Origin of the sequence: Aeromonas sp. S5(2024), assembly GCF_041403025.1 — a bacterium.
Taxonomy (GTDB): domain Bacteria; phylum Pseudomonadota; class Gammaproteobacteria; order Enterobacterales; family Aeromonadaceae; genus Aeromonas; species Aeromonas hydrophila.
The window spans coordinates 56,626-114,296 of the sequence record NZ_JBGLRI010000006.1 but is presented as its reverse complement, the minus strand read 5'-3'; the positions used below and the strand labels follow the sequence as shown (position 1 = coordinate 114,296).

The 57,671-nt window shown below is 62.8% G+C and carries 47 protein-coding genes (2 of these 47 only partly in view); 18 read left to right on the top strand and 29 right to left on the bottom strand.

Going from position 1 to position 57,671, the window contains the following annotated elements; translation table 11 throughout:
- Nucleotides 1-1,640: the 3' portion of an alpha-amylase gene (locus tag ACB032_RS13650; RefSeq protein WP_371138107.1), read on the top strand. It extends 472 nt beyond the left edge of the window; only the last 1,640 of its 2,112 coding nucleotides appear in the window; its start codon lies off the left edge, out of view; the stop codon is at nt 1,638-1,640.
- 86 nt (nt 1,641-1,726) lie between these two features.
- Here ACB032_RS13650 and ACB032_RS13645 read toward each other — a convergent pair whose 3' ends face one another.
- Nucleotides 1,727-2,353, bottom strand: coding sequence for a glutathione S-transferase (locus ACB032_RS13645; protein WP_224480109.1), 627 nt, complete (start codon nt 2,351-2,353; stop codon nt 1,727-1,729).
- A gap of 158 nt (nt 2,354-2,511) precedes the next feature.
- Between ACB032_RS13645 and ACB032_RS13640 the strand changes: the two genes are divergently transcribed.
- The 4 genes from ACB032_RS13640 to ACB032_RS13625 all read left to right on the top strand — a co-directional run bounded on the left by ACB032_RS13640 (nt 2,512) and on the right by ACB032_RS13625 (nt 6,037).
- Nucleotides 2,512-3,156, top strand: coding sequence for a response regulator transcription factor (locus ACB032_RS13640; RefSeq protein ID WP_005303387.1), 645 nt, complete (start codon nt 2,512-2,514; stop codon nt 3,154-3,156).
- Between the two features lie 91 nt (nt 3,157-3,247).
- Complete coding sequence (locus ACB032_RS13635; protein ID WP_257684660.1) at nt 3,248-3,829, top strand: TetR/AcrR family transcriptional regulator; 582 nt, start codon at nt 3,248-3,250, stop codon at nt 3,827-3,829.
- Nucleotides 3,830-3,900: 71 nt separating this feature from the next.
- Nucleotides 3,901-4,770 carry an alpha/beta hydrolase gene (locus ACB032_RS13630; RefSeq protein ID WP_371138106.1) on the top strand — a complete coding sequence of 290 codons (870 nt, stop codon included), beginning with the start codon at nt 3,901-3,903 and terminating at the stop codon, nt 4,768-4,770.
- Between the two features lie 121 nt (nt 4,771-4,891).
- A complete protein-coding gene (locus ACB032_RS13625; RefSeq protein WP_371138105.1) occupies nt 4,892-6,037 on the top strand; it encodes a patatin-like phospholipase family protein in 1,146 nt (381 codons plus the stop codon).
- A gap of 85 nt (nt 6,038-6,122) precedes the next feature.
- Here ACB032_RS13625 and ACB032_RS13620 read toward each other — a convergent pair whose 3' ends face one another.
- On the bottom strand, nt 6,123-8,075 hold the full coding sequence (locus ACB032_RS13620; protein WP_371138104.1) for a cation:proton antiporter: 1,953 nt from the start codon (nt 8,073-8,075) through the stop codon (nt 6,123-6,125).
- A gap of 118 nt (nt 8,076-8,193) precedes the next feature.
- Here ACB032_RS13620 and ACB032_RS13615 point away from each other — a divergent pair, with 118 nt between their 5' ends.
- Nucleotides 8,194-9,096: a GGDEF domain-containing protein gene (locus ACB032_RS13615; RefSeq protein ID WP_026080157.1), complete on the top strand. Its 903-nt coding sequence runs from the start codon at nt 8,194-8,196 to the stop codon at nt 9,094-9,096.
- Nucleotides 9,097-9,171: 75 nt separating this feature from the next.
- Here the strand turns inward: ACB032_RS13615 and tilS are convergent, their stop codons facing one another.
- Nucleotides 9,172-10,512 (bottom strand): tRNA lysidine(34) synthetase TilS, encoded by a 1,341-nt coding sequence (gene tilS, locus ACB032_RS13610; RefSeq protein WP_371138103.1) that lies wholly within the window; start codon nt 10,510-10,512, stop codon nt 9,172-9,174.
- Between the two features lie 128 nt (nt 10,513-10,640).
- Between tilS and ACB032_RS13605 the strand changes: the two genes are divergently transcribed.
- The 4 genes from ACB032_RS13605 (at nt 10,641) to ACB032_RS13590 (ending at nt 15,945) form a co-directional block, all read left to right on the top strand.
- Nucleotides 10,641-12,671 carry a M13 family metallopeptidase gene (locus tag ACB032_RS13605; RefSeq protein ID WP_219254636.1) on the top strand — a complete coding sequence of 677 codons (2,031 nt, stop codon included), beginning with the start codon at nt 10,641-10,643 and terminating at the stop codon, nt 12,669-12,671.
- Between the two features lie 111 nt (nt 12,672-12,782).
- A complete protein-coding gene (locus ACB032_RS13600) occupies nt 12,783-13,220 on the top strand; it encodes a PliI family lysozyme inhibitor of I-type lysozyme (RefSeq protein ID WP_016349890.1) in 438 nt (145 codons plus the stop codon).
- A gap of 362 nt (nt 13,221-13,582) precedes the next feature.
- Nucleotides 13,583-15,322, top strand: coding sequence for an ABC-F family ATP-binding cassette domain-containing protein (locus ACB032_RS13595; protein WP_371138102.1), 1,740 nt, complete (start codon nt 13,583-13,585; stop codon nt 15,320-15,322).
- 83 nt (nt 15,323-15,405) lie between these two features.
- Nucleotides 15,406-15,945 carry a GNAT family N-acetyltransferase gene (locus ACB032_RS13590; RefSeq protein WP_024946027.1) on the top strand — a complete coding sequence of 180 codons (540 nt, stop codon included), beginning with the start codon at nt 15,406-15,408 and terminating at the stop codon, nt 15,943-15,945.
- 41 nt (nt 15,946-15,986) lie between these two features.
- Here the strand turns inward: ACB032_RS13590 and yjeH are convergent, their stop codons facing one another.
- The 3 genes from yjeH to ACB032_RS13575 all read right to left on the bottom strand — a co-directional run bounded on the left by yjeH (nt 15,987) and on the right by ACB032_RS13575 (nt 18,300).
- On the bottom strand, nt 15,987-17,267 hold the full coding sequence (yjeH, locus tag ACB032_RS13585; RefSeq protein WP_371138101.1) for an L-methionine/branched-chain amino acid transporter: 1,281 nt from the start codon (nt 17,265-17,267) through the stop codon (nt 15,987-15,989).
- A 136-nt stretch (nt 17,268-17,403) separates the two neighbouring features.
- Nucleotides 17,404-17,901: a LysR substrate-binding domain-containing protein gene (locus ACB032_RS13580; RefSeq protein ID WP_371138100.1), complete on the bottom strand. Its 498-nt coding sequence runs from the start codon at nt 17,899-17,901 to the stop codon at nt 17,404-17,406.
- A gap of 6 nt (nt 17,902-17,907) precedes the next feature.
- Nucleotides 17,908-18,300 (bottom strand): LysR family transcriptional regulator, encoded by a 393-nt coding sequence (locus ACB032_RS13575; protein ID WP_371138099.1) that lies wholly within the window; start codon nt 18,298-18,300, stop codon nt 17,908-17,910.
- A gap of 244 nt (nt 18,301-18,544) precedes the next feature.
- Here ACB032_RS13575 and ACB032_RS13570 point away from each other — a divergent pair, with 244 nt between their 5' ends.
- Together ACB032_RS13570 and ACB032_RS13565 are read left to right on the top strand one after the other, a co-directional pair.
- Complete coding sequence (locus ACB032_RS13570) at nt 18,545-19,456, top strand: alpha/beta hydrolase (protein WP_073349236.1); 912 nt, start codon at nt 18,545-18,547, stop codon at nt 19,454-19,456.
- A gap of 20 nt (nt 19,457-19,476) precedes the next feature.
- Nucleotides 19,477-20,421 carry an alpha/beta hydrolase gene (locus tag ACB032_RS13565; protein WP_371138098.1) on the top strand — a complete coding sequence of 315 codons (945 nt, stop codon included), beginning with the start codon at nt 19,477-19,479 and terminating at the stop codon, nt 20,419-20,421.
- A gap of 19 nt (nt 20,422-20,440) precedes the next feature.
- On the opposite strand, the gene ACB032_RS13560 is transcribed toward ACB032_RS13565, so the two are convergent.
- Nucleotides 20,441-21,343, bottom strand: a complete 903-nt coding sequence (locus ACB032_RS13560) for a LysR family transcriptional regulator (protein WP_371138097.1) — start codon at nt 21,341-21,343, stop codon at nt 20,441-20,443.
- A gap of 155 nt (nt 21,344-21,498) precedes the next feature.
- On the opposite strand from ACB032_RS13560, the gene ACB032_RS13555 reads away from it, so the two are divergent.
- Nucleotides 21,499-22,530 (top strand): MBL fold metallo-hydrolase, encoded by a 1,032-nt coding sequence (locus tag ACB032_RS13555; RefSeq protein WP_371138096.1) that lies wholly within the window; start codon nt 21,499-21,501, stop codon nt 22,528-22,530.
- A gap of 66 nt (nt 22,531-22,596) precedes the next feature.
- Here ACB032_RS13555 and ACB032_RS13550 read toward each other — a convergent pair whose 3' ends face one another.
- Nucleotides 22,597-23,892, bottom strand: a complete 1,296-nt coding sequence (locus tag ACB032_RS13550) for an HAAAP family serine/threonine permease (protein WP_024946034.1) — start codon at nt 23,890-23,892, stop codon at nt 22,597-22,599.
- Nucleotides 23,893-24,396: 504 nt separating this feature from the next.
- Here ACB032_RS13550 and ACB032_RS13545 point away from each other — a divergent pair.
- Nucleotides 24,397-25,305, top strand: a complete 909-nt coding sequence (locus tag ACB032_RS13545; RefSeq protein WP_371138095.1) for a LysR substrate-binding domain-containing protein — start codon at nt 24,397-24,399, stop codon at nt 25,303-25,305.
- A 106-nt stretch (nt 25,306-25,411) separates the two neighbouring features.
- Nucleotides 25,412-26,833, top strand: a complete 1,422-nt coding sequence (locus tag ACB032_RS13540; RefSeq protein WP_043163058.1) for an MATE family efflux transporter — start codon at nt 25,412-25,414, stop codon at nt 26,831-26,833.
- Nucleotides 26,834-26,842: 9 nt separating this feature from the next.
- Here ACB032_RS13540 and pdxY read toward each other — a convergent pair whose 3' ends face one another.
- The 21 genes from pdxY to rpsB all read right to left on the bottom strand — a co-directional run bounded on the left by pdxY (nt 26,843) and on the right by rpsB (nt 53,446).
- Complete coding sequence (gene pdxY / locus ACB032_RS13535; RefSeq protein ID WP_371138094.1) at nt 26,843-27,709, bottom strand: pyridoxal kinase PdxY; 867 nt, start codon at nt 27,707-27,709, stop codon at nt 26,843-26,845.
- 72 nt (nt 27,710-27,781) lie between these two features.
- Complete coding sequence (locus tag ACB032_RS13530; RefSeq protein ID WP_371138093.1) at nt 27,782-29,914, bottom strand: lysine decarboxylase CadA; 2,133 nt, start codon at nt 29,912-29,914, stop codon at nt 27,782-27,784.
- A 76-nt stretch (nt 29,915-29,990) separates the two neighbouring features.
- Nucleotides 29,991-31,325, bottom strand: coding sequence for a cadaverine/lysine antiporter (gene cadB / locus ACB032_RS13525; RefSeq protein WP_024946039.1), 1,335 nt, complete (start codon nt 31,323-31,325; stop codon nt 29,991-29,993).
- Nucleotides 31,326-32,218: 893 nt separating this feature from the next.
- Nucleotides 32,219-33,739 (bottom strand): lysine decarboxylation/transport transcriptional activator CadC, encoded by a 1,521-nt coding sequence (cadC, locus tag ACB032_RS13520; RefSeq protein WP_371138092.1) that lies wholly within the window; start codon nt 33,737-33,739, stop codon nt 32,219-32,221.
- 401 nt (nt 33,740-34,140) lie between these two features.
- Nucleotides 34,141-35,091 carry an acetyl-CoA carboxylase carboxyl transferase subunit alpha gene (accA, locus tag ACB032_RS13515; protein WP_016349878.1) on the bottom strand — a complete coding sequence of 317 codons (951 nt, stop codon included), beginning with the start codon at nt 35,089-35,091 and terminating at the stop codon, nt 34,141-34,143.
- 16 nt (nt 35,092-35,107) lie between these two features.
- Nucleotides 35,108-38,587: a DNA polymerase III subunit alpha gene (gene dnaE / locus ACB032_RS13510; protein ID WP_011705106.1), complete on the bottom strand. Its 3,480-nt coding sequence runs from the start codon at nt 38,585-38,587 to the stop codon at nt 35,108-35,110.
- Between the two features lie 38 nt (nt 38,588-38,625).
- Complete coding sequence (gene rnhB / locus ACB032_RS13505) at nt 38,626-39,216, bottom strand: ribonuclease HII (protein ID WP_162518568.1); 591 nt, start codon at nt 39,214-39,216, stop codon at nt 38,626-38,628.
- Nucleotides 39,217-39,291: 75 nt separating this feature from the next.
- Complete coding sequence (gene lpxB, locus ACB032_RS13500; protein WP_371138091.1) at nt 39,292-40,431, bottom strand: lipid-A-disaccharide synthase; 1,140 nt, start codon at nt 40,429-40,431, stop codon at nt 39,292-39,294.
- Nucleotides 40,424-41,215, bottom strand: a complete 792-nt coding sequence (gene lpxA / locus ACB032_RS13495) for an acyl-ACP--UDP-N-acetylglucosamine O-acyltransferase (protein ID WP_011705103.1) — start codon at nt 41,213-41,215, stop codon at nt 40,424-40,426. The genes lpxB and lpxA overlap by 8 nt, the downstream gene beginning before the upstream one ends.
- A gap of 5 nt (nt 41,216-41,220) precedes the next feature.
- Nucleotides 41,221-41,682, bottom strand: a complete 462-nt coding sequence (fabZ, locus tag ACB032_RS13490; protein ID WP_010634777.1) for a 3-hydroxyacyl-ACP dehydratase FabZ — start codon at nt 41,680-41,682, stop codon at nt 41,221-41,223.
- A 24-nt stretch (nt 41,683-41,706) separates the two neighbouring features.
- Nucleotides 41,707-42,726: a UDP-3-O-(3-hydroxymyristoyl)glucosamine N-acyltransferase gene (gene lpxD, locus ACB032_RS13485; protein ID WP_011705102.1), complete on the bottom strand. Its 1,020-nt coding sequence runs from the start codon at nt 42,724-42,726 to the stop codon at nt 41,707-41,709.
- 3 nt (nt 42,727-42,729) lie between these two features.
- Complete coding sequence (locus ACB032_RS13480; protein ID WP_011705101.1) at nt 42,730-43,242, bottom strand: OmpH family outer membrane protein; 513 nt, start codon at nt 43,240-43,242, stop codon at nt 42,730-42,732.
- Nucleotides 43,243-43,390: 148 nt separating this feature from the next.
- On the bottom strand, nt 43,391-45,814 hold the full coding sequence (gene bamA, locus ACB032_RS13475) for an outer membrane protein assembly factor BamA (protein ID WP_011705100.1): 2,424 nt from the start codon (nt 45,812-45,814) through the stop codon (nt 43,391-43,393).
- Between the two features lie 34 nt (nt 45,815-45,848).
- Nucleotides 45,849-47,201 carry a sigma E protease regulator RseP gene (rseP, locus tag ACB032_RS13470; RefSeq protein WP_263675771.1) on the bottom strand — a complete coding sequence of 451 codons (1,353 nt, stop codon included), beginning with the start codon at nt 47,199-47,201 and terminating at the stop codon, nt 45,849-45,851.
- A gap of 82 nt (nt 47,202-47,283) precedes the next feature.
- A complete protein-coding gene (gene ispC, locus ACB032_RS13465; RefSeq protein ID WP_371138090.1) occupies nt 47,284-48,477 on the bottom strand; it encodes a 1-deoxy-D-xylulose-5-phosphate reductoisomerase in 1,194 nt (397 codons plus the stop codon).
- Nucleotides 48,478-48,540: 63 nt separating this feature from the next.
- Complete coding sequence (locus ACB032_RS13460; protein WP_005303453.1) at nt 48,541-49,398, bottom strand: phosphatidate cytidylyltransferase; 858 nt, start codon at nt 49,396-49,398, stop codon at nt 48,541-48,543.
- A gap of 26 nt (nt 49,399-49,424) precedes the next feature.
- A complete protein-coding gene (gene uppS / locus ACB032_RS13455) occupies nt 49,425-50,201 on the bottom strand; it encodes a polyprenyl diphosphate synthase (protein WP_017408605.1) in 777 nt (258 codons plus the stop codon).
- A 72-nt stretch (nt 50,202-50,273) separates the two neighbouring features.
- The gene (gene frr, locus ACB032_RS13450) at nt 50,274-50,831 is read right to left on the bottom strand and encodes a ribosome recycling factor (protein WP_011705096.1); all 558 of its coding nucleotides are present in this window, start codon (nt 50,829-50,831) and stop codon (nt 50,274-50,276) included.
- A gap of 94 nt (nt 50,832-50,925) precedes the next feature.
- Nucleotides 50,926-51,660, bottom strand: coding sequence for a UMP kinase (pyrH, locus tag ACB032_RS13445; protein ID WP_011705095.1), 735 nt, complete (start codon nt 51,658-51,660; stop codon nt 50,926-50,928).
- A gap of 71 nt (nt 51,661-51,731) precedes the next feature.
- On the bottom strand, nt 51,732-52,613 hold the full coding sequence (gene tsf, locus ACB032_RS13440; RefSeq protein WP_005343781.1) for a translation elongation factor Ts: 882 nt from the start codon (nt 52,611-52,613) through the stop codon (nt 51,732-51,734).
- A gap of 104 nt (nt 52,614-52,717) precedes the next feature.
- Nucleotides 52,718-53,446: a 30S ribosomal protein S2 gene (gene rpsB, locus ACB032_RS13435; RefSeq protein ID WP_005303470.1), complete on the bottom strand. Its 729-nt coding sequence runs from the start codon at nt 53,444-53,446 to the stop codon at nt 52,718-52,720.
- Between the two features lie 359 nt (nt 53,447-53,805).
- Here rpsB and map point away from each other — a divergent pair, with 359 nt between their 5' ends.
- The 3 genes from map to dapD all read left to right on the top strand — a co-directional run.
- Nucleotides 53,806-54,594 carry a type I methionyl aminopeptidase gene (gene map / locus ACB032_RS13430; protein ID WP_011705093.1) on the top strand — a complete coding sequence of 263 codons (789 nt, stop codon included), beginning with the start codon at nt 53,806-53,808 and terminating at the stop codon, nt 54,592-54,594.
- A gap of 97 nt (nt 54,595-54,691) precedes the next feature.
- A complete protein-coding gene (glnD, locus tag ACB032_RS13425; RefSeq protein ID WP_371138089.1) occupies nt 54,692-57,346 on the top strand; it encodes a bifunctional uridylyltransferase/uridylyl-removing protein GlnD in 2,655 nt (884 codons plus the stop codon).
- A 166-nt stretch (nt 57,347-57,512) separates the two neighbouring features.
- On the top strand, nt 57,513-57,671 hold the 5' end (the start) of the coding sequence (gene dapD, locus ACB032_RS13420) for a 2,3,4,5-tetrahydropyridine-2,6-dicarboxylate N-succinyltransferase (protein WP_005303473.1). 669 nt of this gene lie beyond the right edge of the window; the window shows 159 of its 828 coding nt (coding positions 1-159); the start codon lies at nt 57,513-57,515; the stop codon falls past the right edge of the window.

The window sequence follows — 57,671 nt, the reverse complement described above, 5'->3', positions numbered from 1 at the left end:
CCGACGGCACCCAGCTGCGGGACGCCTACTCCGGCCAGCAAGGGGTGGTCAAGGGCGGCAAGCTGACCCTGACGCCCAGTAAAGAGAGCGGCGGCCTGCTGCTGCTCGAGCCGGTCAAGGCGGCCACGGCGGCCCCCTTCAACTGGGATCAGGCAAGCGTCTATTTCCTGCTGACCGACCGCTTCAACAACGGCGATCCCGCCAACGACCACAGCTTCGGGCGCCAAAAAGACGGTCAGGATGAAGTGGCCACCTGGCACGGCGGCGACTTCAAGGGGTTGACTGCCAAGCTCGACTACATCAAGCAGCTCGGCATCAATGCCATCTGGATCACTCCCATGGTGGAGCAGGTGCACGGTTTCATCGGCGGCGGCGAGCAGGGCAACTTCCCCTTCTACGCCTATCACGGCTACTGGGCGCTCGACTTCACCAAGATAGATCCCAACTACGGCGACGAGGAGAGCCTCAAGACCCTGGTGGACGAGGCCCACAAGCGCGGCATGCGCATCATCCTCGACGTGGTGATGAACCACGCCGGCTACGCCACCCTCGCCGACCTGCAAGATCTGGGGCTCACCGACCTCACCCAGAACACCGGCAAACTGCCGGCCCGCTGGAACCAGTGGCGCCCGAGCGGCGGCCTCAACTGGCATGGCTACAACCAGTTCATCGACTACCAGTCGCCGAAGTGGGGCCAGTGGTGGAGCGGTGACTGGGTGCGAGCCGGCCTGCCCGGCTACCCGCAGCCCGGCACCGACGACGTCACCGGCTCGGTGGCGGGGCTGCCGGACTTCCTCACCGAATCCACCAAGCCGGTGGGGCTGCCGCCGCTGCTGGCGGCCAAACAGGACACCAGGGCCAAGCCACTGCCCAACGCCACCGTGAGCGACTATCTGATTGCCTGGCACACCGACTGGGTGCGCCGCTTCGGCATCGACGGTTTTCGGGCCGATACCGTCAAACATCTGGAGCCCGAGGTATGGGCCCGCCTCAAGCAGGCTGGCACTGCTGCCCTCAAGGAGTGGAAAGCCGCCAACCCGACCAAGAAACTCGATGACCTCCCCTTCTACATGGTGGGCGAGGTGTGGGATCACGGGGTTGCCAAGGATTTCTGGTATCAGAACGGCTTCGATTCGCTGCTCAACTTCGACTACCAGCGCGAGTTCGCCCTGCCCCAGGCCCAGTGTCTGGCCAGCGCCGAGCCCACCTATGCCAGCTACGCCAGCCGCATCAATCAGGATCCCGAGTTCAACGTGCTGAGCTACATCAGCTCCCACGACACCAAGCTGTTCTTCGGCGACTATCAGGACGTACCGCTGCAGCGCCGGGTTGCCAGCAGCTTCATGCTGCTGCCGGGCGGCATCCAGATCTACTACGGCGATGAGTCCGGCCGCGGGCTAGCCAAGGATGGCGGCGTGTTCGATCAGGCACTGCGCTCGGACATGAACTGGCAGGAGTTGGCCGGCGGCGAGAAGGCCGAACTGGTCAAGCACTGGCAGCGGCTCGGCCAGTTCCGTGCCGCCCACCCGGCGGTGGCGGCGGGCAGCCACAAGAAGCTGGCCGACAGCCCCTATGCCTTCGTGCGGGAGAAGGGAGATGACAAGGTGGTGGTGGTGTTCGCCGGCCGTAATCCAGCTTAAGGAATCAAACCCAAACAGAGAGGGGAGCCAGTGGCTCCCCTCTCTGTTTACACCAGTCGTTCATACAGGCGGTTGCGCCAGCAGGTTCACTGCGGCTGATGAGCGGCCGTCGGCCACTGCAGACGCGCCTTGACCAGGGTCTGCTGCCACAGCGGCCAGGCCAGCAACGCCTGCTGATAGGCGCCCGCCTGCCCCGGCAGCTGGATGCCGTAGCTCGCCAGCCGGTAGGCCATCACCGCATAAAAGGCATCGAGGATCCCCGCCTCGCCAAAATAGAAGGGCCCCCGCGCCTGGGACCAGATGGTCTGCAGCCGGGCCAGCTCGCCGATGGCTTCCACCGGCGGTTCGCTGCGGGTCGGGGCGCCGAGGAAGAAGGGCAGCAGGGTGCGAATTTGGCGAAAACCGGCGTGCAACTCGGCGCAGAGGCTGCGGGCCAGCGCCCGCTCGGCTCGCGCTTCGGGATAGAGTCGACGCGCGGGGCAGAGCTCATGCAGGTACTCGGCGATGGCCAGTGAGTCGTGTACCCGCACGCCGTCATGATCGAGCCAGGGCACCAGGCCGGCGGGGGCCAGCCGCTTGAGCCGCTGCAGCTCCTTGGCATCCTCCAGATCGAACACCTGCTCCTGCCACTCCAGCCCGCTCATGGCCAGCACCAGCGCCGCCCGCATCGCCCAGGTGGAGCCGGTGCCCACCGTCAATACCAGAGATCCCATCTATTGCCTCCTGCATGGGTTGTTCATGACCATCCCATCTGCCCCAATGGCACGACATCCGACGGCCGCTTCACATTTGCGCGCCGGCAGGTTTGACCCTCTCCGGGAGCGGTGCTAGTTTGATTTTCCAAAACAATCAGTTAGCAACAATGTGAGCAATGGACAGCCAATTTACCATCGTCATCGCAGATGACCACCCCCTGTTTCGGGGCGCCCTCTATCAAGCGGTGCACATGGCCATCGACGATGCCCAGCTGCTGGAAGCAGACTCCATCGACAGCCTGGCCCACCTGCTGGGTGAGCACCCGGAAGTCGACCTGCTGCTGCTCGATCTCAAGATGCCGGGGGCCAACGGCTTCTCCGGCCTCGCCCACCTGCGCGGCCAGTATCCCGACCTGCCTATCGTGGTGGTGTCGGCTTCGGAAGAACCCGCCATCATCCAGCAGGTGCTGCGGCTCGGTGCGCTCGGCTTCATCCCCAAATCGGCGCCGATGAAGGAGCTGGTCAACGCCCTCAATACGGTGATCGGGGGTGACAACTGGGTGCCGGCCGGCATCTCGCTCCATCCCGAGCCCTGTGAGGGCGCCGATTTTGCCAGCAAGCTCGCCAGCCTCACCCCCCAGCAGTACAAGGTGTTGGTGATGCTGCGCGACGGCAGCCTCAACAAGCAGATCGCCTGGGAGCTCAACGTCTCCGAGGCCACCATCAAGGCCCACATCACTGCCATTTTCCGCAAACTGGGCGTCAAGAACCGCACCCAGGCGGTCATCGCCCTGCAGCAGATGGATATCAAGGACGACTGAGCCCGCCTCATCCCCTCTTGCAGGCCGATTCCCCTCTCGACAAATAGCACGGTCGTACTTTATGCTGCCCCGGTCAATGAAGGAGAGTGCGATGAGCAAGGGCCGGCTGACCCGCGACAACATTTTGCAGACTGCGTTCGAGCAGGCGAGCCAGCAGGGGCTGGAGAGCCTCACCATAGGCTCCCTTGCCAGCGCCTGCGAGATGTCGAAAAGCGGCCTGTTCGCCCACTTCCAGTCCCGCGACAACCTGCAGATCGCCGTGCTGGAGTACGCCGCCGAGGTGTTCCGGGAGCGGGTGATCCAGCCGGTGCGCCAGCAGCAGCACGGCAGCCAGCGAGCGAAGCTGACGGCCCTGCTGCAGGCCTGGCTGGCCTGGAACCAGTGCTTCGCCGGTCGCTGCATGTTCCTCGACGCCTGGACCTCGGCCCAGGAAGGTGAGGTGCAACAGGCCGCCCGCCAGCTGGTGCGTTTCTGGCTCGACTACCTGGCCCGCCAGGTGGTGCAGGGACAGAGCGAGGGCGAGTGGCGCAGCGACATGGATCCCTGGCGCGCCGTCTATCGCCTCTATGGCCTCTATCTGGCGGATCAGGTGTTCAATGCCCTCGATCTGTGTCAGGATCCGGCCTGCCACTTCTGGCCCGAAGTGGAGACGCTGCTGGATGGCTGGCACTGATGGATTGACCTCTCTTTTTTAAAACCGACAAAAAAGCACGACCGTTCGCACATAAAAACCACAGGATGACCATGAGCAGCAAGATCTACTTCAACACCCGCCGCTTCAGCCCGAGCAAATGGCTGCTTGGCCTTGGCACCCGCTTGCATCACACCCTGGCCCCCGCTCATGCCAAGCGCATCGCCAGCAAGCTGCTGCTCACCCCCCAGCGCAACCAGCGGGATGACACGGCGCCGGCCGGACTGGTCAAACAGGCCGTGCACACCAGCGAAGGCACCCTGATGAGCTACCGGCTCGGCCAGGGGCCGGTCTGGCTGCTGATGCACGGCTGGTCAGGCAGCGCCGGTCAGTTCTACCCGCTGATGAGCCACATCGCCGCCCAGGGCTTCACGGCCATTGCCTACGATCACCCGGCCCACGGCCACAGCGCCGGCCATACCGGCCACCTGCCCCGCTTCGTGCGCGCCTTCGACGAACTGGTGGAGAAGATGACGGCCGAGTGCGGCCCGCTGCAGGGCGTCATCGCCCACAGCATGGGGGGGGCCGTCACCCTCTCCAGCCGCCGACGCGAGCTGGATGCCCTGCCGCTGCTGCTCATCTCGCCGGTGCTCGACTATGTGCCCCAGCTCTACGGCATGGTGGCGCGCTCCGGCTACTCCATCCGGCTGTTCGATGCGGTGGTCAAGGAGATTGAGCAGGAGTACCAGCACCCCCTGAGCACGGTCGACCCGCTGGGGCGGCTCGCCGGTCGCAGCGGGCCCGCCATCATAGTGCACGACGAGGAGGATCGCTTCGCCCCGCACGGCGACTCCCTGCGCGCCACTCAGGATGGTCGTACCCGGCTGGTGAGCACCCGCGGACTCGGCCACGGCCGCATCCTCGCCAGTGCCCCCGCATTCGCCGCGTTCGATCAGCTGAGCGCCGCTCGCCACGCCAACTGAACAGCCTCAAAAAGGGCCTGCAAAAAATGGTTGGCAGGCCTGTTTTTATATTTGATACAGCGTCTTATAGTTAAATTGCTCGGTGGCAACACCCCCAGTGGCATGCATAAGGCGCAGTATCATGGCCAAACCCAACACAGCTCTTCTGTTGACCGGTGGTGGTGCCCGCGCCGCCTATCAGGTCGGCGCCCTCAAGGCGATCGCCGAGTTCTATCCCCGCAATCTCGGCATTCCGTTTCCCATCCTGTGCGGCACCTCGGCCGGCGCCATCAATGTCACCGCGCTGGCCTGCTACGCCTCCTGCTTTCATCTGGGAGTGCGCAAGCTGGAGTGGGTCTGGCGCCGCTTCGAGACCCACCACATCTTCGACTTTCACCCGGGGCGTCTGTTGTGGCGGCTGATGTATGAGGGCTCGGCGGGGCTCATCAATCCCCACACCAACCACGCCTTTCACCTGTTCGACAACGCGCCGCTGCGCCGCCTGCTGGATCAGCTCATCGACTATCACCGCATCGATGACAACATCCTCTACGGCAGTCTGGAGGCGCTGGCCATCACCGCCTCCGACTACGACGACGGCCTCTCCACCACCTTTTTTCAGGGGCGAGCCGAGCACCTGCCGTGGGAGCGGGCCAGACGGCGCGGGCTGCGCACCCTGCTCACCTCGGATCACCTGCTCGCCTCCTCGGCGCTGCCGTTCGTCTTCCCGGCCACCCACATCGGCGACAAATTCTACGGTGACGGCTCCATCCATCAGTTGAGCCCGCTCAGCCCCGCCATCCACCTGGGGGCGGAGCGGATCCTGCTGATCACCCTGGATCCGCCGGCGCACACGGCGCCCACCTTCCACCATGGCCACCTGACCAGCTCCAACATCGCCAGCCACCTGCTGGACACCGTCTTCACCGACACCCTCAACTCGGATCTGGAGCGGTTGTGGCGCATCAACCAGACCCTGGATCTCATCCCGGAGCGGGAGCGCAACCGGTTGAAACTCAAACGAGTGGAGACCTGCGTGCTCAAGCCGAGCCAGGATCTCGACCTGCTGGCGCTGGCCTATCTGCGCAAGCTGCCGGTGCATCTGCGCCGCCTGCTGCGGGTACTGGGGGTGACAGGGGACGAGACCAGCAGCCTGGCCAGTTTCCTGATGTTCTATCCCGGCTACTGCCAGCAGCTGATCAAGCTGGGCTACCTGGATACCCTGAACGAGCGCCAGCGGGTCGAAACGTTTCTGGGGATAGAGGAGATAGTACCGGTCGAAGCTTGAAATGGCCTCTTGAGGGTGGGCCGGCACGCCCGCCTGCAAGCGGCTCACTCACCTGTGGCGAGGGTGAACACACCTTGAGGGAGGGCTAACGCCCCTCCAGCAGGCGCTGCTCCGCCTGCTCCACCGCCACCCCATTGCCGAACAGCACCAGCCGATCCCCTGCCGCCAGCACCAGCTCTGGCTTGGGCTCCAGCCGCAACTCGCCGCGCTGTACCTCCTTGATCCGCACCGTCTCCAGCGCCAGGGTCTGCACGCTGCGCCCCACCGCCCAGGCCTGCTCGTGCAGCAGCACGGGGTGCAACCGCTCGAGCAGCTGGTCCGTCTCCAGATTGCCGGCGCTTTGATCCCCCCAGTAGAAACCGTGCAAAAAGCGGTACTGGCTGCTGCGCTCGTGCTCCATGCGTCGGATCACCCGGCCGATGGGAATGTCGCAGTTAAGCAGCAGGTGGGAGACCAGCATCAGGGCCCCCTCCTGGGATTCGGGGATCACCTCAAAGGCACCCGCCCGCTTGAACGCCTCCAGAAAACTGTCATCCCGGGTGCGCACCAGCACCTTCACCTCCCCCGCCAGCTCCCTGATCAGCGCCAGCATGGCCTCCACCCGCTTGTGATCGTCAAAGGTGATGATCACCAGCCGGGCCCGCAGCAGGCCGGCGGCCAGCAGGATGTCGCGCCGGCTGGCATCGCCAAACGCCACCTGCTCCCCCGCCGACTTGGCCTCGCTCACCCGCTCCGGGTCGAGATCCAGCGCCAGGAAGGGGATCTCCTCCTGCTTGAGAAAACGGGCGCAGGTCTGGCCGGCCCGACCAAAGCCCGCGATGATCACATGCTGGGTCTTGCTCAGGCCCGACTGGGCCACCTCGGAGCGGGTGAGCAGGGCCGGGTCGGTGAGGGAGCGGGCCAGATGATGGGCCTGCAACACCAGCCAGGGCGTCATGGCGATGGAGGTGACGCCGATGCCGATGAGCAGGGAGACCAGCCGATGGTCGAGCAGACCGTGGTGGTTGGCCAGCGCCAGCAGCACGAAGCCGAACTCCCCCACCTGACTCAGCATGATCCCCGCCGCCATGGCATCGCGCTTGCGCTCCCCCATCAGCCGGCCGGCCAGCAGCACCAGCAGGGACTTGAACAGGATCAGGCAGAGCACGCTGGTGGCCACCAGCCACCAGTCCTGCGCCACCCGCTGCCAGTCCATGGTCATGCCGATGGTGATGAAGAAGAGCCCCATCAGCACGTCCCGAAACGGCCGGATGTCCACCTCCAGCTGATGGCGATAGTGGGATTCCCCCAGCATCATGCCCGCCAGAAAGGCCCCCAACGCCATGGAGAGCCCCATCCACTGGGTCAGCGAGGCCGCCAGCAGCGCCACCAACAGGGCGCTCAGCACGAACAGCTCGTCGGAGCGGGCCCGCGCCACCTCGTGAAACAGCAGCGGCAGCAGCCACTTGCCCACTGCCAGCAGGCTCAGCAGGGCAAACAGCCCCTTGAGGGTGGCCCAGGCGATCTCCGCCAGCAGGGCGCTGCCCTGGATCTCGGGCCTGGCCAGAATGGGGATCATCACCAGCAGCGGCACCACCGCCAGATCCTGAAACAGCAGCACGCTCACCCCGAGCTGGGCGCGGCGGGTGTGCAGCTGCTTCTGCTCCCCCAGCTGCTTGATCACCACGGCGGTGGAGGAGAGCGCCAAGGTGCCCGATACCACCAGCGCCTGGGGCAGGCTCAGGCCCCACCACCAGGCGATGGCGAAAAACAGCAATGATGTGAGCAACACCTGCAGACCGCCCACCCCGATCACCAGCCGGCGCATGGCGATGAGCCGGGGCAGCGAGAATTCGAGGCCGAGCGAGAACATCAGAAAGACGATGCCGAGCTCGGCGATGGTCTGCATGATCGCCTGGCCGGTGATCACGGCGACGCCATAGGGGCCGAGCAGTACCCCGGCAAGCAGGTAAGCGAGGATCACCGGCTGGCCGAGGCGCCGGAAAACCGCCACCAACAGCACGGCGGCAAGCAGCAGGATCAACACATCTGCGTACAATATTTCCTCCCTTTTTATCTACTTAAGCCTAGCCAGCCACTCTTGTTCGCATCGAACATATTTTGGGCACAAGGATTGCAGGTAAGTGTCAGGAAGTAGGTTGTTTGAGGGCTGAACCGTGGAAAACACATCATCATTGAATGGTCTGGGACATGGCATCGAGCAGTGGGTTCGCCAGATGGAGCGGCTCACGCCGCTGGCCAGTCAGGATCGCAACCAGTTGCTCGAGTTGTTGTTGGTGCAGATGGACCTCGGCAGCCTGCTGGCAACCTTTGCCGATCGTGCGGCAAGAATTGTCCGGATCCACAGCCTGCACTTCGACTGCGGCCAGCCTCATACCCTGATCCAGCATCCGCCCCAGGCCAGCCTGACCCTGCACAGCTACCCGTTCGAGCTGCGCGGCCAGCATGGCCAGCTGATCGGCCAGTTGCACTACACCCTGGAACATGCCCTGAGCGGCAGCCAGCAGCGGATCCTGCAGCAGTATCACCAGCTGCTCTGCCTACCCTTGCCCCTCTATCTGCGCCTGTCACAGCTGGAGCTGCAGGTCAGGCTCGATCACCTGACCGGACTCGGCAACCGCTCCTACTTCGACGAAGCCATCGGCCGGGCGGTGGAGCAGCACAGCCGGGAATCCCACGGCCTGGTGCTGGTGCTGCTGGATCTCGACAACTTCAAGCAGATCAACGACACCTGGGGTCATCCGGTCGGCGATCTGGTATTGAGCCGCTTCGCCCAGCTGCTGACCCACTGCATCCGCAGCACGGATCAGGCGTTTCGCCTCGGCGGCGACGAGTTCGCCCTGCTGCTGCAACCCGCCGAACCCGAGGCCTGGCGCCCGGTCTGGCTGCGCCTGCAGCACATGCTGATGATCCACAAGGAGCTCAGCACCTTCTCGGTCGGCTGCAGCCTGGGAGCCGCCAGCTGGCAGTCCGGGGTGGACGTGCACAGCCTGTACGAAGCCGCCGATGCCCACCTCTATGCCCGCAAGAAGGCGGGCAAGGCCGGCCTGCTGGACTGAACCGGCCAGCCGCTGAAGACGACAAGGCCGGCATATGCCGGCCTTGTGCGTTATCCGCGTAGGCGAAGGAGAGCGTCACGCCGGGGGCTGACAGGCCGCCGCCGGCAGCCAGTGCCAGGCCAGACCGGCGCCCTGCGTCATGAATCCGTCACAGAGGAACAGCTCACCCACCGCCGCCACCTGCTCGCCGTAATAGAGGATGGGAATGCGGCCGCGCTGCCAGGAGGGAACCCCGTACTCCTGCAGCAGCTTCTTGAGGCGCCGGCTGCCGCCACGCCCTACCGGCTTGAGCATGCTGCCGGCAGCCACCCCAAAGCACACCGACAGCAGCTCGTCCGCTCTTGGCAGCCGTAGCCCCTCCCCTTCCAACCGCGGCAGCAAACACACCTCCCCCAGCCCATCCGGCAGGATCAGCGTCTCCCCCACGGCCAATGTCAGCTGCTCGTGGCGAGGCTGCAGCCCGGGTCGCACCAGATGGAGCCTGCCCTGAAAGCGGCGGCAGCTCTGCCCGCCCCAGTTGAGCTGGGGAATGGCGTCTTCCCGTGCCAACGCCACCTCCTGCCAGAGCAGACCGAGCTGCTCGCGGGAGGGCATCTCGCCCCCCTGGCGGCGGATCCAGTAACGCAGCAGGTTGTTGCGCCGGGTGCCTGACAGGGCCAGCAGCGGCGCGATCTGCAGCGCCTCTCCTGCTGCCGCCAGCCGCCAGTCGGCCTCTGCCAGCTCCTCCAGCAGCGCCTCCTGCTCGGCGCACAGCGCCATGCTGCGCGCCGCGGTCTGGGCCATGGCGGGCCAGCGGGCCTTGAGCTGGGGAATGAGCCGTTGGCGCAGGAAGTTGCGGTCATAACTCACATCCTGGTTGCTCTCATCCTCCACCCAGCCATAGGGGAGACTGGCCGCCACGTCGGCCAGCTCGGCCCGGCTCACCTCGAGCAAGGGGCGCAGCAACAGGCCACCGGCAAAGGGCTGGCTCGGCACCATGCCCGCCAGCCCGCGCAGGCCGGCGCCGCGCTTGAGCGCCAGCAGCAGGGTCTCCAGCTGATCGTCCTGATGGTGGGCTGTGAGCAGCCACTCCCCCTCCCCCAACTGAGCGGCGAGACGCAGATAGCGGGCCTCCCGCGCCTGCGCCTCCAGGCTGTCGCCACTATCCCGCTGCAGTTGCACCCGCTCGACCAGCAGCGGCACCGCCAGTTGCTGACACACCTTTTCGCAGTGGGCTACCCACTCGTCGGCATTTGGGCTCAGGCCGTGATGGACGTGCAGGGCCCGCAGGGCAAGGCCGTGGGCGCGGGCAAAACGTGCCGCCAACACCAGCAGCACGGTAGAGTCGAGCCCACCACTGAAGGCCACCAGCAGACCACGGGAACCTTCCGGCGCTGGCAGAGTCTGACAAAAACGAGAATAAATACGAGAAATCATAGGCTTCCCCAATACGACCAGGCCGATCTTAGCAGACTCGGGCTTATCAAGCGCTAACCCGGCTGCTAGAGTGAGACGCTCCCTGCGTGGGCAAGGAAGCCGCATAACCCGAATTGGAATCCAACATAATGAACAACAAAAAAAGCATACTGGCCGCCCTCGTCGGGCTGGCCCTGCTGGCCGGCTGCAGTCAGGCCCCGGACGGCGCAGACAAACACTCCGGCCTCGCGCTGGCCAACATGGACACCAGCGTCAAACCCGGTGACGACTTCTTTCGCTACGTGAACGGCCACTGGCTCTCCACCGCCAAGATCCCGGACGACAGGCCCGCCGACGGCGCCTTCTACATGCTGCGCGACAAATCCCTGGCGGACGTGCGGGTGCTGGTGGAAGGGCTGGACGGCAAGGCCGCCGCCGGCACACCGGCCCAGCAGATCCACGACCTTTACCAGAGCTATCTGGATCAAACTACCCGCAACGCCAAGGGCACGGCGCCGCTGATGCCGATGCTGAGCGAGATCGAGCAGATCCGCACGCCGCAGGATCTGGCCCGGGCCTTCGCCCAGAGCGGTCGCAACGGCGGCGGTGCCCCGTTCGGCTTCTGGGTCGATGCCGACGCCAAGGCGCCGGACAGCTATGCAGTCTACCTCTACCAGGCCGGGCTCGGTCTGCCGGATCGGGACTACTACCTCAAGACGGATGCCGCCAGCCAGGCGCTGCGCCAAAAATACGAGCAGCACATCGCCACCATGCTGGGCCGCTTCGGCGAGGCGGATGCCGGGGCCAAGGCCAAGCGCATCCTGGCCCTCGAGAGCAAACTTGCCCGGATCCAGTGGGACAACGTCACACTGCGGGATCGGGAGAAGAACTACAACAAGGGGCCCCAGAGCGAGCTCAAACGCCTCGCCCCCGCCATCGACTGGAATGCCTACCTGACCCAGGCAGGCCTCGCCGGCCAGAGCAGCCTCATCATCGGCCAGCCGACCTATCTTGCGGCCCTCAACGAGGTGATGCAGCAGACCCCGGTCGGCGACTGGCAGGCCTACCTCAAGTGGCACCTCATCACCGATTATGCCCCCTACCTCGACAGCCAGACCGATGCCCAGAACTTCGCCTTCTTCGGCACCACCCTGAGCGGCACGCCCAAGCAGCGCGCCCCCTGGGAGCGAGCGCTCGGCGTACTGGACGATCACCTGGGCGAGGCGGTAGGCAAGCTCTACGTGGAGCGCTACTTCCCGCCAGAGGCTAAGGCCCGCATGGAGCAGCTGGTGGAGAACCTGCGCACCGCCTACGGCCAGAGCATCGAGGAGCTGGACTGGATGTCGCCGGCCACCAAGGCCCAGGCCCAGGCCAAGCTCGCCAAATTCCGTCCCAAGATCGGCTACCCGGACAAGTGGAAGGACTACAGCGCCATCGCGATCCGTGCCGACGATCTGGTGGGCAACCTGCAGCGGGCCCGCGCCTTCGAATACGCCGACAACCTGGCGCGCCTCGGCAAGCCGGTAGACAGGGACGAGTGGCACATGTCGCCGCAGACGGTGAACGCCTACTACAACCCGAGCAACAACGAGATCGTCTTTCCGGCTGCCATCCTGCAGCCCCCCTTCTTCGACATGACGGCGGATGACGCGGTCAACTACGGCGCCATCGGCGGGGTGATAGGCCACGAGATGGGTCACGGTTTTGATGATCAGGGCGCCAAATCCGACGGGGACGGCGTGATGCGCGACTGGTGGACGCCGCAGGATCTCAAGGAGTTTCGCTTCCGCACCAGCCGGCTGGTGGCCCAGTACAACCGCTTCGAGCCCATCAAGGGGCAGTTCGTCAACGGCCAGTTCACCCTGGGGGAGAACATCGGCGATCTGGGCGGCCTCACCATCGCCCACAAGGCCTACCTGCTGTCGCTGGATGGCAAGGAGGCCCCGGTGCTGGACGGCTTCACCGGCGAGCAGCGCTTCTTCCTCGGCTGGGCCCAGGTGTGGAAGGGCATGTATCGCCCCGAGCTGATGCAGATGCTGCTCGCCTCGGATCCCCACTCGCCGCCGGAATACCGGGTCAACGGCGTGGTACCGAACATCCCCGCCTTCTACGAGGCGTTCAAGATCCAGCCTGGTGACAAGCTCTATCTGGACCCGGCCAAACGGGTCAAGATCTGGTAATGACCGCCCCGATGAGGGGCGGATGACGCGAACCGGCGGAGATTGCCCGGCCGGTTCGCACAGTGACACAGGTGGCGGGCAACCGCCGCCGCAGTAACAAGGGTCAAACCGATGAAAGCCTTGCTCATGACACTCGGCCTGCTCACCCTGCCCCTCGCCAGCCAGGCGGCGGACGGGTTCTTCAAACAGCTGACGCTCCCCTCAGGCCAGGTAGTGACCGTCAGCGAAGGGCGCGGCGAACCTGCCTCCACCGGCAGCTACGATGTGCGCCTCTACTCCGGCGCCAACCCCCAGTTCCCGCTGGATCAGTTCATCGATGGCAAGGTGCTGCCGCGCGATGGCAGCATCAAGGAGCTCAAGCTGCTGGATCTCAACGGCGACAAGCAGCCCGAGCTCATCGTCGTGGTCGAAAGTGCCGGCAGCGGCAGCTACCTGAGTGCCGACGCCTTCACCATCAACCCGCAGGAGGGGCTGGACAGCTTCAACCACGTGGAGGGGCTGGCCCCCAATGAAGATGTGATCCAGGCGCTCAAGACCCCGCGCGACTGACCCCCATCACCACGCCCCGCCTAGCGGGGCGTTTTTTTGTCCCGCCGCTGACAAAGCGCCTTCCCGCCTCACCCGCAGGGCACCGCCATGGATAGACGGTTATTTTTTCTGCGCTTATAATCGCCGCACCGTGCCATAACGAAACACAAGGAGGTAAAAAATGGTTATCCAAGCGTGTCCGATGTTCTCGGCTCGCCTGTTCGGCACATTCGCGTGCTCTTGCCTGCATACCATCGCGCTGCGATAGCGGGTTCGAGCAAAGCCGACTCCCTTCCATACCGAGACCTTTCTCGACTCTGCCGTTGTCGCCAGCGCTCCTGATGACAGGGATTTCTGATCCCGCAATTTAAGAGAGCAAGAGCATGACAACCCTGATGAGTACCCATTCCCTGCAAATGAGTGCGGGGCACCTTCCGTTATTTGACCACCTCGAACTCGGCATCCGCGCGGGCGACCGACTCGGCCTGATTGGTGCCAACGGCTGCGGCAAGAGCACGTTGCTGGCACTGCTGGCGGGCGAGCGCACGCCCCAGGCCGGCCGGGTCGTGCAGGCGGCCGCCTGCCGCTGCGAGTTCGTGGCCCAGCAACTGCCTGCCAGGCTTTCAACCCTCAGCACCCGCGCCGTGCTGCTGGATGCGCTGGGCAATGACCCCAGCGCCGAGTGGCAGGTGGACAAGCTGCTGGCTGAGCTGCAGCTGGAGGCCCAGGCCGCACTGCCGGTCAGTGCGCTGAGCGGCGGCCAGCACAGCCGGCTGCAGATAGGCCGCGCCCTGCTGCGCCAACCCAACCTGCTGCTGCTCGATGAGCCCAGCAACCACCTGGATCTGCCCGCCCTGCTCTGGCTCGAGCAGTTTCTGCTGGGCTGGCGCGGCGCCTTCGTGCTGGTCTCCCACGATGGTCGCCTGCTGGACCGGGTCACCGAGCAGACCCTGATCCTGCGCAATGGCCAGCTGCACCGCTTCGCCCTGCCCTGCAGCCAGGCGCGGGCGGCGCTGGCTGCCGAAGATGAGCAGGCCCGCCTGCGCCGGGCCGACGAGCAAAAAGAGATCGACCGCCTGAGCGCCAGCAGCAAACGCCTCGCCATCTGGGGGCGGGAGCATGACAACGAGAAGCTGGTGCGCCAGGCCAAGTCCATGGAAAAACGCATCGCCCGCCTGCAGGAGGAGCAGAGCCAGGTCGCGGCGCTGGCCCCCTGGCGGCTCGAGCTGCGCGGACTGAGCCTGCCCGCTGACACCCTGCTGCGGCTGGAGGCCCTCGACGTGGCGCCGGCGCCAGCACTGCCGCCGCTGCTGCGCGCCGAGGGGCTCTGGCTGCGGGCGGGGGACAGGGTCGCCCTGCTCGGTGCCAACGGCACCGGCAAGTCCTCCCTGTTGCGCCAGTGCTGGCGCGAACTGGCCGTGCAGAGCCCGCAGGCAGGCTGGTACTGCCACCCCGGTGCCAGCATCGCCTATTACGATCAATCCCTGCAGCAGCTGGCTGACGATGCCACCCTGAGCGACGCCCTCTACCCGCTGGCCCCTCTGCCTGAGGTGACGCGGCGTCAGGCGCTGATCCGGGCGGGCTTCCCCTATGTCCGCCACGGCCAGCAGGTGCACAGCTTGAGCGGGGGCGAGCGGGCACGGCTGCTGTTTCTCGCCCTGTCGCTCGGCAGCCACCACATGCTCTGGCTCGACGAGCCCACCAACCACCTGGATCTGGCGGGCAAGGAGCAGCTGGCCGAGGCGATTGCCGCCTTCCCGGGCGGTGTACTGCTGGTCTCCCACGACCGGGAGCTGATCGAGCGCAGCTGCAACCGCTTCTGGCTGATCAAGGATGGCCGCATCCAGGAGGCCCACAGCGCCGAGCGGGCCTATGCCGAGCTGCTCGGCGATGCGCCCTCGCCGGCAGCAGACAAGGCAAGCCTGGCCGCCCCCGCCATGGGGCAGGCCCAGGCCGGCCCGTCGAATGACGAAGAGACGCTGCTGGCACGCTGGTATGAACTCGATGCCCTGCTCGCCGCCGATCTGGCCCGCAAGCCCAGGCACCAGACCCCGCGCCTGCAGCAGCAGTGGCGTGACGAGCTGGCCAGGCTCACCGACCAGCTCGGGCTGGTCGGATCATGAGCAGAGCCATGAACCGGCTTTGCCAGCCATCCCTGTTTGACTCACCACTCGCGGCCAGCTCCGGTTGGCCGCAAGGAGCCACCATGACAGCAACGCAACAACCCCACATCAGGCTGGATCCGGTCAGCGACGCCGATCTGCCCCACATCTACCGCGGCCTGTCGGATCCGCGGGTCGTCGCCTACTACGGCGTCAGCTACGACAGCCTGACGGCGTGCCAGGCCCAGATGGCCTGGTATGCCGAGCTGACCCGCACCGGCCGCGGCGCCTGGCACCTCATTCGTGACCGGCACACGGGCGAACCGCTCGGCGCCATCGGCTACAACGATGCCGACCCGACTCACCGGCGGGCCGAGCTGGGCTACTGGCTCTATCCCGAACACTGGGGCAAGGGGGTGATGAGCGCGGCGCTGCGGCTGTGGCTGCCGCTCACTTATCGCACCAGCGAGCTGCACCGGCTGCTGGCGGTGGTGGAGGAGCCCAACCTCCCCTCCGCCCGCCTGCTCGAGCGGGCGGGCTTTCACTACGAGGGCACTGCGCGGGAGTGCGAACGCAAGGGGGATGGCTTTATCTCCCTGCGCCACTACGCCATCTTGCGCAGCGACCTGCCCGCCAGCCTGTGACCTGCAACAAAAAGCCCCGCACTGCGGGGCTTTTTTTCGGGTTACTTGATGGCGCAGACACCCTCATCGGACGCCGAGCGGCGACGTCTGCGCCGCCACAGGGAGAAGCAGCCGTACCCCAGACTGAGTACCACCGCATAGAGCACCTGGGAGGCGAGCGCCACCAGCACCAGGGCACAGAGCAGCACGCTCACCCCCGCCAGCCCCTTGCCCACCCCGCCGAGCAGGCGCCAGCCCGCCGCCATGCAGAGCAGGTAGACCAGCACGAAATTGCCGTTGGCGTAGCGGATCAGTTCATCGAGGGGCAGTCGCAGCCAGATGATGAGGGTGATGCAGACCAGACAGATGGCGAGCACCAGACTCAAGGCCCGCAGCGGCGCGCCACGGGCGGTGAGGCGGGCCAGCGAGACCGGCAGCTTGCCTTCGCGCGCCATGCTCCAGATCAGCCGGGCAAACCCCTGCAGGTAGATGTTGATGCTGGCAAAGCAGGAGAGATAGCCGAGCACCGCCACCAGCCACTTGGCGGTGGGGCCGAACAGCAGCGAGAGCAGGGCCGGAATGGCGGTGGCGTTGGTCGCCTCATCGCCGTAGAGGCCGTATTTGAGCACCACCAGCGAGTGCACCCAGTAGATGAGCCCCGCCAGCAGTACCCCGCCGAGCAGGGCCAGCGGATAGTCCCGCTCCGGTCGCTTGAACTCCTCCCCCATGTGGGCGAAGGCCTCGAGCCCGACGAAACACCAGAACATCACCGCCAGCGCGGTGGCGATGGCGGGCCACTCGTCCGTCGTCGGCAGCGGCCGGGCGGCGTCGCGCCAGCTGATATCCCCCTTGAACCAGATAAGCAGGGTGAGCCCCAAAATGGCGAGCGCGATCAGCAACTGCAGGTTGCCGGAGGAGCGCGCCCCGCGCAGCCCCAGCAAAAATACCCCGAGCAGGGTGAGCAGCTGGATGCCCCACAAGGTCCACTCCCCCAGATCGAACAGGGCGTGCCAGAAGCCGGCGGCAATCATCAGGGCGGCGGGCAGGCCCACCGGCAGCACTGCCAGAAACAGAAAGGCGGAGAAGCGCTCGGCGCCGTTGCCAAAGGCAAGGCCAATGAGGTGCGGCGCCCCACCCGCATGGGGATAGCGGCGGCCGAGGCGAGCGAAGGTAAAGGCGATAGGCAGTACCAGCGCAATCAGCAGCAACCAGGCCCACAGCGAGGCCCCACCCGCCAGCGAGGCGGCAGTCGCCGGTACCACGAAGATCCCGGTGCCCAGCAGCGAGGTGGCGAGCAGCCCCATCCCCTGCCAGAGCCCGAGATCCTTTTTCAACCCAGACATATCCTTTTGTCCCGACTAGAAAAACATCCCGCCATGTTAGGCCTCCCCCGCCCTTTTGTTAAGCACGATGGTTAAGCAGGATGGCAAGAATATGCAGCGCTTTATTCAGGCCGGGAGGCTCGCGGGTGAGTCGAGGTCAGCTGCGGTGGCGCAGCGCCTCCAACAGCAACGAGAAAGCGGGCGAGGCCTGCAAGCGGCTGGTGTAGTAGAGGTAGTAACCGGGATGCACCATGTTGTAACCGGCCAGCACCTCTTCCAGCCGGCCATCCGCCAGATAGGGCTCAGCCATGCTCTGGGGCAGGTACGCCAGCCCATAACCGTCGAGCGCCGCCTCAAGCACGTTGCCGATGCTGTTGAACACCAGTTGCCCTTCGCCACGGATCTTGAGCTCCCGCCCCCCTTCCAGAAAGCTCCAGGAGAAAAATCCGCCCTGGGTCGGCAGACGCAGATTGATGCACTGATGAGCGCTGGCGATCTCCTGCGGCCGGCTCGGGCGGCCATGAGCCGCCAGATAGCGGGGGGCGGCCGCCACCAGCATCCTGATCTCGGGGCTGATGGGAGTGGCAATCATGTCCTTGGCGATCAAACCGCCGCGACGCACCCCGGCGTCGTAGCGCTCGGCGACGATATCCACCAGGCCCTAATCGGTGCTGAGTTCGACCCGGATATCCGGATAGTGGTGCAAAAAGGTGCTGATCTTGGGCCAGAGCACGGCGCGAATAGCGTATTCGTCCGCCGTGATGCGGATGGTGCCGGCCGGTTTGTCCCGCAGCGCTGTCAGCTGGCTGAGACCGCTGTCGATCTGCGCCAGCGCCGGTCCCACCAGCGCGATCAGCCACTCACCGGCTTCAGTAGGGGTGACGCTGCGGGTAGTGCGTGACAGCAGCTTGAGGCCGAGTCGCTGCTCCAGGGTCTTCACCGTCTGGCTGATGGCGGACTGGGACGTCCCGAGCTGGGCAGCCGCGCGGGTGAAGCTTTGCTCCCTGGCCACCACCATGAAGGTCGTCAGCTCGTTGAGGTTCTCTTTCATCATTGATTAGTCATGGTGATAATACTGCCCCGATTATACGCGCCATCCAGATAAGTTTTCTCACCGCTGCTACCCTGCTGTGCCAGCGTCCATCCGCGTCCCGCTCGCAACGTCACCCGATTCTTGCCGCTATTCATAAGAAATCAGTATTAAAGCATTCGGGTTGGGCCATCTAATCAAATCAAAGGTGGCGGCATATGCTCTCTTCGTCGCCGCATCCTGGCGCCCCACTCCCAAGGAGCACACCATGTACCCCGTTCGTTTTGCCAATCAACACCTGAGCCTGGCTGGCCACCTTCATCTGCCTGCCGATCTGCAAGCGGGCGTACGCTACCCCGCCATCGTCTGCGTTCACCCTTCCGGTGGCGTCAAGGAGCAGACCGCCGGCCTCTATGCCGCACACCTGGCAAAGGCCGGTTTCATCGCGCTGGCCTTTGATGCCAGCTATCAGGGAGAGAGCGAGGGTGAACCGCGCCAGCTGGAAAATCCCCATGTGCGTGTGGACGACATCAGCGCCGCCGTCGATTACCTGACCACTCTGGCCGAGGTCGACCCTGAGCGCATCGGCGTGCTCGGGATCTGCGCCGGAGGCGGTTACGCCGCGGCTGCAGCCATGATGGACACCCGGCTCAAGGCGATTGGTACCGTGAGTGCGGTCAACTACGGTCAGATGTACCGCCAAGGTTGGGACAAGCGCGGCACGCCGACCGAGTGTCTGGCCTTGCGCGACCTGGCGATGGCCGCACGCACTGCCGAGGCGACCGGTGCAGCCATCCAGTACCTGCCCACCACGCCGCTCAGCCGTGAACAGGGAGAGCAGCTTCATCCGGATTGGGCGGAAGCCTTCGATTACTACCGTACGCCACGGGCCCGGCATGACAACGCCCCGAGTCGGCTCACCACCCGCAGCCTGGCCCAGCTGGTGACGTTTGATGCCTTCCACCAGGCTGAACTGTTCCTGACCCAGCCCCTGCTGCTGGTGGCAGGCAGCGAAGCCGGCACCCGCTGGATGAGCGAAGTGCTGCATCAGCGGGCCGCCAGTGCGCACAAGGGGTTGTTCATCGTCGAGGGAGCCACCCACATCGGTTTGTACGACCAGCCCCAATGGGTCGACGGCGCGCTCACCGGCCTCATCCCCTTCTTTCGTACCCACCTTTGATTCTTTGTGAGGAACAACAGATGACACAGCAACAATCGGTCCGCTTTGCCCACCACCACTGGGACGTTGCCGCTACCCTGCGCCTGCCTGAGGGATTTGATGCCGGCCAATACTATGCAGCCATCGTCTGCGCCCACCCCATCAGCAGTTGCAAGGAGCAGACTGCCGGCGCCGTCTACGCCGAGGCCCTGACCCGGGCCGGCTTCATCACCCTGGCCTTCGATGCTTCCACCCAGGGAGAGAGCGGCGGCGAGCCGCGTTTTAGCGAAGACCCCGCTACCCGGGTCGAAGATTTTCGCTGCGCCGTCGACTACCTGGTGACCCTGCCCTTCGTGGATGCCGACAGCATCGGCGTACTCGGGGTGTGCGGCGGCGGTGGCTACGCGGTCAACGTCGCCATGACCGAGCGCCGCTTCAAGGCGGTGGCCACCGTGGTGGCGGCCAACTACGGCCGCATCCTGCGCCAGGGGGATCTCACCCCGGATGCGGCCCTCAAGACACTGGAGGCCATCGCCGCCCAGCGCACCGCCGAGGCGCGCGGCGCCGACACCATGATGACGGGCTATATCCCGGGCTCGGAGGCAGAACGCGAGCAGGCGGGGCTGCACGATATCGACATCGTCGAAGCGGTGCAGTACTACACCACGGCGCGCGGCCAACAACCCGGCTCCCCCAACAAGCTGCGCATGAGCAGCCTGGGGCCGGCCATGAACTGGGATGCGTTTGCCTTTGCCGAACTGCTGCTGACCCAGCCGCTGCATATCGTCATCGGTGGCGGAACGCCCGGGACCTTCGGCTCCTACCGGGACGGGTTCGAGCTCTTTGGCCGTGCCCGCTCGCCGCAAAAACGCTTGCAGATTGTCGAGGGGGCCAGCCATTACGATCTCTACGACCAGCCCGACGCCACCGGCCAGGCACTGGCACAAATAGTCCCCTTCTTCAGGCAACACCTGGCGCAGTCATAACCCAATCACCGCAGCCGGCTCATGCCGGCTGCGGTGATTTGTCGGCCAGCGCCTCGGCCAGAAAATCCCCCAGTAGGGTGATCTTGAGCACCTGCCGGCGCGCCGCCGGGTAGATGAAATGGAGGGTCTTGTCCGGAATGCGGTAGGTATCGAGCAGGGGCAGCAGCAGTCCTGCAGCGATATGGCCTTGCACCTGCTCGGCGGGCTGCAAGCTGATGCCCGCCCCTGCCAGCGCTGCCGTCAGCAGCGCCGGCCAGTGGTTGATGCGCAGGCGCGAGGCCACCCGCACCTCCTCGCTCTGGCCATCGCCCCCGACAAACTGCCAGCGCTCGTGCTCGCCCCAGTTGCCGTGCAGACACTGGTGGCGGGCGAGATCGGCCGGATGACGGGGCACACCGTGGCGAGCGAGGTAGGCGGGCGCGGCGCAGAGGCGGTAGTGCTGGGTCAGCAGCGGGCGGGCGATCAGCGCCTCATCCTGCGGGCGCAGGGTACGGATGGCGGCGTCGAACCCCTCCTCCACCAGATCGACCCAGCGCGGGGTGAGCTGCAGATCCAGCTCCAGCTTGGGGTAACGGTCAAGAAAAGCGGGCAGCAGCGGCACCAGCCGATGGTGGCCAAAGCTTAAGGGAGCTGCGATGCGCAGCCGCCCGGCCGGCTCGGCCAGCAGGTGCTGGGTGAGCGACTCGGTCAGCGCCAGCTCCTCCAGCACTCGCTGGCAGCGGGCCAGAAAGAGCTGGCCCAGCTCGGTCAGGGTCTGCTGGCGGGTGGTCTTGTGAAACAGCTTGCCCCCCAGCCACTGCTCCAGCCCCTGCACATGCTTGCCCACCATCTGGGCGCTGATCCCCTCTTCGCTTGCCACCGCGCTGTAGGAGCCGAGATCCACCACCCGGGTGAAGATGCGCATGCTGGTCAATCGGTCCACAACCCCTCCTTTGCCCATTCCGAGGCCATTTGGCCCGCTGCAAGCGGCCCACATTCACAACCAAAAGTTTAGTAAGAAATGATTTTTAGCCAATTTATCGCACTTTTGATTGCCAATATAGTGATCAGCAACCTCACCCATCAGGACATACATCCATGAAAAGTACCTATCTGGCCGCCCTGCTGGTCGGTCTGCTGGCCACCGGTGTCAGCCAGGCGGCCGAAAGCAGCTTTATCAGCAACCACGATCACGCCCCGGCCTCAGCAACGCTGACCAAAGCCCAGCCCGATATCTTCCGGGTCAGCCTGCTTGGCACCGGCACCCCGGTGCCCCAGATCAGCCGCGGCGGTTACAGCACCCTGGTCGAGGCGGGCAACCAGAAGCTGGTATTCGACTTTGGCCGCAACTCCGCCACCCGCTTGTGGCAGCTGCATATCCCCATCGGCTGGGTCAACGCCTTCTTCCTCACCCACTTCCACTCGGATCACACCAACGGGCTGGCGGATCTCTGGCTGACCGGCTGGCTGCAACCCGCCTATGGCCAGCGCCACGCGCCGATGGAGCTTTACGGGCCCAAAGGCACCGATGCCCTCGCTCACGGCCTGCAGCAGGCCTACGCCACCGACATCGCCACCCGGGTCAAGGATGAGGGAACGCCGCTGGACGGGGTGAAGATCAACAGCCACGAGGTAACAGCCGGCGTGGTCTACGACCGGGATGGGGTCAAGGTGACCGCCTTTGACAACGACCACGGGGTCAACATCAAGCCGTCGTTTGGCTATCGCATCGACTACCACGGCCACAGCGTGGTGCTCTCCGGCGATACCCGCTACAGCCCGCAGGTGGTGAAAGAGGCCAAGGGGGCCGATCTGCTGGTGCACTGCGTCTCCATGACCTCCGCCGCCCGCATGAAGGCCAACCCGGGCTACCAGGCGATCGCCGGCCACCTCGCCTCCCCCGAGCAGGCAGCCCGGGTAATGAATGAAGCCAAACCGGCCCTGACCGTGTTCAGCCACATCGGCCTCAACGGCCAGCTCGGGGTGAAGGATCTGGCGCAGAGCCTGCGCGCCCGCTACTCGGGCCCCTTCGTCATCGGCAATGACCTGATGCAGATTGACCTGCCCACCACCGCTGGCAAGGGCTACGCCCTCTGGCAGGCGGAGAACATCGACAACGCTCAGCCCTGAATCCCGGCCATAAAAAAGCCGCCTCTTGCGAGGCGGCTTCTTCATTCAAGCGGGTAACCCGTGTTATCAGGCAATCAGCTTGTAGATGATACCGGACATGGCGATCAGGCCGATGATGGTCACGAACACGTTGCTGATGTTGCCAGCGTATTTGCGCATGGCCGGCACCTTGGTGATGGCGTACATCGGCATCAGGAACAGCAGCATCGCGATGATGGGGCCGCCCAGGTCTTCAATCATGCCGAGGATGCTCGGGTTGATGGTGGCGATGGCCCAGGTGGTCAGGATCATGAACACTGCGGTCACTTTGTTCAGTTGCTTGACGTCAACGTTCTTGCCTTTCTCACGCAGGGACTTGGCCATCAGACCGTTCATGCCCTCTTGTGCACCCAGGTAGTGACCCAGGAAGGACTTGCTGATGGCGACCATGGCGATCAGCGGAGCCACGGTGGCGATAACCGGGTTGTCGAAGTGGTTGGCCAGGTAGGACAGGATGGAGATGTTCTGTTCCTTGGCAGCAGCCAGGTCAGCCGGGGAGAGGCTCAGTACGCAGCTGAATACGAAGAACATAACGGTCATCACCATCATGACGTGGGCGCCCAGCAGGATGTTGCTGCACTTCTTCTCGGCACCTTCACCGTAACGACCCTTGTTGTCCACCGCGAAGGAGGAGATGATCGGGGAGTGGTTGAAGGAGAACACCATGACCGGGATGGCCAGCCACAGAGTTTTCAGGAAGTCGCCATTGAAGGCATCACCCAGCGCCGGAGCTTCAGTGATGATGGCACCGTTCCAGTGCGGGATCAGGTAGAGCGCCAGGCCCATCAGGGTGATCACGAACGGGAATACCAGCACGCTCATCGCTTTGACGATAACCTGGCCACCGAGGCGAACGATCGCCATCAGACCCAGGATCAGCGCCAGAGACAGGATGGCACGGGGAGGTGCAGTCATGCCCAGCTGGTGTACCATCAGGCTCTCGACGGTGTTGGTGATGGCTACCGAGTACATCAGCAGGATCGGGTAGATGGCGAAGAAGTAAAGCAGGGTGATGAACTTGCCTGCGGTCTTGCCGAAGTGCTCTTCTACTACCTCGGTGATGTCGCCATCACGGGTGGAGCCGGACAGCACGAAGCGGGTCAGGCCACGGTGTGCGAAGAAGGTCAGCGGCAGGGCCAGGACCAGCATGGCAACCAGCGGCCACAGACCACCTACACCGGCGTTGATCGGCAGGAAGAGTACACCGGCACCGATGGCGGTACCGTACAGACCCAGCATCCAGACCACATCGGCCTTGTTGATGCCACGGGAAGACGCATTACTGGCTAAGCTGCCTTCTACTGCAATGTTCATGTCAGACATAGGGGTGTTCCTGTCATCAAGGAAAATAGAAAATTTCTAGTCAACCGGGCGCAATGCCCTGTTCCATCTCCCTGGAACTCCTGCAGTCCATCCCTGTTATTCTCATCCCGTCGGCCCGGCAAGCTGGTCATCACTCCATGTAACAACCAAATTGCAACAAACAAGCCGGCGGGTCATAGGCCCGAGGGCCACAAACGCGTCAGACTTTACAACTCGCTAACACGCTTTTGTTCCGATGCGCTGACTCTAATTAAATCCCCTTAGCGATCACAGTGTTTTTTTGAATTAATCAACCAAAGTTTGACTGGAATCGCCTTTCTGGCGTCAGAGATCACGTTACGAGCCCAATTTTGTGAACAGCCGTTAACAAATAGAGGTAGTTTCACCCGTATCTATATCCTTGTAGGTACAACAAATTGCTTACATTCGCTCATTTGTTGCTCAGGTTGTGCCCCGCCGTCCGCTGACGTACCCTGTTGCTCAACATTTTTTCGCTGAATTAATATGGCCATCACCCGTACCGATCTCGCCGAACTGGCGGTGTTTGCCGCCGTCGCCCGCCACCAGAGTTTCAGCAAGGCCGCCCTCGAACTCGGCGTGTCTGCCTCCGCCCTGAGCCACAGCCTGAAAGGGCTGGAGACCCGTTTGGGGGTACGGCTGCTCAATCGCAGTACCCGCGCCGTGGTCCCCACAGATGCGGGTCAGCGCCTGCTGACCCAGTTGCTGCCGACTTTGAGCCATCTGGAGAGCGCACTGAGTGAGCTGGCCCGTCACAGCGACGAACCGGTAGGAAGGCTGAAGATCAGCGCGCCACGCGGCGCCATCGATGAGTTGCTGGCCCCGGTGCTGATCGATTACATGGTGCGTTACCCGCGCATGCAGGTGGAGGTGGTGGAGCAGGAGCTGATGCCGCGCCTCATCGAAGATGGTTATGACGCCGCCCTCTTTTATGGGGATCTGCTGCCCAAGGAGATGATCGGAGTACCGCTCGGCCCACCCCAGCGCTATCTGGTGGTGGCCGCCCCCGCCTATCTGGCCGAGCACGGCACCCCGCAGCACCCGCGCGAATTGACCCGGCACGCCTGCATCGGCTATCGGCTCACCCCCTCCCATCACTATCGCTGGGCCTTTGCCGGCGAGGAGGGCTCCATGCTGGAGATCGAAGTGACCGGGCCGCTCACCACCAGCACGCCGGCTCTCTACCTGGGAGCGGCCGAGGCAGGGCTGGGGCTGGCCTACTGTCTGGAAGAGGAGGTGAGCAGGCAGCTGGCCGAAGGCACCCTGGTAAGCGTGCTGGAGCCCTGGTGCCCCACCTTCGTCGGCTTCTCGCTCTTCTATCCCAGTCGCCATCAGCTGGGCAACGGGCTACGCGCCCTCATCGACATGCTCAAGGGACACTACCAGTCGCGCTGATTGATGAATTTGACTCATCAATTCATCAAGTAAAAACCGGATTATCGATAAAAAAATATTAATCTAGACTATCTGCTCGATAATCGAACTCCCCAAGAGAACAGATATGTCTGCCTACTTCACTCTGCGCCAGCGGGCGATGACCCGCCGTTTCTGGGGCTATGCCCTCCCCTCCATCATGGCCATGCTGGTATCCGGCGCCTATTACCTGGTCGATGGCATCTTCGTCGGTCACTACGTGGGGGCCGCCGGCCTTGCTGGCATCAACCTGGTCTACCCGGTCATCATGGTGCTGATCGGTCTCGCCGCCATGATCAGCATGGGGGCGGCCACCGCCATCTCCTTCCAGCAAGGGGCCAGAAATTTCGGCCTGGCCCGCCAGGCGCTGGTCAATGCGCTCTGGCTGCTGGGGCTGCTGGGCGCCGTGGCGCCGCTGCTGCTGCACTACTGGCACGTCGACATCCTGCTGGCACTGGGCATTGAACAGGGTACCGACACCTGGCAACAAGCCAGCGACTACCTCTACTGGATTGGCGGCGGCACCCTGCTGCTGGCCTGCAACCTGGCGGTGCCCTATCTGCTGCGCAACGACGGCCGCCCCCGTCTCGCCATGCTGCTGGTGAGCAGCGGCGCCATCCTCAACATCATCCTCAACTACATCATGGTGGGCAGGCTGGGGCTGGGTCTGATCGGTACGGCGCAGGCCACCCTCATCTCGGAAGGGGTCGTCAGCCTGCTCGGGCTGGGTTATTTCTTTACCCGCCATGCCAAGCTGCGCATAGAGTGGCGCCACCTGGTGCCCGACTTCCCGGCCATGCCAAACCTGTTGTTCACCGGCCTGCCGAGCCTGATCGCCCAGTTCAACCTCGGCCTGCTGCTGCTGCTGCACAACAGCCAGCTGATGGTGCACGGTTCGGTCAAGGATCTGGCCGGCTTCACCGTGGCCGGTTACACCGAGGCGGTGTTCATCGTCATCCTGCAGGGGCTGGCCTTCGGCATCCAGCCGCTGGTCAGTCAGGCGGCCGGTGCCAAACGTCATCGTGACCTCAAGTTTCTGATGGAGATGGGGCTCAAGATCACGCTCATCTACGGTCTGGCAGTCTGGCTGCTGATCCAGCTGCTGCCGCGCCAGGTGGCCATGCTCTACACCGGCGATCAGGATGGCGAGCTGCTCGCGGCCGCCATCAGCAGCCTGACCCTCAACCTCGGCGCCATTCCGCTGGAGGGGATCATCATGTTCGGCATCGTGCTGCTGCAGTCCATGGCCCGTACCCGCCAGGCGCTGCTCATCTCGGCCGCCAAGACCCTGCTGCTGCTGCCGCTGATCTTCATGCTACCGCTCTGGTGGGGCCGGGACGGCGTGCTGCTGGCCCAGCCCACCACCGTGGTGTTGCTGACCCTGCCGCTGTGCTGGTTGCTGTGGCGGGAATGGCGCCGTCTCAAGCTGGCCTGTGCCCCGCTGAGCCGGCCCGGCCGCAAACCGCTTGGTGCGCGCCAACAAGTGCAACTGGCCAGGCGCGCCGGTTAGGCGCCGCCATCAGGCCGGCAGCCGGCGAGCACAGGTGCGGATCTCGGGCTCGACCATCGCCTGCTGGGCGGCCACCAGCTGCAGCTCGTAGGCGCCCGCCAGCCAGGTCTGGGCCAGCACCGCATCCACGCTGGCGTTGGTGCGCTCAAACGCCGCCACCGGCGTAAAGCCCGCCAGCAGGTTGGCCAGCATGATGGCGCTCAGCAGATCCCCCACTCCGATGGGCTGACGCTGAAACTCATAGAGGGGGCGCGAGATATGAAACGCCCCCTCTTCGCACACCAGCAGCATCTCGAACCGGTCAAGGCTCAAGCCGGCGCGGCCCAGATGCTTGACCATCACCAGCTCCACTCCACCTTCACGCAGTTGCTGGCACGCCGCCAGCGCCTCGCTCAGATTGCAGATCTCGCGGCCGGTCAGCTGCTCCAGCTCCAGCAGATTGGGGGCCAGCAGGTCGGCGCAGGCCAGCGCCCGGTTTTTCAGAAAATCGGCGACGCCGGGCGCGACTATGCACCCCTTGTCGGGATGCCCCATCACGGGGTCGCAAAAATAGCGGGCATTCGGATTGAGTGCCTTGAGGTGGGCCACCGCCGCCAGGATCTCCTCCCCCTGCTCGGCCGAGCCGAGATAACCGCTCAGGATCGCATCGCACTGCCCCAGTACGCCGATGTCGGCCAGCCCCGTCATCAGCTGGCGGATATGACCGTTTGGCATCACCATCCCCTGCCAGCCTGCGCTGTACTGGGTATGGTTGGAAAATTGCACCGTGTTGACGGGCCACACCTCCAGCCCCATGCGACGCATGGGAAACACGGCGGCGCTGTTGCCGGCGCAGCCGAACACCACGTGGGACTGGATGGAGAGAACTCGCTTCATGCTGACTCGCAAAAAAATGGATGAACCCAGATGGGAAAAACGGGCCTTGCGGCCCGTTGTTGTCACTCTCGCTTAACGCAGCACCTTGACGGTGTAGCTGCCATCGGCCTGACGATAGAGGCCGTGGATGTCGGTCTCGAAGCCCGGGTAGTGCGCCCCGATCTCGCACAGCATCTCGAGGAACTCGAGCACCGGCAGGGAATCCTGGGTCACCATCTCGCCCGGCAGCACCAGCGGTACTCCTGGCGGGTACGGCAGGATCATGTTGGCGCTGATGCGGTCCACCATGTCGCGCAGCGGCACTTCCACCACGTTGCCGGCCAGCTCTTGCTGCCAGGCGGCGTGCGGAGTCATCTTCATCTCCGGCAGCACGTCGAACGCCTTGAACATCAGCTCCGGCAGGCGGTACTTGCTGGTCAGCTCGTGAATGCGCTGGGCCAGCTCCTGGATGCGCATCCCTTCGTAGAAGCTCGGGTCTTCGCGATAGAGGCTCGGCAGTATGCTCTTGATGGTCAGGTTCAGGTCATAGCCACGCTTGAACTCGGTCAGGGCACGCAGCAGCTGCATCGCCTTGGACTGATCGATACCGATGGAGAACAGGAACAGCAGGTTGTAGGGGCCGGTCTTCTCCACCACGATGCCGCGCTCGTCGAGGAACTTGGAGACCAGCGAAGCCGGGATGCCGTTGTCCAGCAGCTGACCATTGCGGCCCATGCCCGGGGTCAGCAGGGTGACCTTGATGGGATCCAGGTACATGTGGTTGTCGTCGATGTCCTTGAAACCGTGCCAATCATCTTTCGGATCCAGCTTCCAGCACTCGACGGTATCGATGTCGTCCGGCTGCCATACGTCGAAGAACCAGCCTTCGCTCTGCTCGCGCAGACGCTTGATCTCTTTGCGGAAGGAGATGGCGCGATCGATGGAGTCCTTGATCAGCCGCTTGCCGGTGTTGCCACGCATCATGGCGGCGGAGATCTCGGTGGAGGCCACGATGCCGTACTGCGGCGAGGTGGAGGTGTGCATCATGAAGGCTTCGTTGAAGGTCTCTTCCTCCACGTCGCCCTTGATGTGGATCATCGACGCCTGGGAGAAGGCCGCCAGCAGCTTGTGGGTGGACTGGGTTTCATAGAACACCTTGCCCGGCATCGCTTCGCCGCTCATGCCGCACTTACCTTCATAGATCGGGCTGAAGTTGGTGTAGGGCACCCAGGCACTGTCGAAGTGGATGTAAGGGGTGTCCAGCGCCTCCTTGATGAAGCCGGTGTTGTAGAGCAGGCCATCATAGGTGGAGTTGGTGATCACGGCGTAGCGCGGCGCCTGGGCACCCGGGGTGGCGGCGACCTTGGCTTTGATCGTCTCGCGGCTGAATTCGCTCTGCGGGATGCCGCCCAGAATGCCGTAGGCGTTGCGGGTCGGACGGAAGTAGAGCGGAGTCACGTCGTTCATCATCATCAGGTGAGTGAGCGACTTGTGGCAGTTGCGATCCACCAGCACTGTGCTGCCGGCCGGCGCCGAGTACATGCCGACGATCTTGTTGGCGGTGGAGGTGCCGTTGGTGACGATGTAGGAGCGATCGGCGTTGAAGGTACGGGCGATGTACTCCTCGGCTTCCTTGTGCGGACCCGAGTGATCCAGCAGGGAACCCAGCTCCGGCATGGAGATGGAGACGTCGGCCTTGAAGGCGTTCGGGCCATAGAAGTCATAGAAGATGCTGCCGGCCGGGCTCATCTGGAAGGCGGTACCGCCCATGTGACCCGGAGTACAGAAGGTGTACTTGCCCTCTTCCACGTACTTGAACAGCGCCTTGGTGAAGGGTGGCAGGATGGCGTCCTGATACTCACTCGTGGCCTGACCCATCTTGAGGGCAATGTCGTCGGCCATGCCGAGACGGTACTCGAAGAAGTGTACGTTCAGACGCAGATCGGTCAGGTGAATGTCCAGGGTGGACTGGTCATTGGCGAAGGCGAAGATCGGCAGCTTCTCGTTGCGATCGTGGATCTCCTTGCACAGGCCCAGGGAGTATTTGTCCCAGTCGAAGATGGCGCCGCAGACGCGGGGGTTCTTCTCGATCAGCTTCAGCAGGTCGGCCACATCGACCGGATAGACGACCTCGAAACCCTTGCGCTCGAGGGAGGCTTGCAGCTGGCGAATGGGTTCTTCTTTGAAGAAAACGCCCAGGTGGTTGAGGATGGCAATGATGTTCATCGTAATGCTCCACACGTGATGGGGCGCTCTCCATCAGGGATGGTGAGTGAAGAGCGCTCGGAAAAGGAAAACGGAATTAGTGGCTGGTCTGCTCTTTGAGCAGGGCGTCGTGCTGACGCAGACCCTGTTTCTTGGCGTAGAACATCAGGATGATGAGCGACACCACGAAGGTAGCGGTGAGGTTGGAGCCCTTGGCACCCATCAGGGCCACCAGGCAGAACACGCAGGCGACACCGGAGAAGATCATGGCGCCGATGCTGCGGGAGGTCATGCCTTCAAAACGGATCAGGTTAATGCTGGAGTAGAAGTAGGGCAGCATGGTCAGCAGCACCGCATCTGTGGTCAGCACGTTGAAGAGATCGGCCGCGTGGGCGGACTGGGAGGTGAAGGCGGTCAGGCCGACCATCAGCGCAGTCATCTTGAGGGAGCCCAGGATCAGACCCTTCTTGGCGACGCCGTTCTTGTCCACTTCGCCATAGATTTTCGGGAAGTTGCCGTCGTGGGCGGCACGCTTGCCCGCCTCGCCCACCAGCATCATCCAGGAACCCAGCGAGGTGAAGCAGGCCAGGGCGGTGAAGGCGGAAACGAACGGCGCAGACCAGCTGCCGAAGATGGCGGAAGAGGCCATGGCAAACGGGGCGCCGGAGGCTGCCACTTCACCGGCCGGGAACATGCCGCTGATCACCTGGGTGGAGAGGATGTAGATGACGCCAGCGATACCGGTGCCCAGCATGGTGGCGAGCGGTACGGTGCGCTTGGGGTTCTTCACCATGCCGGAAGAGACGGCGGCGGACTCCACGCCCACGAAGGACCAGAGGCAGATCAGCACGGCGCTGATGACCGCATGCAGGTCGCTGCCGCTGGTGGTGTTCCAGTTCTGGCTGTAGACGGTGGCATCAAAATGGCCCCAGCCCATCACGGCGGTACCCACTACCGGCAACAGGATCAGCACCAGACCCAGAGTACAGAGCCGGCTCACCCAGCTGCCGCCAAGCAGGTTGACGAAGGTAAAGATCCAGACGGCGGCGATGGTGGCCGCAGCGGCCGGGATCGGGCTGTTGAGAATGGGGAAGAAGACGGAGAGGTAGGAGACGCCGGTAATGGCGATGGCCAGGTTGCCGATCCAGTTGGCATGGTAGTAGAGCACACCGGTCTGGAAACCGAACACCGGAGAGATCTCGCCGGCGTAGGCGATGGGGCCACCCTCTTGCGGGTTCTTGGTGGCGAGGCGGGCAAACACGAAGGCCAGCCCCATGGCGCCGACCAGGCAGATGGCCCAGCTGAACACAGAGATGGAACCTATGGTGGCCAGGGCCGAGGGCAGCAGTGCAATACCGCTCCCCATCATGTTGCCGGCCACCACACCTGTACAGGCGACAAGGCCGATCTTCTTGCTCGTATCTAGGGACATAAAATCTCCGGGTCGATATTAAGGCATCAAACACACGCTTGGCGGAGCCTCCCGCCAACCAATGGCCACAGACTAGGCTCCTCGGCCCCGGAAAACATAAAGACCAGCTAAGGGATAAAAACATGAGTGAACTTTTTCGACCGGTCAGCCTAAATCGATAAAAACACTTTAAAAACAAGTAACTGGCCAATGCGCCATCAAGCACCTTGATAAAACCTTGATATCCGCCGCCCCCCTTGATGCGGCCGATGAGCGCCAGTCGACACGCCTTGATATTTTTCTGAGGGGCACCGCGGCATAAAGCGCGTCATTCATGACCCACCGAGTCCGGCCATGTCCGGCAGACGGGTTCGCACGGTCCCCTTTGCTGGGTGTTTTTGCTCTTCCCTCGGCCGTGGGCACGCTCTCGCCTTCGGCCGGCAGCGCCATGCCAATGCCCGGCCGCTGCAACAGGCGCCGGCTGGCGACCACAACTGCGCCGATCTCCAGGCTCAAGACAATATCAAGGCTGAGGTTGGGCACCTTGAGTGCACACAGCACGGCACACACCGGCACCAGCTCGGCTGGTTCAGAGGTTCACCGGTTCGGCGGTTCGGCGGTTCAGAGGTTCAGAGGTTCAGAGGTTCAGAGGTTCAGCGGTTCAGCGGTTCAGCGGTTCAGCGGTTCAGCGGTTCAGCGGTTCAGCGGTTCAGCGGTTCAGCGGTTCAGCGGTTCAGCGGTTCGATGCTGGCGCCAAGGATGGCGACAACCATGGCTTATGCCTGCACGGGGCAGGCCTGATGGGGGTGGGTACGGCTGAGAGATGATGTCAGACGGCGCACCCGCCGGCGCCCCTCAGCCAACCGGCGGGGATCGCCGTCTTGGCGACAGGGCCAGGATGGCCCCGGCGGGAATCAGAACAGCTTCACCTTGCTCTGGCCAAGGGCATTGAACAGGGCCGGGGTGAGGGTTTCCATGTTGCTGTAAAAACCGAGCTGCTGGCAGAGCAGATAGGTCTGCTCGGTCGCCTCCATCAGGAAGGCCTGGCTGTAGGCATCCCCCGCCGCCTCGGGGCGGCCATCCAGTTCGGCCAGCTTGCCGCGCAGAATGTGATAGAGCACGGAGCGGCCCCGGCTGGCGGCCTCGGCCAGCAGCCGGGTAGCCTCCTGCTGCTGTCCGTTCAGGATCGCCTGCAAGGTAAGGGCCTCCCAGACCCGGGCCGGCAGAGCAGCTTGATCCCGTACCACGCTGGCCAGATGGGCACCTATGCCCTGCAGGCGCTCGCTCTGGGGAGTCCCCGTCAGGGTCGCCAGCGCCTCCCCGGCCAGATAGCGCTCCGCCAGCAGCAACGGCTGATCCGGCTGACTGGCCAGCGACTTGTCGAGCAGCTCGACGCCGCGCCTGAGGGCCACCGGATCCTGGCTGTTGATGTAGTAGTGCGCCTCCATCATGGCCATCAGCGCCCCGTCATCCGTCGGCCAGCCCATACCGGGCAGCACGTCTGGCTGATCGAGGGCACGCAGCAGATCCTGGCTGCTCGCCTGCAATACCCCGTGCACGTTGTGACGGCTGAGCTGGTACTGGTGGCTGAACAGCACCCGGTTGGTGTTGATGTTGCGGTACTCCAGATCGAGATAGGTGCCCCCCGGCTGGCGGGAGACCCGCACGCTCAGCTCCTTGCCGGGCAGGATGCCCCCCATCAGGGTGTTGGCCCCATACTGCACCCGCAGCGGCGTGGCAGCGGCCACCTCCCCCATCAGGGCGCGGGTGATACCGTCGGCCAGGCGCACGTTCTCGTTGCTGCCATCCATGCCGGAGTGAAAGCGAAATACCAGCAGGTCGGGATCCAGCATGGAGTGCACCTGGGGGCTGGCGTGCTGGTAGCTGAGCAGGCTGACGATGGAGACCAGGATCACCGCCACGAAGACATCGAAGCCGATCATCTTCCAGCGGCTGCGGCCATCCTGGGCGTGACTCGAGATGGCCCGGGTCAGCGGGCCGGCCGGGAAGGGGGCTGCGGTGACCACGGCCTTGGCATCCTCCTCTGCCGGCGGCGGGCTCGGATCGCTCTGGACCTCGTCGCCGGCTGGCGCCATCACCACCGACACCACTTGCAGCGGCCGCACCGGCGCCACCAGCTTGTAGCCGCGCTTGGGCACGGTGACTATGTAGTCGGCGGCATCGTTGCGACCGTCTTTGAGGATCTTGCGCAACTCGAAGATGGACTGGGTCACCACCTGATCGGTCACTTCGGCGCCATCCCACACCTCGTTGATCAGGCAGTCGCGCCCAAATACCGTGCCGGCGTTGCTGGCCAGGAAGCGCAACAGATTGACCAGCCGGGGCTCGAGGTAGACCTCGCGGTCGGGACGACACAGCATGTTGTCGTCGACGCTCAGGGTCCAGTCATGGATCTCAAAAACCGATTCGCTCATGATTCACTCGCTGCAGATGGAGACGATGCACGATGAGAGTGACGTAACACCGGGGCGGCTGGACGCAGCAGGGTGCTGCACAAGACTGGGCCGCCGGGAAGGTGAACATTCCTGTGAGTCAGGCCAGGCTGGCCTGTTTACGTCCGCAGAGCGTCCTTGCGGGCATGCCGATCGGGTCGATCGGAAACAATCACTTTAAGCAAAACGGGAGCGGGATCCCACTTTTTTTGGCCACAAATCGCCGTTGAATTGATCCAACAGGGTGGTTTTGGCAAACATCGTGCCAACAGGTATCCATATGAACAGGATTTTTCACTGCCCCGCTCTCGCCCAAACGCTCGCCCAAAAAAGAAGGCCCCCGCAGAGCGGGGGCCTTCCAGCATGGAACGACGCCGAAGCGCTTAGCAGTAGCCGTAGCCCAGCAGGCGCTGGTAGCGCTGCTCCAGCAGCTGCTCGGTCTCGAGCGGGCGCAGGGCGTTCAGATCCTGCTGAATGCGGTCTTTCAGGCGCTTGGCCATCTTTTCCACATTGCGGTGGGCGCCACCGAGCGGCTCCTCGACGATGTTGTCGATGAGTTTCAGCTCCTTCAGTCGCTGGGCGGTGATGCCCATGGCATCGGCCGCGACCGGTGCCTTGTCGGCACTCTTCCACAGGATGGAGGCGCACCCTTCCGGCGAGATGACCGAGTAGGTGGAGTACTGCAGCATGTTGACGCGATCGCCGACACCGATAGCCAGCGCGCCGCCGGAGCCGCCTTCACCGATCACGGTGCAGACTACCGGTACGGTCAGACCGGCCATCACTTTCAGGTTGCGGGCAATCGCCTCGGACTGGCCGCGCTCTTCGGCACCAACGCCAGGATAGGCGCCCGGGGTGTCGATGAAGGTGATGATCGGCATCTTGAAGCGCTCGGCCATCTCCATCAGGCGCAGGGCCTTGCGGTACCCTTCCGGGCGCGGCATACCGAAGTTGCGCTTGATCTTCTCCTTGGTCTCGCGCCCCTTCTGGTGGCCGATGACCATCACCGGCTCGCCGTCGAGACGGGCGATACCGCCGACGATGGCCTTGTCATCGGCATAGGCGCGATCGCCGGCCAGCTCGTCGAAGTCGGTGAAGATGTGCTCGATGTAGTCGAGGGTATAGGGGCGCTGGGGATGACGCGCCATCTGGGATACCTGCCAGGCCCCCAGATCGCCGAAGATCTTCTTGGTCAGCTCTTCGTTTTTCTTCTCCAGCCGACGGATCTCTTCTTTAAGATCCACGGCGTGATTGCCTTCACTCACATGACGGAGTTCGTCAATCTGCGCCTGCAACTCGGCGATCGGCTGTTCAAAATCCAGAAAAAGACTCATAGGGACTATAGATCCTCTAATCAAAAACCAATTCAACCCGCTCTCGTCCAAGCAGGACGCGCAAGTCATCTATCAGTTGATCGGTGGGCGTCACCCGCCACTCGGTACCGAGCGTCAATCGCACCCGGGAGCCGGGGCGACGATAGTTTACCTGAACCGGACAAACTCCGGCACGGGCGGGTTCCAAAATCTCGCACAAACGCGGGAAAAAACGATCATCAATCTGCTGTTCATCGAGAGAGATGCGGATCGCCCTGGCAAAACGCTCTCTCGCATCGTTGATATCCAGTAATTCACGGGCCGACATTTTAAGGCCACCGGAGAAGTCATCAAAGCTGACCTGTCCAGAAACCACCAAAATACGGTCTTTTTGCATCAATTCTTCATACTTTTCCAGCGCTTCACTGAACAGGGTCACATCGAGGCGACCGGAACGGTCGTCCAGGGTGAAGATCCCCATCTTGTTGCCACGCTTGGTCACCATGCTGCGCGCCGCAATCACCAAGCCGGCGGCCGTGGTCACGGTATCGCGGGAGGTGGGGTGCAGATCGCACAGCCGGCCCGAGGTATAACGACGCAACTCGCCGCTGTACTGGTTGATGGGGTGACCGGTGAGGTAGAGCCCGAGGGTCTCGCGCTCCCCTTCCAGCCACACCTTGTCAGGCCAGTGTGGCACGTTGGCGAACGCCTTCTTGACGTCGTCTATCTCTTCGGTGAGCACGCCGAACATGTCGACCTGACCCACCGCCTGCGCCTTGGCGTGCTGCTCGGCGGCGCGCATCGCCTCCTCCAGGGTCGCCATCAGGGCGGCGCGGTGGGGGCCGAGCCGATCCATGGCGCCGGAGAGAATGAGCTTCTCCATCACCCGCTTGTTGAGCTTCTTGATGTCGACCCGGTTGCAGAAGTCGAACAGATCGCGAAACGGCCCGTCCCGATCCCGCGCTTCCAGGATCGCATCGATAGGGCCTTCACCGACCCCTTTCACCGCGCCGATGCCGTAGACGATGTGACCGTCTTCGTTGACGCTGAAGCGGTAGCGACCGGTGTTGACGTCCGGCGGGATCACGGTCAGCCCCATCCGCTGGCACTCGTCCACCAGGGTCACGATCTTGTCGGTGTTGTCCATATCGGCGGTCATGACCGCCGCCATGAACTCCGCCGGGAAATGAGTCTTGAGCCAGAGGGTCTGGTAGGAGACCAGCGCATAGGCGGCAGAGTGGGATTTGTTGAAGCCGTAGCCTGCAAACTTCTCCACCAGATCGAAGATCTTCATCGCCAACTCGCCGTCGACGCCGTTCTTGACCGCGCCCTCCTCGAAGCCGGCCCGCTGCTTGGCCATCTCTTCGGGTTTTTTCTTGCCCATCGCCCGGCGCAGCATGTCCGCGCCCCCCAGCGTATAACCCGCCAGGGTCTGGGCAATCTGCATCACCTGCTCCTGGTAGAGGATGATGCCGTAGGTCGGTTCCAGAATGGGCTGCAGGCTTTCGTGCTGCCACTTCTCGTCCGGATAGGAGATGGCCTCCTTGCCGTGCTTGCGCTCGATGAAGTTGTCCACCATGCCCGACTGCAGCGGGCCCGGGCGGAACAGCGCCACCAGAGCGATCATGTCTTCGAAGCAGTCAGGCTGCAGCCGCTTGATGAGATCCTTCATGCCGCGGGATTCCAGCTGGAATACCGCGGTGGTCTCGTAGCGCTGCAGCAGGTCGAACGAGCGCTTGTCATCGATGGGGATGGCGGCGATGTCGACCGGCGGCTTGCCCTCTTTGGCAAGACGCGGGTTTATCATGCCGAGCGCCCAGTCGATGATGGTGAGCGTACGCAGGCCGAGGAAGTCGAACTTCACCAGCCCGGCGTACTCCACGTCGTTCTTGTCGAACTGGGTGACCGGGTGATGGCCTTCGTCATCGCAGTAGAGCGGCGCGAAGTCGGTGATCTTGGTGGGCGCGATCACCACGCCGCCGGCGTGTTTGCCGGCGTTGCGCACCACCCCTTCCAGCCGGCGCGCCATGTCGATGAGGTCCTTGACCTCCTCGTCCTGCTCGTAGAGCTCGGGCAGCTTGGGTTCGGCCTCGAACGCCTTGGCCAGGGTCATGCCCGGATCCGGCGGGATCAGCTTGGAGATGCGATCGACGAAGCCGTAGGCGTGGCCCAGCACCCGGCCCACGTCCCGCACCACCGCCTTGGCCGCCATGCTGCCGAAGGTGATGATCTGCGATACCGCCTCCCGACCGTACATCTCGGAGACGTGGTCGATCACCTCGTCGCGCCTGTCCATGCAGAAGTCGACGTCGAAGTCGGGCATGGATACCCGCTCGGGGTTCAGGAAACGTTCGAACAGCAGGTCAAATTCCAGCGGATCTAGGTCGGTGATCTTGAGGGCGTAGGCCACCAGAGAACCCGCCCCCGAGCCCCGGCCCGGGCCAACGGGGATGCCGTTGTCCTTGGACCACTGGATAAACTCCATCACGATGAGGAAGTAACCCGGGAAGCCCATCTGGTTGATCACTTTGAGCTCGATGTCGAGCCGCTCGTCATACTCGGGGCGGCGCTCGGCCCGCACCGCCGGATCCGGGAACAGGAATTCCAGCCGCTCCTCCAACCCCTCTTTCGACTTCATGACCAGGAAGTCTTCGGTGGTCATGTCACCGGTCGGGAAGTTGGGCAGGAAGTATTCACCGAGGCGCACCGTCACGTTGCAGCGCTTGGCGATCTCCACCGTGTTCTCCAGCGCCTCGGGGATGTCAGCAAACAGCTCCGCCATCTCCTCCTGGCTGCGCAGATACTGCTGCGGGCTGTAGCGGCGCGGCCGGCGCTTGTCCATCAGGGTATAGCCGTCGTGGATGGCGACCCGGATCTCGTGGGCGTCGAAGTCATCGGCGGTGAGGAACACCACCTCGTTGGTGGCCACCACCGGCAGCGCGAACTCGGTGGCAATCGCCACCGCCATGTGCAGGTAGACCTCTTCATCGGGGCGGCCGGTACGCAACAGCTCCAGATAATAGGCGTCGGGGAAGTGGGTCTGATAGAAGGCGAGACACTGCTCGGTCATCTGGCGGTTGCCCTTGAGCAGGAACTTGCCCACGTCCCCCTCGCGCCCGCCGGAGAGCACGATCACCCCCTTGGCGTGCTCGGCCAGCCAGGCCTTGTCGATGACCGGGCGCCCCTGCACGTGACCGCGCTGATAGCCGCGGGAGATGAGCAAGGTGATGTTCTGGTAGCCGTCGTTGTCCATGGCGAGCAGGGTGAGGCGGAACTGCTCGTCGCCAAGCTCGTCACTCTGCACCCAGAAGTCGGCCCCGACGATGGGCTTGACGCCCTTGCCGTGGGCGGCGCCGTAGAAGCGCACCAGGCCACACATGTTCATCTGGTCGGTCAGCGCCAGCGCCGGCATGTTGTTGGCCGCCGCCGCACCGACGATGGGATTGATCTTCTGCAGGCCGTCGACCATGGAGAAGTCGGAGTGGACCCGCAGGTGGATAAAACGGGGTTCAGCCATCGTCATCCCCTCTCGTTGCTCGGACTAAATTGCATGGTCTATTCGATCCCCAGTGCGCGACGCACCGGTTTGAAACTTTTGCGATATTCAGGCAGCGGGCCGCGCTCGGCCAGGATGGCGAGGTGCTCCGCGGTCGGATAGCCCTTGTGACGGGCGAAACCGTACTCGGGATGACGGCTGTCCAGCTCGGTCATCTCCGCATCGCGAGTCACCTTGGCCAGAATCGATGCGGCGCTGATGGCAGCCACCAGGCTGTCACCCTTGACCACGGCGCGGGCCTCCATCGGCAATGCCGGACAGCGATTACCATCGATAAAGACCAGCGCCGGGGTGACCTTCAACCCCGCCACGGCGCGCTGCATCGCCAGCATGGTGGCGTGAAGGATGTTGAGCTCGTCGATCTCCGCCGGGCTGGCACGGCCGACGGACCAGGCCAGCGCCTTCTCTTTGATCTCGTCAAACAGGGCGAGCCGCTTCTTCTCGGAGAGCTTCTTGGAGTCGTTCAGCCCGATGATGGGGTTGGCCGGGTCAAGAATCACCGCGGCGGTGACCACGTCACCCACCAGCGGGCCACGGCCCACCTCGTCCACACCGGCAACCAGCCTGTCGTCAGGAATATCGATCATCATCTTGTAGCCTTGAATCAAAACAGGCCCCGCAGGGCCTGGCGTCACGTTGGTGCAGCCCCTGCGGCCGCCCGGAAGTTATCTGCCGAGCAGCTCGGCCACCGCTTCGGCCGCCTGCTGATCCGCGTTGCAGCGGATGAGCTGATGGAGCTCGGTGAAGGTATTCACCAGCGCGCTGTTGTCGTGCTCGAAGAACTTGCTCACCTCGACCACCAGATTCTCCGGGGTGCATTCGTGCTGGATGAGCTCAGGCACCAGCATGCGGCCGGCCAGCAGGTTGGGCAGGGAGACGAATTCGGTCTTCACCAGCCGCTGGGCCAGCCAGTAGCTGAACGGCTTGAGCTTGTACCCCACCACCATCGGCTTTTTCACCAGCATGGCTTCAAGCGCCGCGGTGCCGGAGGCCAGCATCACCACGTCGGCGGCGATCATCGCCTCGCGGCCCTGCCCTTCCAGCAGCACCATGTCGAGATCCGGCGCCAGCTCGGCCTTGATGGCCAGGAACTGCTCGCGCCGCTTCTGGTTGACCAGCGGCACGATGAAACCGAGATCCGGATAGCGCACCGTCAGGTGCTTGCAGGCCTCGAGAAACAGGGGCGACATAAAGCCCACCTCGGCACTGCGGCTGCCCGGCAGCACCGCCAGCCAGCGCCGGTTGGCGTCGATGCCGAGGGTTCTGCGTACCGCGGCCTGATCCGGCACCAGCGGGATGTCGTCCGCCATGGTGTGGCCGACGAAGCGGCAAGGGGCATCGAAGCGGTCGTAGAAGGCTTTCTCGAACGGCAGGAAGGCGAGCACTATGTCGGTGGCGGCCTTGATCTTGTGAATGCGGTTCTGGCGCCAGGCCCACACCGAGGGGCTGACGTAGTGAACCGTCTTGATACCGGCGCGGCGCAGTTTGAGCTCCACCCCGATATTGAAATCCGGTGCATCCACCCCGATGAAGATGTCGGGCGGATTGGCGATGAAGTGGCGCAGCAGTTCGCGGCGGACCTTGAGAATGCGCGGCAGACGGCCCAGCACCTCGGTGATCCCCATGACGGAAAGCTCTTCCATCTCGAACAGCGCCTTCACGCCGAGGGCCTGCATGCGCGGCCCGGCGATCCCTTCGAACTGGGCGTCCGGGTAGCGGGCCTGCAGCTCGCGCACCAGGCCGGCAGCCAGAATGTCGCCGGAAACCTCTCCGGCGACGATACCGATGCGAACGGGATCAGGCACGGATGATCCCGCGCTCGTTGTCTTTGAGGAAATCCACGTAGAGCTGGATTGCCGGCTCGGCTTGCGCCATCTCAGTCAGCACCGGCAGCACCTCTTCGATGGTCTTGCCGGAGCGGAAGATCTCTTTGTAGGCGCGCTTGACGGCGGAGATGGCCTCAGGCGTATAACCACGGCGACGCAGCCCCTCGGAGTTGACCCCGAACGGCTTGGCGTAGTTGCCGGCGGCCATCACGTAGGGCGGCACGTCCTTGTTGAGGGCGGCGCAGCCACCGACGAAGGCGTGGGAGCCGACGCGGCCGAACTGGTGGATCGCGGAGAGACCGCCGAAGATCACGAAATCGCCGATCACCACGTGGCCCGCCAGGGTCGCGTTGTTGGCGAAGATGCAGTTGTCACCGATGATGCAGTCGTGGGCAACGTGAACGTTGACCATGAACAGGTTGCCGCTGCCGATCCTGGTCAGGGACTGATCCTGGATGGTGCCGCGGTGCACGGTGCAGTTCTCGCGAAAGACGTTGTTGTCGCCGATCTCGAGGAAGGTGCGCTCGCCGGCGTACTTCTTGTCCTGGCAATCCTCACCGATGGAGGTGTGCTGGAAGATCTTGTTGCCGCGACCAATCTTGGTCGGGCCCTTGATCACCACATGGGAGCTGACCCAGGTGTTGTCGCCGATTTCCACCTCGGCACCGATGACAGAAAAGGGGCCGATTTCAACCCCTTTACCGATGACGGCAGACTCATGGACGACGGCAGTATCGTGAATGATGGCAGTCTGGTCGATCACGTGTGTTAAACCTCGCGTTTGGCGCACATCAGCTCGGCGGTACAGACCACTTCACCGTTGACCGTGGCCACACCGGTGAACTTGGCGATACCGCGACGCTCTTTCAGGAATTCCACGTCGAGCACCAGCTGATCGCCGGGGCCCACCGGACGCTTGAAACGAGCGTTGTCGATTGAGGCAAAGTAATAGAGTTCATTGGGAGACGGCTTGCCCACCATGGTAAACGCCAGGATACCGGTGGCCTGTGCCATGGCTTCCAGGATCAGCACGCCGGGGAACACCGGCTTGGCCGGGAAGTGGCCCTGAAAGATCGGCTCGTTGAACGAGACGTTCTTGATGGCACGCAAGGTCTTGCGCTCATCGCTGATCTCGTAGTTTTCCACCTTGTCCACCATCAGGAACGGATAACGGTGGGGCAGCAGATCCATTATTTCCTGGATACCCAGGCTCTTCTTTTCAGTAGTCAAAACAGTACCCTATACCAATCGTGATTATTCTTGGTCCAGCTTCTTCTCAAGCTTGCTCAACCGCTTGTGCATCTCTTCGATACGCATCACCCGGGCGGCGGTCTTGCGCCACTCTTTATTGGTTTGCAGGGGGATGCCGGAAGAGTAGACACCGGGCTCGGTAATGGGTCGCATCACCATGGCCATGCCGGTAACGGTGGCCTGGTCGCAGATCTCCATGTGCCCGTTAAAGACGGAGGCGCCGCCAATGATACAGTATTTGCCGACCTTGAGACTACCTGCCATCACGGTGGAGCCCGCCACGGCGGTGCCGTAGCCGATCTCGACGTTGTGGGCGATCTGGCACTGGTTGTCGATGATGACGTTGTCAGCGATGCGGGTATCTTCCAGCGCGCCGCGGTCGATGGTGGTGCAGGCACCGATCTCGACCCGGTTGCCGATGGTCACGCCGCCGAGCTGGGGGATCTTGATCCACTCGCCGCGCTCGTTGGCATAACCGAACCCATCGGCCCCGATCACTGTGCCGGATTGAACCAGACAGTCGGTGCCCATGGTGATGTTGTGATACAGGGTAACGTTGGCCCACAACCGGGAGCGAGCTCCCAGTCGGGTATTCTTGCCAACGAAACAGCCCGGACCGATGCGCACATCATCCCCCAGCACCACGCCGGATTCGATCACCGCATTGGCCCCGATGGCCACTCTCTCGCCCAGTTGCACGTCCGCCGCGATGACGGCGCTCGGATGGATATCCGTGGCCGGCTGTGGGGTGGTGTCCAGCAGTTGGGCAACCCGGGCAAAGCCCACATAGGGGTCTTTGAGCACCAGGGCATTGGTGGGACAAAATGGCAGATCCGCTTCTGTGATGAGCACGGCGGTCGCCTTGCTCTGCTCCAGATAATGCCGGTACTTTTTATTGGACAGGAAGGTGATATCCCCCTCCCCGGCCTTTTCCAGTGTCGCTACCTTGCGGATTTCCAGGGTTCCGTCGCCATGGACCTGGGCCCCCAGTTGCTGGGCCAGCTGTGCGAGAGTGAATGCCATCAATTAGTTGCTCTTGCTTACCTGAGAAATAACCTGGGCAGAGATGTCCAGCTTGCTGGCGGCGTACGGGGCGGCGTTGCGCTCCAGCACCAGATCGTAACCATTGCTCTTGGCGATGGAATCGATGGCAGCCTGCACCTTGGTCAGGATCTTGTTGCGCTCTTCGGACTGACGGCGACCGTTGTCCTGTTCAAACGCCTGACGCTTCTGGTTGAACTCCATCTGCAGCTTGGCCAGCTTCTCCTGGTTCTGCTTCTTCTGCTCGGCGCTCATGAAGGCTTCGTCCTTCTTGAACTTCTCGACCAGTTTCTGACCGTCGGATTCCAGCTTCTGCAGCTCACGCATGCGCGGCTCGAATTCGCCTTTCAGCTTCTTGGAGACTGCTTCACGCTGGGGCAGCTTTTGGAATACTTCGCCCATGTCGACCACGGCGATCTTGGTCTCGGCCAAGGCGGAGCCCATGCCGGCAGCCATCAGTGCAAAACTCAAACCAGCTACTTTCAACGCTTTATTCACACTTACTCCTTGTTCCCTCATGTGAGGGCTACCTGATTTACCTGATTATGCAAGTGGTACCCGGACCGACTTGTTACCTGGTGAGGCACGCAAGCTGCGCGTCCCATCATTGAATACCCCCACCGCTGGGTGGGGGCAGGGTCCGTCCTTAGAAGGTACGGCCGATGTTGAATGAGAAGAACTCGGTCCGGTCGCCCTCGTACTGCTTGAGCGGACGGGCAATCGCGAACACCAGCGGGCCCATCGGGGAGAGCCACTGCAGCGACAGACCGGCCGAGGCGCGGTAGTTGGTCGGATCGGAATAGTCGGCCAGATAGTTGCAGCCGCTGAAACAACGGTTGCGGTACTGGTCATAGTCAAAGGTGGTATCCCACACGGAGCCGGCATCGATGAAGAAGCTGGTCCGCAGTTGCGGCTGATAGGTCTCGGACGCAAACGGCGTCGGCACTATCATCTCGAGGGAGGCGACCGCCAGGGCGTTGCCGCCCACCGAGCTGTCGGTGCCCTGGATGACGTCGTTGCCGCTCAGGTTGTAGTAGTAGAGCGCCTTCGGACCCACGGTATTGCTCTTGAAGCCGCGCAGGGTATCGAAACCACCGGCGAAGTAGTTCTCGAAGAACGGCAATACGTGGTCATAGCTGCCGTTGCTGCCGTAGCCGTTGCCGTAGGAGGCACGCGCCTTGGCCATCAGCACCCACTTGTGATCCGCATCGAACGGGAAGTAGTGCGCGTCTTCGGCGTTGAGCTTGAAGTACTGCAGATCCATGCCCGGCACGGTCACCTTGGCGTTGACCCGCTGACGGTCACCGGCGGTCGGGAACTGGCCCTTGTTGAGGGTGGAACGGGTCCAGCCGGCGGTGACGTCGACGGTGTTGAACACCATGCGGTTGTCGCCATCCTTGTTCTCGCTGTACACCTTCCAGAACTCATCCACCTGCAGATAGGGGTTGGGCTGGGACAGTTTGTTGTTTTCGACCCCGAGGCTGAAGTCGAGACGGTTGTTCTCGTTGACCGGGAAACCACTGGAGAGGCGGAAGCCGATGGTGGTGTTCTCGTAGTCCACGATGTTGGCGTCGGCCGCACTGAACTGGTTGTAGTAGAGACGACCGCCGAGGCTGACCCCGTCCACGGTGAAGTAGGGATCGTTGTAGCTGAGGTCGACGCTCTTGGAGTACTTGTTGGTACTGGCGGAGATGCCGATCTTCTTGCCGGTCCCCATGAAGTTGTCCTGCTGCAGGCCCGCCTGCAGACTCAGGCCAGATTCGGTACCGTAGCCCACACCGGCGTTGATGGAACCGGCCGGCTGCTCCTTGACCTTGAAGTCCAGATCGACCTGGTCATCGCTGCCCGGCACCCGCTTGGTGTCCACTTCGGCGGTTTCGAAGAAGCCGAGGCGGTTGAGACGGGTCTTGGACTGCTCGACGCTGTCGGAAGAGAGCCAGGTGCCCTCCATCTGACGCATCTCGCGGCGCAGCACTTCGTCCTTGGTGGTGACGTTGCCGGTGAAGTTGATGTTGCGCACATAGACGCGGGGGCCCGGCTCGATGTTGACGATGAGCTCCACTTCCTTGGTCTGATCGTTGACCTGCGGGAAGGTGACCACTTTCGGGTAGGCGTAGCCGTAGCGACCGAGGAACTTGGAGAGCACCTCTTCGGTGTGGGTCACCTGGCTGGCGGAGTAGATGCTGCCGGTCTCGATGGGGATGAGCCCCTTCATCTCGCCGCCGCGATCGATCAGATCGCCCTTGAGCTGGATGCCGGACACCTTGTATTGATCCCCTTCCTTGACGTTGAGGGTGACGTAGACCCCCTTCTTGTCCGGGGTCATGGAGACCTGGGTCGACTCCTGGGTAAAGCGGATGTAACCGCGGTCCATGTAGTAGGAGCGCAGGGTTTCGATGTCGCCGGCCAGCTTCTGCTTCTGGTAGCGCTGGTCACCGGTGAAGTTCCACCAGGGCACGTCGTCCTTGAGGGAGAGCTGGGCCAGCAGCTTCTCTTCCGGGAACACGTTGTTGCCGACGATGTTGATCTGCTGGATCTTGGCCGCTTCCCCTTCCACGAAGGTGAACTTGAGGTCGACCCGGTTGCGCGGCAGCGGGGTGACGATGGCCTTGACCTTGGCGGAGTACTTGCCCACACCGTAGTAGAAATCTTCCAGCCCCTTCTCGAGGGAGCTCAGCACGGTGCGATCCAGCGGATCACCCACCCGGATGCCGGAGGACTCCAGGCTCTGGGTCAGCTGCTCTTCCTTGATATCCTTGTTGCCGGAAAACTCGATGCTGGAGATGGTCGGCCGCTCTTTGACCGCCACTTGCAGCACCTGGCCGTCGCGGTAGACCTTGACGTCCTCGAAGTTGCCGGAGGCATAGAGCTTCTTGATGGCGTTGGCCAGCGTCACGGAATCGACGGAATCGCCCACCCGGATCGGCAGGTTCAGCAGGGCGGCACCCAGGGTCACCCGCTGCAGACCTTCAACCTGAATATCTTGCACCACAAAAGAGGCAGGGGCCGCCTGGGCCAGGAAACTGGCACCCAGCAGGCAACTCAACACCAATGCTTTTTTAACAGCCATTTTGTTCTTATGTGTCCTTGTTGATGCTCTGGCCTCAGAGGCGAGCGAAATCATTAAACAGCGCAATACCCATCAGTAACATCAGAATGGCGGCGCCAATCCGGAAACCCACTTCCTGAATTTTTTCTGATACCGGCTTGCCGGTGACCGCCTCGATGAGGAAGTAGACCAGATGGCCACCGTCCAGCACCGGCAGGGGGAACAGGTTGATGATCCCCAGGTTGACGCTGATCAGCGCCAGAAAGCCGAGAAAGTAGACCAGACCGTAGTCGGCACTGCTGCCCGCGCCCTTGGCAATGGAGATGGGGCCGCTCAGGTTGTCCAGCGAGACGATGCCACCGATCAGCTTGCCGATCATGTCGAAGGTCAGGGTGGTCAGGCTCCAGGTCTTCTGGGCGCCCTGCCACAGGGCTTGCAAAGGCCCATACTGTAACAGAATCCGATACTCATCCGGTAATGGAACCAGTTGCGGCGACAGGCCGACAAAACCGACCAGCTGGCCCCGCACCTTCTTGGCATCCGGCGTCAGGGTCAGGGTCAGCTCGCTGCCCGCCCGCTCGACGGTCACCTCAAGCGGCTGCCGGGGCGACTGCTGCACCTGGTGGACAAACTGGGCCCACTCGGTGATCTCCTGCTCCCCTACCCGTTTGATGCGATCGCCCGCCTGAACGCCGGCCTTCTCGCTGGCGCTCGCGGCCACCACCGCATCGACCACCGGCAGCACCTTGCCACCAAGCGGCACTATGCCCAGGCTGCCGATGGGAGACTCCTTGTCGGGGTCAAATTTCCAGCCGGCCAGCTGCAATGTCTTGTCCACCGCGTAGCTGGTGTTGGCCGCCTTGAGCTTGAGCTGGACCGAGTCATCGCCAAGGTGGCTGATGAGGGCATAGGTCACGCTCTCCCAGTCACCGGTCTCCTCGCCGCCGACGCCGACGATCTCCATGCCGGGTTCCACCCCGGCCGCCGCCACGATGGACGCGGGACGTACCTCACCCACCACGGGTTTGACGGCGGGCACGCCGATCATGAACATCAGCCAGAGGGCGAACAGGGCAAACACGAAGTTGGCCATGGGGCCGGCAGCCACGATGGCCATCCGCGCCCAGACGCTCTTGTGATTGAAAGCGTACTGCTCGTCACCCGGTTTGAGCTCGTCCACCCGGCCGTCCAGCATCTTGACGTAACCGCCGAGGGGGATCAGGGCCAGCACGTACTCGGTGCCATCCTTGCCCAGCCGACGCCAGATGGCCTTGCCGAAACCGATGGAGAAACGTTCGACCTTGACGCCGCAGCGACGCGCCACCCAGAAGTGGCCGAATTCATGTACCGCAACCAGCAGCCCGAGGGCGACGATAAAGGCACCGATGTTCCACAACACACCGCCCATCAGCCCATCACCTCGCTTTCATGCATGGTCCTGTCTCCGACAATCAGGGTGAAGGCAGCACAATGCCACGAAACAGCTCTCATCAGCTAAGCTCCTCAATCAAATTGTGAGCACGGGCACGGGCCGCCCCATCCAGCGCAATCAAATCGTCCAGCGAACCGGCCACCGTACCGCCCAGGGCGAGCATGGTGGCCTCATTGACTCTGGCAATATCCATAAAACCGATCCGCTCTGCAAGGAAAGCCGCCACGGCCTCCTCGTTGGCGGCATTGAGGGCCGTAGTCGCGGCCTGCCCCTGCTGACAGGCATGCATGGCAAGCTGCAGGCAGGGATAGCGCTCATAGTCGGGACGGATAAAGCTGAACTCTCCGACACTGAAGAAATCCAAAGGTTCCACACCGGACTCGATTCGAGCCGGATAGGCCAGCGCGTGGGCGATGGGGGTGCACATGTCCGGATTGCCGAGCTGGGCCAGCACGGAGCCGTCCTTGTACTGCACCATGGAGTGAATCACCGACTGGGGATGGATCACCACCTGGATCTGCTCGGGCGCCGCGTTGAACAGCCAGCGCGCCTCGATGTACTCCAGCCCCTTGTTGATCATGGTGGCGGAGTCGACCGAGATCTTGGCCCCCATGGACCAGTTGGGATGGGCGATGGCCTGAGCCGGGGTGACGCGGGCCAGCTCAGCGATGTCGGTATAACGGAACGGGCCGCCGGAGCCGGTCAGCAGGATCTTGCTGATGCCCGCTCCCGCCAGGTCGCAAAAGCCCGGCTGGCGCTGGATGGCCTCGGGCAGGCACTGGAAAATGGCGTTGTGTTCGCTGTCGATGGGCAGCAGCTCGGCCCCGTGCTCGCGCACCGCCTCCATGAAGAAGGCGCCGGACATCACCAGGGCCTCCTTGTTGGCCAGCAGGATGCGCTTGCCGGCACGCACGGCAGCCATGGTGGGCGCAAGCCCGGCGGCACCGACGATGGCGGCCATCACACTGTGGGCATCGGGGTGAGCGGCCACTTCGCACAGGGCGGCCGGGCCAGCCATGACGTGAGTCGCGCTGCCGTGGGTCTTGAGTTGAGCGGCCAGCTCGCTGGCGGCGGCCTCGTCCACCATGACGGCGAAGCGGGGGGAGAATTCGAGGCAGTCGCGCAGCATGGCCTCCACGCTGCGGGCCGCGGTCAGCGCCAGTACCTGCCAGCGCCCCGGATTGTGCCGCAGTACCTTGAGCGTACTCTGACCGATGGAGCCGGAGGCTCCCAGAATCACCAGGTTATGCATCAAAACTCCCGCTGTATGACGAATGGATGGCGCCCGCCGCAGGCAGACGCATCAGGCTGAGCATCAAAACTCCTGGCTGAGCAACAGATAGCTGAGCAGGAATACCGGCAGCGCGGCGGTCAGGCTATCGATCCGATCGAGGATGCCACCGTGGCCGGGCAACAGGGTGCCTGAATCCTTGATGCCGGCTTCGCGCTTGAACATGCTCTCGGTGAGATCGCCGAGCACCGAGGCCAGCACCGCCAGCAAGGAGCAGAACAGCACGATGGCCATCTTGGCGGGCACGAAGCCCATGAACCAGGTCACCCCGACCGCCAGCAGGCTGGCGGTAAACAGGCCGCCACACATGCCTTCGATGGTTTTGCCGGGGCTCACGGCCGGCGCCAGCTTGTGTTTGCCGAACGCCTTGCCGAAAAAATACGCGCCAGAATCTGCCGCCCAGACCAGTCCCATCACGAACAGCAGGATCCAGGCCCCCATCATGGGGTCGTGATAGAAGTTGTAACCACGGATGGCCACCAGGGACCAGAAGAAGGGGACCAGGGTCACCAGGCCGAACAGGGACTTGAGCCAGATGGACTCCTTCCACAGCTTGGCACTCTGGGGATAGCGCAACACCAGCAGCAGCCCCAGCAGCCACCAGCTGACGGCGGTCCAGAGCACGCCCATCACCAGCGGATGCAGATGAGGAGTCCACAGCTGCTCCACCGGCAGCCAGAACAGGCTGGCTCCGAGCAGCAGGCAGTACACCAGCGGCAGCCACTGCTGCGGCTTGGCAGAGACGAAGCCGCTCCACTCGCGGCTGGCCAACAGAAATACCAGGGATGCCAACAGGGCAAAGAATTTCAACGGCAGAAAAAACAGCGCCCCCAACACCAGGGGAACCAGTAGCAATGCGGTAATAATTCGTTGTTTTAGCAAAAGAAGCCTCTCTCTTGGGAGGGGGGTTAGCCGGTCTGTTGCTCGGCGATCAATTCCCGGATCTGTTCACCCGTGCAGCCGAAACGACGCTCACGGGCCACGAAGGAGGCAACGGCCTCGCTGAACTCGGCCTCGTTGAAATCAGGCCACAGCACCGGGGTAAAATAGAGCTCGGCATAGGCGAGCTGCCATAACACAAAATTGCTGATGCGATGATCGCCCCCGGTGCGGATCAGCAGATCCACCGGCGGCAGGTCGGCCATGCATACCTCGCGGCCAAGCATGGCTTCATCTATCTGGTCGGCAGCCAGTTCCCCGCTCGCCACGGCACGGGCCAGCTTGCGGGCCGCCTGGGCGATGTCCCACTGACCACCGTAATTGGCGGCGATATTGAGGGTCAGCCCCTGATTGTTGGCGGTCAGCGCCTCCGCCTTGGCAATCTTGGCCTGCAGACGCTCGCTGAAACGGGCGGTATCACCGATCACCTTGAGCCGGATGCCGTTGCTGTGCAGCTTCTGCACCTCACGGCCCAGCACCGTCATGAACAGCTCCATCAAGGCGCTGACCTCCCCTTCCGGGCGACGCCAGTTCTCGCTGGAAAACGCAAACAGGGTCAGCGCGTCTATCTTGGCCCGCGCAGCAAAGGTTACCGCCTCGCGAACAGACTTCACGCCTGCCTTGTGGCCATAGACCCGCATCTTGCCACGGTTCTGGGCCCAGCGTCCGTTGCCGTCCATGATGATGGCGACGTGACGAGGCAAGGACGAATTGGCGCAATCACCTACGGCTGCCAAAAGCGACATTCATTTCTCCCACAAAGACAAAAGCGCCGTGCAGGGGCACTACACGGCGCTCGTAATATACCTGTCAGAGGCTTAGATTTCCATTAGCTCCTTTTCCTTCAGGGCCAGTGCTTCGTCTACCAGCTTGATGAAGGAATCGGTCAGCTTCTGGATCTCTTCCTGAGCACGACGGTCGTCGTCTTCGGAGATCTCTTTGTCTTTGAGCAGTGCTTTCAGGTCGGCGTTGGCATCGCGACGGATGTTGCGCACGGCAACCCGAGCACCTTCCGCTTCGGCACGCACGATCTTGGTCAGGTCGCGGCGACGCTCTTCGGTCAGCGGCGGCAGCGGCACGCGCAGGGTCTGCCCGTTGCTGGACGGGTTGAGGCCCAGATCGGAGGTCAGGATGGCCTTTTCCACCGCCTGGATCATGGAGCGGTCAAAGATGGAGATGGAGAGGGTGCGGGCATCTTCAGCCACCACGTTGGCCAACTGTTTCAGAGGAGTGGCCGCACCGTAATACTCCACCTGGATACCGTCGAGCAGGCTCGGGTGAGCACGGCCGGTACGGATCTTGGACATCTGGGTCTTGAGCGACTCTACGCTCTTGGCCATGCGGTCCTTGGCGTCGTTTTTAATCTCGTTGATCACAGTGGTTTTCCTTTTGGCGAACGAGCCGTCAACCGGCCCGTATCTATCTTATTGGCTGGCGTCATGGACAAACGAGCCGAAGCTCACGCTTGTCTCACTTGCTGACGTGATGGATCAGGGTACCTTCCGGCTCGCCCATGATCACCCGACGCAGCGCACCCGGCTTGTTCATGTTGAACACCCGGATCGGCAGATCGTGGTCGCGGGCCAGAGTAAAAGCAGCAAGATCCATTACTTTGAGTTCTTTTTCAAGAACTTCATCATAACTCAGTTCATGGCACAGCACGGCATCCGGGTTCTTGACCGGATCGTCGGTGAACACGCCATCGACCTTGGTGGCCTTGAGCACGACGTCAGCTTCGATCTCGATCCCGCGCAGACAGGCCGCAGAATCGGTAGTGAAGAAGGGGTTGCCGGTACCGGCGGAGAAGATCACCACCTTGCCGGCGCGCAGCTGGCTGATGGCTTCGGCCCAGACATAGGAGTCACAGATGCCTTGCAGGGAGATGGCAGACATCAGACGGGCATTCACATAAGCACGATGCAGGGCATCACGCATGGCCAGACCGTTCATCACGGTAGCCAGCATACCCATGTGGTCGCCCACCACGCGGTTCATGCCCGCCTTGGCAAGACCGGCACCACGGAACAGGTTGCCGCCACCGATGACCAGACCGACCTGAACACCCAGCTCAACCAGTTCTTTGATCTCTTGGGCCATCCGATCCAGCACCGCCGGATCAATGCCAAAACCCTCGGATCCTTGCAGGGCTTCACCACTCAACTTCAGAAGAACACGTCTGTATGCAGGCTTGGGATTGGTACTCATGTCACTGATTCCTGGTCATATAAAGACCGCGACATAAGTCGCGGTCTGGGGAAACGGAAAAACCGGTTCGATTAGGCCTTTTGAGCGGCCGCGATTTGGGCTGCAACTTCCGCAGCGAAATCGGTCTCTTGCTTCTCGATGCCTTCGCCCACTTCGAAACGGGTGAAGGAAACAACGTCAGCGCCTTCTTTCTTCAGCAGCTCGGCAACGGTCATGGAAGGATCTTTCACGAACGGTTGACCAGTCAGGGAAACCTCACCGGTGAACTTCTTCATGCGGCCTTCAACCATTTTCTCGGCGATCTCTTTCGGCTTGCCAGAGTTGATGGCGATGTCGATCTGGATTTCGCGCTCTTTGGCAACGACTTCGGCAGACACATCTTCCGGCTTGACGAATTGCGGGCTGTTGGCAGCAACGTGCATGGCCAGATCTTTGGCCAGCTCGTCGGAACCACCGGTCAGCTTGGTGATAACACCGATGCGGGAGCCGTGAACGTAGGTGCCCAGGTTGTCACCTTCAACCAGCATCACGCGACGCAGGTTCATGTTCTCACCGATCTTGGCGATCAGGTTGGTGATGGTCAGCTCAACGGACTCGCCGTTGCCGAAGTCGGCGGCTTTCAGCGCGTCAACGTCAGCGATCTTCTGGGTAGCGGCGATTTCAACGATTTTCTGACCCATGGCCAGGAAGCCGGCATCCTTGGAAACGAAGTCAGTCTCGCAGTTCAGCTCGATCATGACGGCAACGTTGCCTTCGGTACGGGCGAAGATCACACCTTCAGCGGCGATACGGCCAGCTTTCTTGGCGGCTTTGGCCTGACCGGATTTGCGCATGTTTTCGATAGCCAGTTCGATATCACCGTTGGCTTCTTCCAGTGCTTTTTTGCAATCCATCATGCCAGCGGCGGTGCGCTCGCGCAGTTCTTTTACCAGGGCGGCAGAAATGTTTGCCATGTCCAGTATCCTCGGTCTTGAATTGACAAGAAACAGGGGCCACAAGGGCCCCTGCTAACCAATTACATCAGCTTGGTTAATAAGGGCTTTACAGTCCTTATCAATTACTCAGCTTCAACGAAGCCATCTTGTTCGGCTTGAACAACGATGTCCTGAGCGCGAGCTTCCAGTACGGTGTCAGCAGCAGCATTCAGGTACAGCTGAACGGCACGGATAGCGTCGTCGTTACCCGGGATGACATAGTCAACGCCGTCCGGGTTGGAGTTGGTATCAACGATGGAAACTACCGGGATACCCAGGTTGTTGGCTTCTTTGATAGCGATGTGCTCGTGGTCGGCATCGACAACGAACAGAACGTCAGGCAGGCCGCCCATGTTCTTGATACCACCCAGGCTCTTCTCCAGCTTTTCCATTTCGCGAGTACGCATCAGCGCCTCTTTCTTGGTCAGCTTGTCGAAGGTACCGTCTTGGCTCTGGGTTTCCAGATCTTTCAGGCGCTTGATGGACTGACGAACGGTTTTCCAGTTGGTCAGCATGCCGCCCAGCCAGCGGTGGTTAACATAGAACTGGTCGCAACGCTCAGCGGCTTCTTTTACGGCTTCAGACGCGGCACGCTTGGTACCTACGAACAGTACCTTGCCCTTCTTGGCAGCTACGGAGCTGATGAAGTTCATGGCATCGTCAAACATCGGAACGGTTTTTTCCAGGTTGATGATGTGAACCTTGCTGCGGGCACCGAAGATGTAGGATTTCATTTTCGGGTTCCAGTAACGAGTCTGGTGACCGAAGTGAACGCCGGCTTGCAGCATGTCGCGCATAGAAACTTTAGCCATTTTATACCTCTATTGGGGTTAGGCCTCCACACATCCCATATAACCGACCCGTTAAGGCACCCCGGCATATGTGTCGATGTGTGTGTGTTGTTTAAGTAAGGGTGATGGAATGAGGACACAAGTTCCCCATTCCGGCGCGCTTTATACCATAACTTTGGTCAGGACACCACCAGCCGAACCGCTAAAAATGGATCCCTGGGCAGCATGCTGAAGCGCCGATTTGACGCTGTGATGACAATCACACTGGAAGTAAACGGGGGTTGGGGATAAAATTTTGGCCTGATTGCAAACGCATCTATTTTTCATTACCTGATTGCCGGACATCGATAGATGCGCGATCAGGTCCCAAGAGAGATCCCATGTCCATTAAAATCAAGACACCGGAAGAGATTGAAAAGATGCGCGTTGCCGGCCAACTGGCCGCCGATGTGCTGGTCATGATCGCCCCCCACGTCAAGGCGGGCGTCACCACCGACGAACTGAACACCCTCTGCCACGACTACATCGTCGACGTGCAGCAGGCCATCCCTGCGCCGCTCAACTACCACGGCTTCCCCAAGTCCATCTGCACCTCGGTGAACGATGTGATCTGCCACGGCATCCCGAACCACAAGAAACTGCGGGAAGGGGACATCATCAACCTGGACATCACCGTCATCAAGGATGGCTACCACGGCGATACCTCCGCCATGTTCATCGTGGGTGAGACCACCCCGCTGCGCCGTCAGCTGTGCAAGGTCGCCCAGGAGAGCCTCTACGCCGCCATCAAGCAGGTGCGGCCGGGCATGTGCATCACCGAGATCGGTGCCGTGATCCAGCCCATCGTAGAGAAGGCCGGTTTCTCCGTGGTGCGCGACTACTGTGGCCACGGCATCGGGGCCGAGTTCCATGAAGAGCCGCAGATCCTGCACTATCGCAACGGCGGCAAGCAGGAGCTCAAGCCGGGCATGTGCTTCACCATCGAACCCATGGTCAACAGCAAGAAGTACCACTGCAAGGTCAATCCGAAGGATGGCTGGACCGTGACCACCAAGGATGGCGGCGACTCCGCCCAGTGGGAACACACCCTGCTGGTGACCGAGGATGGTTGCGAGGTGCTGACCCTGCGCCCGGATGACACTATCGACCGTCTCATCAAACACGGTTAACATCAAACCCCGGCCTCCCGCCGGGGTTTTGTTTTTATCAGCCGCGAACCCGTGCGAGAACAGCGCACAGGCGTGCGACAGTAGAGTGTGAGACGCCATGGATGCCAGCCTGCTTTCCCCCCACCTGTTACCCGACGCTCAGCTCACCCGCGAGAACTGCAAGGAGTACCTGAGCCGTTTTCTCGGCTGGCTGCACGCCCGCTTCGATGCCGGTGACAACATCATCGAACTGGTGGCTACCCGCTCCGAATACATGGACGAGCTGCTGACCCGGTTGTGGCAAAAGTTCGGCTTCGACAAGACGGAGCTCACTCTGATCGCGGTGGGTGGTTATGGCCGTGGCGAACTGCACCCCCACTCCGACATCGACCTGCTGATCCTCTACGAAGGGGACGAGTTGGACGAGGTGCTGGGGCTGCGCATCGGTGAGTTCATCACCCTGCTGTGGGATCTCAAGCTGGAGGTGGGCCAGGCGGTGCGCAACGTGGCCGAGTGTCTCGAGCAGGGACGCGGCGACATCACGGTTGCCACCAACCTCATCGAGGCGCGCTACATCACCGGCCGCGAGGCGGGCTTCCAGCAGCTCAAGGAGGCCACCGGCCCCCAGCACTTCTGGCCAAGCGAGCAGTTCTTCAAGGCCAAACGCGAAGAGCAGGCCCAGCGCCACCAGCAGTTTCTCGGTACCGCCTACAAGCTGGAACCGGATCTCAAGAGCAATCCGGGCGGCCTGCGCGACATCCAGACCCTGGCCTGGGTGGCTCGCCGCCACTTCGGCGCCACCACCCTGTTCGAGATGACCAGCCACGGCTTCCTCAACCGGGCCGAGTATCGCGAGCTGCTCGATTGCCAGAATTTTTTGTGGAAGGTGCGCTTCGCCCTGCACATGGCCATCAACAAGGGCGACAACCGGCTGCTGTTCGATCGCCAGCGTACCGTGGCCCAGATGCTGGGCTTCGAGGGGGAAGGCAACGCCCCGGTCGAGCAGATGATGAAACGCTTCTACCAGACGGTGCGGCGGGTCTCCGAGCTCAACGAGATGCTGCTGCAGCTGTTTGACGAGGCGATCCTCGGCAACACCGCCATGGACGTGCGCCGCCTCTCCGACGAGTTCCAGCTGCGCGGGCGCCTCATCGATGCGGTGGATTCCGAACTGTTCGGCCGTGAGCCCGCCGCCATCCTGCGCCTCTTCTACCAGATAGCCCAGCATCCGGAGATTGCCGGCATCCACTCCGCCGCCCTGCGCCAGCTGCGCGAGGCGCGCCGCAAGCTCAACTGCTGGCTGCAGGACTTGCCCGAATGCCGCCGCCTGTTCATGGCGCTGCTGCGCCACCCCAACGGCATCGGCCAGCCGCTCACCCTGATGCACAAGTACGGCATCCTGGCGGCCTACCTGCCGCAGTGGAACCTCATCGTCGGCCAGATGCAGTTCGACATGTTCCACGCCTACACGGTGGATGAACACACTCACCGGCTGCTCAAGAACATCCATCAGTTTCCCAACCCGGCCAGCCGCCAGACCCACCCGCTCTGCCACGAGGTGTTCACCCGGCTGCGCAAGCCGGAGCTGCTCAGCATCGCCGCCCTGTTCCACGACATCGCCAAGGGGCGGCGTGGCGACCACTCAGAGCTCGGCGCCGTCGATGCGCTGGAGTTCTGCCAGCTGCACGGCCTGGATCGCTACGAGAGCCGGCTGGTCGCCTGGCTGGTACGCCACCACCTGCTGATGTCGGTCACCGCCCAGCGCCGCGACATCTATGACCCCGAGGTGGTCACCGACTTTGCCCAGAAGGTGCGCGACGAGCAGCACCTCGACCTGCTTTACTGCCTGACCGTGGCCGATATCTGCGCCACCAACGACACCCTCTGGAACGACTGGAAAGGCACCCTGCTGCGCGAGCTCTACTTCGCCACCCAGAAGGCGCTGCGCCAGGGGCTGGAAAACCCGCCCGACATGCGCCTCAAGATCCGCGAGAACCAGCGCCAGGCCAAGCAGATCCTGGCCCAGCGCGACGTGCCGGAGGAGGCCATCAACCAGCTCTGGAGCGACTTCAAGGCAGACTACTTCCTGCGCCATACGCCGGAGCAGATCGCTTGGCACTGCCGCAAGATCATCGAACACGGCGACAACCCGGCGCCGCTGGTGATCATCGGCAAGCACCCGACCCGCGGCGGCAGCGAGGTGTTCATCTATTGTCGCGACACCCCGAATCTGTTCGCCACCGTGGCCTCGGCGCTGGATCAGAAGAACCTCAACATCCACGACGCCCAGATCATGAATTCGCGCAGCGACTACGTGCTCGATACCTTCGTGGTGCTCGAGCCCAACGGCGAGCCCATCAGCCCCAACCGCACCGCCACCATCAAGAAGGCGCTGGAGAAGGCGCTGCAGGAGCCGGGCAAGCTGGTGCTGCGCAGCAAACCCCTGTCACGGCGCCACCGCCAGTTCAGCGTGCCGACCCGGGTGGTCTTTCTGCCCCACAAGGGGGAGACCCGCCACACTCTGCTGGAGCTGACCGCGCTCGATACCCCAGGCCTACTGGCCCGCATCGGTGCCGTGTTCCAGCAGTGCGGCCTGTCGCTCCATGCCGCCAAGATCACCACCATCGGCGAGCGGGTGGAGGACTTTTTCAGCCTCACCACCCTGGCCGGCGAGCCGTTGACCCAGGCCGAGCAGCAGGCGCTGGAGGAGCGGCTGGTCAACCAGCTCAACCCGCAAGAGTCGGCCGATGATGAGGGCAGGCCGGGCCCGTGAAGGCTTCACAAGACGCCGAGTCAGCCCCTGATTTATCAAGCAGAACAAAAGGTTGGACCACGCCAGCACAATAAATCGGCGTTCCCGTGAAGAAATCGGCCCGAGCCCTTAAAAACAATTGGAAAAGTGTGATACAACAAACGGAATTTTTTAAAGGAAACCTGTCATGACCGAGTTGCAACAGATCATCGAAGCGGCCTTCGAGCGCCGTGATTCCATCACTCCCGGCTCCGTCGATGCCGCCACCAAGGCCGCCATCCTGCAAGCCATCGACCTGCTGGACTCCGGCAAGGCTCGCGTAGCCGAGAAAATTGCCGGCGAGTGG

Coding starts and splice junctions, on each gene's coding strand:
- ACB032_RS13645 (WP_224480109.1), bottom strand. CDS start 2,353: ATGGGATCTCTGGTATTGACGGTGGGCACCGGCTCCACCTGGGCGATG.
- ACB032_RS13640 (WP_005303387.1), top strand. CDS start 2,512: ATGGACAGCCAATTTACCATCGTCATCGCAGATGACCACCCCCTGTTT.
- ACB032_RS13635 (WP_257684660.1), top strand. CDS start 3,248: ATGAGCAAGGGCCGGCTGACCCGCGACAACATTTTGCAGACTGCGTTC.
- ACB032_RS13630 (WP_371138106.1), top strand. CDS start 3,901: ATGAGCAGCAAGATCTACTTCAACACCCGCCGCTTCAGCCCGAGCAAA.
- ACB032_RS13625 (WP_371138105.1), top strand. CDS start 4,892: ATGGCCAAACCCAACACAGCTCTTCTGTTGACCGGTGGTGGTGCCCGC.
- tilS (WP_371138103.1), bottom strand. CDS start 10,512: ATGATTTCTCGTATTTATTCTCGTTTTTGTCAGACTCTGCCAGCGCCG.
- ACB032_RS13605 (WP_219254636.1), top strand. CDS start 10,641: ATGAACAACAAAAAAAGCATACTGGCCGCCCTCGTCGGGCTGGCCCTG.
- ACB032_RS13600 (WP_016349890.1), top strand. CDS start 12,783: ATGAAAGCCTTGCTCATGACACTCGGCCTGCTCACCCTGCCCCTCGCC.
- ACB032_RS13595 (WP_371138102.1), top strand. CDS start 13,583: ATGACAACCCTGATGAGTACCCATTCCCTGCAAATGAGTGCGGGGCAC.
- ACB032_RS13590 (WP_024946027.1), top strand. CDS start 15,406: ATGACAGCAACGCAACAACCCCACATCAGGCTGGATCCGGTCAGCGAC.
- yjeH (WP_371138101.1), bottom strand. CDS start 17,267: ATGTCTGGGTTGAAAAAGGATCTCGGGCTCTGGCAGGGGATGGGGCTG.
- ACB032_RS13575 (WP_371138099.1), bottom strand. CDS start 18,300: ATGATGAAAGAGAACCTCAACGAGCTGACGACCTTCATGGTGGTGGCC.
- ACB032_RS13570 (WP_073349236.1), top strand. CDS start 18,545: ATGTACCCCGTTCGTTTTGCCAATCAACACCTGAGCCTGGCTGGCCAC.
- ACB032_RS13565 (WP_371138098.1), top strand. CDS start 19,477: ATGACACAGCAACAATCGGTCCGCTTTGCCCACCACCACTGGGACGTT.
- ACB032_RS13555 (WP_371138096.1), top strand. CDS start 21,499: ATGAAAAGTACCTATCTGGCCGCCCTGCTGGTCGGTCTGCTGGCCACC.
- ACB032_RS13550 (WP_024946034.1), bottom strand. CDS start 23,892: ATGTCTGACATGAACATTGCAGTAGAAGGCAGCTTAGCCAGTAATGCG.
- ACB032_RS13545 (WP_371138095.1), top strand. CDS start 24,397: ATGGCCATCACCCGTACCGATCTCGCCGAACTGGCGGTGTTTGCCGCC.
- ACB032_RS13540 (WP_043163058.1), top strand. CDS start 25,412: ATGTCTGCCTACTTCACTCTGCGCCAGCGGGCGATGACCCGCCGTTTC.
- pdxY (WP_371138094.1), bottom strand. CDS start 27,709: ATGAAGCGAGTTCTCTCCATCCAGTCCCACGTGGTGTTCGGCTGCGCC.
- ACB032_RS13530 (WP_371138093.1), bottom strand. CDS start 29,914: ATGAACATCATTGCCATCCTCAACCACCTGGGCGTTTTCTTCAAAGAA.
- cadB (WP_024946039.1), bottom strand. CDS start 31,325: ATGTCCCTAGATACGAGCAAGAAGATCGGCCTTGTCGCCTGTACAGGT.
- cadC (WP_371138092.1), bottom strand. CDS start 33,739: ATGAGCGAATCGGTTTTTGAGATCCATGACTGGACCCTGAGCGTCGAC.
- accA (WP_016349878.1), bottom strand. CDS start 35,091: ATGAGTCTTTTTCTGGATTTTGAACAGCCGATCGCCGAGTTGCAGGCG.
- dnaE (WP_011705106.1), bottom strand. CDS start 38,587: ATGGCTGAACCCCGTTTTATCCACCTGCGGGTCCACTCCGACTTCTCC.
- rnhB (WP_162518568.1), bottom strand. CDS start 39,216: ATGATGATCGATATTCCTGACGACAGGCTGGTTGCCGGTGTGGACGAG.
- lpxD (WP_011705102.1), bottom strand. CDS start 42,726: ATGGCATTCACTCTCGCACAGCTGGCCCAGCAACTGGGGGCCCAGGTC.
- bamA (WP_011705100.1), bottom strand. CDS start 45,814: ATGGCTGTTAAAAAAGCATTGGTGTTGAGTTGCCTGCTGGGTGCCAGT.
- rseP (WP_263675771.1), bottom strand. CDS start 47,201: ATGGGCGGTGTGTTGTGGAACATCGGTGCCTTTATCGTCGCCCTCGGG.
- ispC (WP_371138090.1), bottom strand. CDS start 48,477: ATGCATAACCTGGTGATTCTGGGAGCCTCCGGCTCCATCGGTCAGAGT.
- uppS (WP_017408605.1), bottom strand. CDS start 50,201: ATGTCGCTTTTGGCAGCCGTAGGTGATTGCGCCAATTCGTCCTTGCCT.
- pyrH (WP_011705095.1), bottom strand. CDS start 51,660: ATGAGTACCAATCCCAAGCCTGCATACAGACGTGTTCTTCTGAAGTTG.
- tsf (WP_005343781.1), bottom strand. CDS start 52,613: ATGGCAAACATTTCTGCCGCCCTGGTAAAAGAACTGCGCGAGCGCACC.
- rpsB (WP_005303470.1), bottom strand. CDS start 53,446: ATGGCTAAAGTTTCTATGCGCGACATGCTGCAAGCCGGCGTTCACTTC.
- map (WP_011705093.1), top strand. CDS start 53,806: ATGTCCATTAAAATCAAGACACCGGAAGAGATTGAAAAGATGCGCGTT.
- glnD (WP_371138089.1), top strand. CDS start 54,692: ATGGATGCCAGCCTGCTTTCCCCCCACCTGTTACCCGACGCTCAGCTC.